The sequence below is a fragment of the Micromonospora sp. B006 genome (assembly GCF_003408515.1).
GTDB classification, from domain to species: domain Bacteria; phylum Actinomycetota; class Actinomycetes; order Mycobacteriales; family Micromonosporaceae; genus Micromonospora; species Micromonospora echinospora_A.
In genome coordinates, this window is record NZ_CP030865.1 from 2,207,683 (window position 1) to 2,264,045 (window position 56,363).

Below are 56,363 nucleotides of genomic sequence, written 5' to 3' on the forward strand. Positions count from 1 at the left end.
CGCCGACGGCCTGGTCACCGACGAGACCCTCCTGTCGGAGCTGCGCGCTACGGGCGACTCCTGGGAGGCGGACTACCTGGCCGCGATGGTGCACATGGAACGCGGCGACGGCGTCCTCGCGGCCCGGCACCTGGCTGAGGCGGACCGCAAGCATCCGGGTTCGCCGGAGATCGCGGCCGCGCGGGAGCGCTGTGCCCGGCTGGAGCCGAGGGGCACGCTCGAGGTGTTCGGGCAGTTGTCCGGCCAGGTCGTCGCGATGGCCTGCGATCATGACGCGACACACGTGGTGGTGGCCGAGAGGTCAGGGCGGGTGCGGGTCTGGGACGCCTTCGCGGGTCGGGTGGTCGCGGAACTCGCCGCCTCCGGCCCGGCTCCCGTCGACGTCGCGATCGACCACGCCGGAGCGCGGGTCCTCGTCTGCTACCAGGATTCCCGCGTCGAGCGGTGGCGGCTCGCCGACGGCACGGCCCGCCTCGAAGGCCGGCTGGACGGAGGAACAGCCGTGGCGCTCAGCCCCGAGGGTGGCTTCGCGGCTGTGGGTACGGCCGACGGCCGCGTCCTCGTCTTCCGCACCGGCGCCTGGGAGCCGGTCGCCGGCATCCGGCCCCACGACGGCACTGTCACCCGGGTGGTCCTCGGCCCGGACGCCGAGGTGTGCGTCTCCGCCTCACTGGGCCGTCCCGGCTCCGCCGTCGACCACCGGGTGGAGCAGTGGTGGCCCCTGCGGGACACGAGGATGCGGGGGCTGCACATACCCGCCGACGAGATGGACGGCGACGGCCAGAAGGTGGCGCTGGCGCCGGACGGGTCGACCGTCCTGAGGATCGGCTACCAGTCCCTGACAGTGGTGGACATGCGGGTCTGGGACGAACCGCGACGGTGGGAGATCCCCTGGCTGACCGGATACCGCATGCTCGGCGTCTCCGGCCGGGCCGGCTGGGCGCTGCTCGACCCCGGGACCGGCGACCTTCAGGTCCTCGAACTCGCCATCCGCCGATGCGTCCGCACCTTCCCGAAGGACTGGGCGCGGGGCTCACGTCGCGACGCGACGGCGTTCAGCGGGGACTGCGGCTACGCCGTCATCGCCGAATCGCACGGCTACAGTGGCCAGACGTCGCTCTCCCGACTTCCCATGCCGCTCAGCGGACACCTCGCTCCCTGGTCGTACGCGCCGCCCCGCCCGGTCGGTGCCCTCGCACGCGACGAGCGGGCGTTCGACCAGGTCATGGAACGCGTCGAGGCGATGATCGCGGCCGGAGAGGAACGGCGCGCGGCAGACGCGATCCGCGAGGCGCGTGCCGTTCCCGGCCACGAACGTCACCCGCGGCTACGCCGAGCCTCCAGGGCCCTGAGCCGGAACCTGCGGCGCACCGGACTGACCGGCATCTGGCTGGAGCAGGAGCTGTCCGACGTCATGCTCGCCCATGGCACCTTCGACATCGGCGCCTCCGGCCGCTTGTTCGCCTTCCCGGCCAACATCGACGAGGTCGAGATCTTCGACCTGGAGACACTGGAGAAGGCAGGCGGGGTCACCGAGCGGCGGAACCCCGCCACCAGCCTGTCCTTCGCCAGGGGCGGCCGGGACATGATCATCGGCTACTCCGACGGATCGGTCGCCTGCCACGACACCAGGACGTTCCAGCCCCGCTTCAAGGTGGCCGGCGCCCTGCCTCGCGACGACGGCAACACCACGCTCGACATCACGGGCGACCTGTTGGCGGTCGGCTTCGGCCATGGATTGGCGACGGTGTGGTCGCTGGAGGCGGCTGCCTGCGTCGCGACGGTCCGCACCGGACCCGGCACGATCGTCGGCGTCACCGCCGACGAGGCGTCCCGCTCGATCGCCGTGCAGCTGCGAACCCACGACACGGCCGCCGTGGAGGTCCGGTCGATGGACACCGGAAAGCCCGTGAAGACCTTTGCGGACGTCGACCCGCACACGGAGATCCGGTTCGCCTCCGGGATGCTGCTGCTGGCCGGGATGACCCGCCTGACCGCGTGGCGACCGGGTGACAGGCGCCCGTCGTACCACCTCGACCGGGTCAAGCACAGCTCGTCGGCGGCGTTGGCCTTCGCGGACTCCCGTCGGCTCGCCGTCATCGCCGGGTCGACCGGCTTCGTCGTCTGGGACGCCGCGAGCGGAGAGCTGGTGTTCGACGGGAGGGCTCTCGACGACTCGGCTGGACGCCTCTCCGGGGTCGAGGAGGTGGTGGTGTCGCCCGACGGGAGGTTCGCGGTGGCCGGAGACCCGGGAGAGCAGACCGTCGACGTCTGGGACCTGCGCGCCGGACGCCGGATCCGCTCACTGCACGGTCACCACGTCCGGGTCAACGCGATACGCGCCGACGCCGCGTTCGGCACCGTCGTAACCGGCGACCACCAGGGCAATGTCCGCATCTGGGGCCTCGATTGGGACTACGGAGAGTGATCCGATGACCGAACGCCGCCAGCACGATGAACTGCGAGCCGCGTTCCTGGCCAACCGGGAGCGCGTCAGAACTGGCTCGACGCCTGGGAGATTCCCGAAGTGGTGTGGACCGACGAGTTCAACGAGATCCCTTCGCCCTGGATCGTGCCGCAGCAGGAAAGGGAGAGCTGGCTCAGGCGCCACGCACCCTTCCTGGACGCGTACGACTGGTTGTTCGTCGGACGGCCGCTGACCCCGGGGGTCCGCGACGTGCGGGCACTGTGGCACTTCGGGGCGGCTCACCGGTTCGCGGAACTTGATCTGATGATCACCAGCGTCTGTGACCCCGAGTACCTGGCCGAGAAGCTGACCCTGGCCGTTCACCACGCTGGCTTGAAGGGCTGGCGTGACGCGGACGCGCAGCCGCTCTATCAATGGCTCGTCGAGGGTGTGCACACGATGCCCCTCGGCAACGGCGTGCGGGGCAGCAACCGTTCGGGGTTCGTCCTGTTGCGTTTCACCCGCTTTCCGACCTCCGACGGCGACGTGATCGTGCGTCTGACCGCCGCGGAGACCGATAGCGCCCTGGACGGCTCACCTCTCGACGACGATGGTGTGTCGGTTCCTGGCGGGTAGATCAGGTGACCAGGCCGGTGCGGTATGCGTACACCACCGCCTGCACCCGGTCCCGCAGGTCCAGCTTCGTGAGGATCCGCGACACGTACGTCTTCACCGTCTCCTGACTGATCACCAGCCGCGCCGCGATCTCGCCGTTCGACAACCCTTCGGCGATCAGCCGCAGCACCTCCAGCTCACGCGGCGTCAGCCCCACGTCCGCCGGCGTGCCCTCGGCCGGGCGGATGCGCGCCGCGTACCTGCCGACGAGCTGCCGCGTCACCTCGGGCGCGAGCAGTGCGGCGCCGGAGGCGACGGTGCGGATGCCGTGCAGCAGCTGTGCCGGTGGGGCGTCCTTGAGCAGGAACCCGCTCGCGCCGGCGCGCAGCGCCTCGTAGACGTACTCGTCGAGGTTGAACGTCGTCACCACCAGCACCTTCACCGGGTGGGCGACGTCCGCGCCGGCCAGCAGGCGGGTGGCCTTGATGCCGTCGAGCACCGGCATGCGTACGTCCATCACCACCACGTCGGGCCGCAGGCGGCCGGCGAGGTCGACCGCGGCGCGGCCGTCGCCGCACTCACCCACCGCCTCCATGTCCGGCTGCGCGCCGATGATGGTGGTGAATCCGGTACGGATCAGCGCCTGGTCGTCGCAGACCAGCACCCGGATCGGCGCGGTCACGACGCGCTCCCGGTGGGGATGCGCGCCCGGACGACGAAGCTCTCGTCCGCCCGCCGTTGCGCGTCGAACTCGCCGCCGAGCACCGTCACGCGCTCGCGCAACCCGGCGAGGCCGCGTCCGCTTCCGCCCGGACCGGCGGCGCGCGCGCCGGGGCCGTCCGTGCTGATCTCCACCGTGATCTCCCGGTCTCCATGGTGTACGTGGACAGCGGTGGGGCGGCCGTGGGCGTGCTTGAGGGCGTTCGTCAGCGCCTCCTGCACCACCCGGTACGCGGCCAGCTCCGCGCCGCCGGTCACCTTCGCAGGGGTGCCCTGCTGCGTGAACTCCACCGGCTGCCCGGCCTGCCGGGTCTGCTCCACCAGGGTGTGCAGCTCGCCTATCGACGGGGTGTGCGGCTCCGTACCGTGGTCGGGGTTGAGCACGTCGAGCAGCACCCGCAGGTCGCCGATGGCGCGGCGGCCGGTGTCGGTGACGGCGGTCAGGGCGGTGTCGAGGCGGTCGGGGGCGGCGGTCAGGTAGCGGGCCGCCTCGGCCTGCACCACCATCGCCGTCACGTGGTGGGTCACCACGTCGTGCAGCTCACCGGCGATGCGGGCACGTTCGGCGGCGCGGGCGGTCTCGGCGACGTGCCGGCGGCGTTCGGCCTCGGCGGCGCGGTTCTGCCGCAGCCATGATCCGGTGCCCCAGGCGAGCGCCAGCAGCAGGTAGAACGTGGCGAAGCCGGTCACCCCCTCGGCCGACCCCTGGCGGTCGAGGGCGACGGCCAGTCCGACGTACGCGAGGGAGCCGACGAGCACCGTGGCACGGCGGCCGCGGTCCAGGTGGGCGCCCGCGCTCACCAGCGCGATGGCGAGCGCGGCGCCCGCGAAGGTGTGGTACGCGCGTACCTGGTCGATGGCGAAGCCGAGCGACACCAGGGCGAGGGACAGCGCAGGACGGCTGCGGCGCAGCGCCAGCGGAAGGCACTCCAGCGCGATCACCACCACGGTCAGCGCGTCGAACGGCCGGGCGGGCAGATCGCCGAGCTGCGTACCGATGCCGCGCAGCGGTGGTGTCACGGACGCGAGGGCTATCACCAGCGCGAGCGGGAGGTCCCGGACCGTGACGGGCCAGCGCCGCCACGAGTCCGGGAGCATCCGTCGGATGATCATCAGGAGACCGTAACGCTCTCCGCCGGGGCCTCGACCGCGCGGCGACGCCGTCGCACGATGTGGCCGCGGCGGTGGGCCAGCCAGAGGAAGACCACAGTCAGCGCGGCCCCGGCGGCCACCGTGTAGAGGCTGCCCTCCGGCCCGAAGTCGCCGCCGCTGAGCAGTGTCGAACCCGACGTGCTGGCGTCCAGCAGCCCCGCCGGCTCGCCGTTGCCGGACACCACGACGCCGAAGATGCCGCCGGCGGCGAAGTTCCAGCCGAAGTGCAGACCGATCGGCACCCACAGGTTGCGGGTCGCGGCGTAGCAGGCCGCCAGCATGAACCCGGCCTCGATCGCGATGGCTGTCGCGCCCCACAGGCTGGCGTCCGGGTTCAGCAGGTGCATCAGGCCGAACAGCACACCCGTCAGCAGCAGCGACAGCCACGTGCCGAGCCGCTCCTCGACCAGGCGGAACAGCAGACCGCGGAACATCAGCTCCTCGGTCACCGCCGCGGCGGCCATGAACCCGACCATGCCCACCGCGCCGGACACCGAGCCGAGGCCGTGCACGTGGTAGCCGCCCATGAGGGCGATGTTGACGATCACTGCCGCGAACATGGCGAAACCGATCAGCACCCCGCGGTTGAGTCTTGCGGCCGCGCCGTTCCGGGCCAGCTCGGTGACCTCGCGGCGTTCGGTACGGCGCACCACCCACCCGTACACCATGATCGCGGCCGCGGCGGTCGCGACGCCGAGGATCAGGCTGAGCCCGGCGTTGTCCTGTGCCGCGACCGCCGCCAGGCTGCCGACGAGACTGACCGCGACGACGGCCAGGAACTGCTTCACCACACGCATGACGATTCCTTCGGAATGTCGCGGCCGGAGCGCCGCGGTTCACCTGAAAACGCTATGGATTCGCAGGCCGGGAATCGTCACCGTGCGGTGGACACTTGCGGGTAGCTCCCACGGGGGACGAGCGCGGCGTTCGGGGCGTGCCCTGAGCAGAAAGGCTGGCTTCGGGACGGCCTCGGCGGGCAGGCTGCCGGCATGGCGACGGGCTTCGGCGGTGAGGTGGCGACCTACTACGCACGGCATCGGCGCGGCTATCCGCCCGCCGTGGTCGACGCGCTGGCGGCAGCGTTCCGTCTCGGCGGCGACGACACGGTGGTCGACCTCGGCTGCGGTACCGGCCAGTTGAGCCTCCCGCTCGCCGACCGGGTCGGCGCGGTCATCGGCGTGGACCCGGAGCCGGACATGCTGGCGATCGCCCGGCGTGCCGCCGTGGACCGGGGGACTGCCAACGCCACATGGGTGCTCGGCAGCGACAGCGACGTGCCCGCGTTGTCCCGGCTGCTCGGCGGGGAGACGGTCGGTGCGCTGACCGTCGCCGTCGCCATTCACTTCATGGACCGGGACACCCTGTTCGAGGCGGCCCGGCCGTTGTTGCGCTCCGGCGGTGGCATCGCCGTCGTCACCAACGGCGAGCCGCTGTGGACGCAGGACACCGAATGGTCGCCCGCGCTGCGCGGATGCCTGGAGCGGATGCTCGGCCACCCCGTCACCGGAAGATGCCAGACCGACGAGGCCGGGCGCCGGCGCAACCGCGAGGCGCTCGTGCGCGCCGGTTACCGGTACGAGGAGATGTCGGTGCAATACGGGGCGCCGCTCACCGTCGACGACATGGTCGGCGGGGTCTTCTCCGCCATGTCCGTGGAACGGCTGCCTTCTTCGCGGCAGCGGACAGCATTCGCCGCCGAGGTGCGCGACGCTCTCGGCGGGGTGGACGTGGTGACGGAGTGGGTCGACGTCCGGCTGCAGTACGGGTTTACCGGCTCATAAGCGTCCAGCCACTCGTCGAATGAAGTCACCTGCTCCTCCGGTCTGACCGGTTGCTTCCCGGCTGTCGGTCCCGTGACCATCGGTGTGAAGGGCCGACGTGGCCAAGAGCGTCAATACTTCAACGTCATTGATCTGCCGACTGGCTTGCTCGGCTAGCTATGGCCAGGTGCTCCCGACGGAGCAGGTCCGCGATCGGTCGATTGCGCAGCCGGACGAGTGCGTGCGACACCGGGGCGTGACCACTGCGCGGTGGGGCGGCCGTCGAGACGCCACGGGTGCCCGGTGAGCCGCGGCCAGCCTTCAGGCGAGTTTTCCCAGTTCTCCTGCCGGCCGTACACGGTGAGGTCTAGGGCGTGGTAGGTGGTCGTCAACGCCTCCACGCCCCGCCCGGTGGTCCAGTAGGTCTCGTAGACCTTGTCGCCGTCGCGCAGGTAGCACGCGATGAACCCGAAGTCACGACCGTCGGCCAGAGCCGGGTCGGAGTCTTTCGCCGAATACCAGGGGAACCTGTAGCCCATGAACTCCGCGAACGGGGCACTTTCGTCGTAGGGGCCCTGGCAGAACACGGCGTAGGTGACGTCGCGAGCGTGCAGGTAGTCCAGCGTCTGCATGTGGCAGGTCGAGAAGGTGCACCCCTCGCACTGGTGCTCGTACGGTTTGCCGTCGTGCCACATGTGGAAGTAGGCGATGAGCATCCGGCGGCCCTCGAACACCTCCACCAGCGGGGTGTCCCCGCCGGGGCCCCGCACCGTCACGGTCGGCATCAAGGTCATCGGCAGCTGACGACGAGCGGCGGCGATCGCGTCTCCTTCGCGGGTGTGGGCCTTCTCCCGGGCCAGCAGTTCGTCGCGCTCGCGCAGCCAGGTCTCCCGGTCGACGACCGGGGGCGCGGCGGCGCTGGACGCGGGGGTTGCCGTCATGGCTGTCTCCTTCGTGGAGTGGGGATCGGTCACAGGTACAGACGACCGGGCCGGCGATCGTCATCGGTGACCGATGACGGATGGGGTCCGCGGTCGTCAGTACGGTTGTGAGGACCAGTCAGCACCGGGGAGATCACATGTCCGACTCGCCTGATGAGCAGGCGGTCTGGCTGCAGCGAGCCTTCGACGAGCACCGGCGTGAACTACACGTCCACTGCTACCGCCTCGCCGGGAACGTCACCGACGCGGACGACCTGGTGCAGGAGACCTTCCTGCGTGCCTGGCGGGCTCGCGACCGCTTCGAGGGCCGGGCGTCGGCGCGCACCTGGTTCTACCGGATCGCCACGAACGTCTTCCTCGACAGCCGCAAGGCGACCGGTCGCCGGACCGTACCGTACGGTGATCCGCTGGAGTGGTCCACCGAGCTCGGTCCCTATCCCGACGCCCTGCTGGCCGACGACCCGCAGACCGGCCTCGCCGCCCGGGAGACCGTCGAGCTGGCCGTGATCGCAGCGCTCATGTACCTGCCGCCGCGGCAGCGGGCGGCCTTCGTGCTGCGCGACGTCTACGGCTGGACGCCGCAGGAGATCGCCGCCGCGCTCGACACCGCCGTAGCTGCGGTCAACAGCCTCCTCCAGCGGGCCCGCCACACCCTCCGGCGGCGCGCTCCGTCGGACCCGACGGACTGGCGCCGCCCGCAGCTCACCCGTGAGGACGAAGCGATCCTGCGCCGCTACGCCGACGCGAAGGACCCGGAGACGATCCGGGCACTGCTCGCCGAGGACGTACGGATCACGATGCCGCCCGAGCCGCCGGTCGTCGGGATCGACGCGGCCGCGCAGTTCCTCGGCCGACCGCTCGACTGGCGTACGTTCCCCACCTCGGCCAACGGGCGCCCGGCACTGATCAACTACCTCCGCCGGCCCGGCAGCCCGCACTACGAGGCGCTGGTCGTCGACGTACTCCGGATCGAGAACGGGAAAATCGTCGAGAGCAACGCCTTCATCGGCGCCCGTCACGTCGCCGCCTTCAACATGCCCGCCACGCTCGAGCCCTAGACGAGCAAGCCCCAAGCCAAGTGGCCGAGTCTGCGCTGGAGGCGAAGCGGTTCAGCCCTGCAACCTCTGCGCCCAGTACACCTGCCCGTCCGGTCCCATGTGGACGAGCGCCAGCAGCAGGTCCGGCAGCGTCACCGGCGCGGTGGCGATCGGGTACGCCCGCTCGTGTCTCTCCAGGTGGGAAAACAGGGCGACGAACGTCAGAGGTGAGGCGCCCGCGTCGTGAATCCCCAGCCGGCTGCCGACGCTGAGCCACTCGTCCTCGCTGACCCGGATGTCGCCCGCACCGCGCAACCAGGGGTAGCGGTCGGGGATTCGGCCCTCCACACTGGCGCCGCCGATGCCACCAGCGCCACCCGCCGACGGCCGCGACGGCCAGGACCAGCACGGCCGCCGTGGAAGCCGCCCGCCGCCACGTCACGGTCCTCACTGAACCATGTCGCCGCCGTCCCGGTGGGCCACCCGGATGATGGCCGCCACCGACCGGTCCACGTCCGCCTCCGTCGTGGTCGCGTTCGAAACCGAGATCCGCATCAGCCGCCGTCCCCGCCACGTCGTCCCGCCCACCCAGCACGTCCCGTCGGCCTGCGCCGCGGCCACCACCCGGTCGGTGCGCGCGTCGTCGCCGAAGCCGACGAGCACCTGGTTGAGCACCACGTCGTTCACCACCTCGAATCCGGCCGCGCTCAGACCGTCGGCGAACCGCCGGGCCAACGCGCAGCACCGCTCCACCAGCGCGGCGACGCCGTCGCGGCCCAGCTCCCGCAGGCCCGCCCAGACGGCGAAGCCACGGGCGCGGCGGGAGGACTCCGCGGTCAGGTCCGCGCCCGCGGGCACACCACCGGAACCCACGAGGTACGCGGCCGCGAGCGACATGGCCGCCGCGTGCGCGTCGGGCCGGGCGCAGAACGCGAACGCGCTGTCGTACGGCAGGTTCAGCCACTTGTGGCCGTCGCAGGCCCACGAGTCGGCGTTCTCCAGCCCGTCGACCAGGTGCCGGGTGGCGGGACTGGCGGCGGCCCACAGCCCGAACGCGCCGTCCACATGCGCCCAGCCGCCGTACCGGTGGACCAGGTCGCAGGCCCGGCGCAGGTCGTCGCACGCGCCGGTGTTCACGTTGCCCGCCTGCAGGCAGACGATTGTCGGTCCGGGACCGGCGTCGCGCAGCGCGGCTTCCAGGGCGTCCGGGTCGACGGCGCCCTGCGGGCCGGTCGGCACCGCGTGCAGCGCGTCGGTGCCGAGGCCGAGCAGGCGCAGCGACCTGTCGATGGTGACGTGCCGTTCGGCCCCGGCGTACACGCGGACCGCCTGCGCGCCGGACAGGCCGCGCCGCTCCACGTCCCAGCCGGCGTCGGCGAGCACCTGGTGGCGGGCGGCAGCGAGGCCTGCGGTGTTCGCCGCCTGCGCGCCGGTGACGAAGCCGACTGATGCGCTCGCCGGGATGCCCAGCAGGTCCTTCAGCCAGCCGCCGGCTGCCATCTCGGCGGCCACGGCGGCGGGGGAGGTGACCGCGTTGAACGCGATCTGGTCCCAGCCGACGGCCAGCATGTCGGCGGCGGTTGCGGCGGGCGAGGCGCCGCCGACGACGAAGCCGAAGTAGCGGGGGCCGGCGCTGGCGACGAGGCCCGGCTCGGCGGCGGCCACCAGGTCGGCGAGGACCTGCTCGGGCGGGGTGGGCGCGTCCGGCAGCGGACCGGCGAACGCCTCGGTCAGCGCGGCCTGGTCCACGGGCACGCCGACCGGCCGGTCCGGCAGCGACAGCCGGTAGTCGGCCGCGTGGTCGGCGGCGCGGCGGAACAGGTCCCTCAGCTCGTCCATCGCCGCACCTTAGCCGCAGGCCGGGTGTCCCGAGCGCCCTAGCCGCCGGTCACCTCGAGGGCGGCGTCGAGCCGGTCCAGGTGCGCGGCGACCGGCCCGACGGTGAGCAGGCCGCTGGCCGCCCCTGCCAGCTCACCCGCCGCCGGGGCCAGCGCGGAGCGGGCCCGCAGCATCGCGTCCCGGTCGTCTAGCGCCACCGCGGCCCGGCCGGTGAGGCACCACAGCGCCTCCTGCAGCAGGTCACGCGGCGGCGCCGGGGTGCGGCGCAACGCCCTGGCGGCCTCGTCACGGCGGTCGGCGGCGAGCAGCACCAGCGGGCGCGCCCAGGGCGCGTACGGGCCCCAGTCGGTGTCGGCCGGGAAGTCGGCCGGCAGGTCGTGCCACACCCGCAGGCACAGCAGCGCCAGCGGCAGCAGGCCGCGCTCCACGCCCGGCATCCCGCAGCCGGCCAGCCCGATCGCCCACGACCGGTACGCGGCCTCCGCGTCCGGGTACGCGGCGCCGGTGGCGGCGGTCAGCATGGCCCGGTAGCCGCCGGTGAACACGCCGACGAGCGGGCTCTCGTGGCGGGCGGCGAGCCGGTCCGCCGCGTCGGCGTGCGTGTCGGCGGTGGTGAAGTCGGCGAGCGCGCTGCGCGCCTGCACCCGGATCAGGTGCCCGAGGATCTCCACTGTGGGCAGGCCGTGGCGTGCGGCGAGCGCCACCAGTTCCGCGCCGATCCCGTCCCGCTCGACGGCCAGCCCGGCGCGGCGGAACGTCTGCATGTACACGCCGTTGAGCGCCTGGGCCAGCAGCGCCGGGTCGGCCACCCGGCGGGCGATCGCCTCCGCCTCCCGCGCGGCCTGCGCCGGGCCCGGCGACGCCGTACCTCGGGACTCGATCGCGACGGTGGCCAGCAGCCGGGCGCGGGTCGTCTCCGGCGCGTCCGGGCCCAGCCCGGCCAGCGCCCGCTGCGCCGCCGCGACGACCCGGGCCGCCTGCGCCGGGTCGTCGGAGCGGGTCCAGATCGCGGGTACGTCGTACCCGCCGATGACGCGCGCGGTGAACTCCGGATCGCCCAGTTGCTCGGCGGCGGTGATTGCGGCTTCGCGCTGGTCCCGGGCGGCCTCCAGTCCACCCGGACCGGTCACCGCGAGGCTGCGCAGCAGCCCGACAGTCGACTCCAGCCGGGCTCGCGCGCCGGGCACCACGCTGCGCTCGTACGCCGCCGCGGTCTCGGCCCACACCCGCGCCGCGCCGGTCGGTTCGGGTTCGGCCTGCCGCAGCAGGTCGGTCTCCAGCCGCCGCAGCCGCGGCCCGGGGTCCAGGCCGAGTTGGTCGCGCAGCAGCTCGCGGGCGCGGCGCAGCACGGCGAGCGCGTCGGCCTGCCGCCCGGCCCGGTAGAGCGCCGAGGCCAGCAGTGCCCACCCGTCCTCCCGCCACGGGTACGCGGCGACGTGGGCGTCGAGATCGGGTACGGCGTCCGCGGCCCGGTCCAGCGCCAGCAGCGCCTCGGCCCGCCGCTCGACAGCCGTCAGCCGGATCTGGTCGAGCCGGGACCGTTCGGCGTGCGCCCACTGCTGGTCGAAGTCGGCGTACGCGGGGCCACGCCACCAGCCCAGCGCCCCGTCGAGCCGGTCGAGCGCGGCCCGGGGCAGCGCGTCGGCGACCTCGTTGACGGTGTCCTCGAACCGCCACGCGTCGACGGTGTCCGGGGCGGCGCGCAGCGCGTCCCCCGGCCCGTCGGTGACCAGCAGCCGGGCCGGCTCGCGTGGCGGACGGCGCGGTTCCAGGCGGCGGCGCAGCGCCGCGACGAATGTGCGGACCGCGCCCACCGCGCCGGCCGGCGGGTCGTCCCACAGGTCGTCGACGATCTGCCCGACCGGCACCACCCGGCCCCGGGCCGCGACCAGCCGGGCCAGCACGGCCCGGTGCCGGGGCCCCTTCAGGTCGACCGGCTCACCCGCGTCGTCCCAGGCCGTCACCGGACCCAGCACACCGAAACCGACAGGCACCGACCCTCCTCGACAGGGGTCACCGTATCGCGCTCATCGGTTGCTCATCGGGCGCCGCCACGCTGGTCAGGTACGACGAGACGAAAGAGGGATCGAGATGAGCACCACCATCGCGGGATTCGACTACCAGCGCGTTCCGGTCGCCGAGGGCGTGACGCTGAACGTGGCGGTGGGCGGCTCCGGCAGCCCGGTCGTGCTGCTGCACGGCTTCCCGCAGACGCATCTGATGTGGCGGCACGTCGCCGCCGACCTGGCCGGCGAGCACACGGTGATCTGCCCGGACCTGCGCGGCTACGGCGCCAGCGACAAGCCGGCCGCGGACACCGAGGACACGTACAGCAAGCGGACCATGGCCGCCGACGTGGCGGCGCTGGCCCGCGCGCTCGGACATGAGCGGTTCGCGCTCGCCGGGCACGACCGGGGCGCCCTGGTGGCGGTCCGGGCCGGCCTGGACCACCCGGACGCGGTCACCCACCTGGCGTCGCTTGATGTGCTGCCCACCCTCGACATGTGGGACGTGCTGCACGGCGCGTCAGCGACGGTCGCGTTCCACCTCTACCTGATGGCCCAGCCGCCCGGCCTGCCCGAGAAGATGATCGCGGGCAGCGCCGACGCGTTCTTCGGGCACTTCCTCGACGCCTGGGCCGGTGACCCGGCGGCCATGCCGGCCGAGGTGCGCGCCGAGTACCTGCGGGCCTCCCGGGAGGCGGTCGACTCGATCGTCGCGGACTACCGGGCGTCGGCCGGGATCGACGTGGCGCACGACCGCGCGGACCGGGACGCCGGGCGGCGGCTGGCCATGCCGGTCACCGTCATCCAGCAGGACTGGGGTGCCGCGCTGGGTTACGACGCGGCGGCGGTGTGGCGGGCCTGGGCCCCGGACCTGGAGCACCGCACCACCACGGCCGGGCACTTCATGGCCGAGGAGGCACCTGGCGAGATCAGCGAGGCGCTGCGCGCGCTGCTCAAGCGGTAGGTACGGCGGTCCGGGCGCGCGTGGCGCCCGGACCGGCCGCCCCCGTCCGCTCAGCCGGCCCGTCTCCGGACGTGCCACAGGCCGAGCGCCGCCAGCAGACCGGCCGCGCCGAGGTGGAGCGCCAGCTCGATCCACTGGAACGTCCAGAACCGGCGGTTCGGCTGGTAGGCCAGGTCCACGTGCAGGTCGAGCGCGCCGAGACACACCGCCGTGTCACCGAACGTGCCGGTGGCGCCGGTGCGCGGCGGGTCACGGAAACAGGTGCCGAACGCGGCGTCGGAGAGCTGCCGTCCGTCGGCGGTACGCAGCGGGCTGATGTCGGTGACCCACGCGCCCGGCACGTCCAGCCCGCCGACGACCGGCGAGTCGGTGATGCTGCCCAGGTTGCGGGCCCGGTTGACCGTTTCCGCGGTCATCGGCACGGTGACCCGCTCCGGCGGCAGGTAGTGCGGGCGCAGCAGGTTCGGCACCGCGAGCTGCGCCACGACCACGGCCAGGAACACCACTGCCATCGCCGGCAGCGTGCGGCGCAGCACCATCCCGGCGACGACGCCGAGGACGAGGGCGAACACGGCGTACCCGACCGGCGCGACGCCGCGCGCGCCGAACAGCACGGTGCTGAACCGGTCGCCGGCGACCCGGTCGACGGGCGCGGCCGCCCAGGTCAGCAGCGCGCCGAGCAGCCCGGCGACGAGCGTGGCGGCGGCTGACAGCACGGCGAGCTTGACCGCCAGCCAGCGGCGGCGCGGCACGCTCTGGTTCCACACCAGCCGGTGCGTGCCCTGCTCCAGCTCCCGCGCGACCAGCGGTGCGCCCCAGAACGCGCCGATCAGCGCGGGCACCAGCGCGAACCCGCCGGCGAGGAAGAGCATGGTCTGCGCGTACCGGTCGGGCAGCCGGGCCGGGTCGGGCTCGGCCCGGATGTCCGCGCCGAGGCGCAGCAGGTAGGCGCCGGCCAGCACCAGCAGGACGGCGCCGGCGAGCGCCGGGAGGCGGAACTGCCGCAGCGTCATCCGGATCATCTGGTCACCGCCGGGTGGGCGGCGGCCCGGGACAGGTACGCCAGGACCAGCTCCTCCAGCGTGATCGGCGCGCTTTCGCGTACCGCCGGGCCCCGGACCACGACGCGGCCGGGTTCGGCCCAGACCACCTCGGCCCCGGCGGGCGCGGCGGCGGCCCGGTGGTGCGTGGCGAGTAGGTCAGGGACCGGCCCGGCTACCTGGACCCGGGCGGCGCAGAGCACGACCAGGTGGTCGCAGACCTGCGCCACGTCGCCGAGCAGGTGCGAGGAGAGCACCGCGCCGGCGCCGAGTTCCCGCACGAAACCGGCCAGGCCGTGCATGAACTCGCGGCGGGCCAGTGGGTCCAGCGCGGCGGCCGGCTCGTCGAGGATCAGCAGGTCGGGGCGCTTCGCGGCGGCCAGCGCGAGGGCCAGTTTGGCGCGCTGGCCGCCGGAGAGCCGGCCCGCCTTCTGCGCCGGATCGAGGCCGACCTCGTCGATCCGCCGCCGGGCCAGCGCCGCGTCCCAGGACGGGTTGAGCCACGCGCCCATCCGCAGGTGCTCGGCGACGGTGAGGGAGGCGTAGACCGGCGTGTCCTGGGCGACGAATCCGACCCGGGCCAGGTGCGCGGCGTCGGCGGCAGGTGGTGCGCCGAGCACCGTCAACGTGCCGGAGGTGGGCGCGATCAGCCCGCAGGCCAGTTGCAGCAGCGTGGACTTTCCGGCGCCGTTGGGGCCGACCAGGCCGACCACGTGCCCGCGCGGAACGCTCAGGTCGCAGTCGGCAAGCGCGGTGCGGCGGCCGTACCGTTTGGTCAGCCGCTCGGCGTGCAGGGCGAGTGGTGGATGCATGCGGCTCATCCTGGGCACGGCGGGAGCGGCGGGCATCGGTCCGGAGCAGGGCCCGGCGCGCGGCGGACCCTCCTTTCGGCCGGTTCGGCCCGGCCGCCGATCTCCTAGCGTGCTGGGCATGGCTACCGAAAGGCTCACCCGGGTGGCGGCGACGGCGGGGCTCGCCGCGGTGCTGCTCGCCGCGGTCGGCGTCCAGGCGGTGGCGATCGCCGCGAGCTGGGGTCTGCGGTACTGGCTCGTCGGCGGCGCGGCCGCCGTCGCGGTCGGCGCGCTGGCGCTGGTACGCGACAGACAGCGCGTCGTCACAGCGACTGCCGGTCTCGCCGTCGCCGGGTCGGCGGTCGCCGCCGCCCGGCTGTTCGACCTGCCCACCGAGCCGGGGCCCGCGCTGGCGCTGGCGTCGGCGGTGCTGGTCGGATCGGCGGTACGCGCGTTGCCGCCGCTGCCCGCCGGGCTGATCGCCGCCGGTGGTCTTGTGGTCGCGGCCGGGGCGTGGGCGGTGGCCCGGCCGGGCGCGGGCGGGTCCGGGGTGGTGGCGCTCAACGCCCTGTGCTGGCTCGGTGGGGTCGCCACCGGGCTGACGCTGCGGCTGCTCGACGAGCGGGCGCGGGCCACCGCCGAGCGGGTACGCCGCGACGAGCGACTGGAGCTGGCTCGGGAGCTGCACGACGTGGTGGCCCACCACGTCACCGGCATCGTGGTGCAGGCGCAGGCCGCCCACCTGGTCGGACGGCGGGATCCGGCCCGCGTCACGGAGTCGCTGGCCGGGATCGAGGCGGCCGGCGGCGAGGCGCTGCGGGCCATGCGCCGCGTGGTGGGGGTGCTGCGCGACACCGCTGACGCGCCGCCGGCCTCGGCCGGCACCGAGCAGATCGAGGAGCTGGTCGAGCGGTTCGGTCGGCAGGGCCCGCCGGTGCGGCTGCGGCTGCCAGGGGCGACGACCTGGCCGCCGGAGGTCACCAGCACTGTCCACCGGATCGTCCGGGAGGCGCTGACGAACGTGGCCCGCCACGCGCCGCACGCCGCCCAGGTCACCGTGGACGTGGCGCAGGAGCCGGACGCGGTGGTGGTCGAGGTGACCGACGACGCGCCCGGCGGGCCCGGCGAGCACCGGGGCGGATACGGCCTGATCGGCCTGCGTGAGCGTGTCGAGGCCCTGGGCGGCACGCTGCGCGCCGGTCCCCGCCCCGACGGCGCCGGGTGGTCGGTGCGGGCTGCCCTGCCGCACGGGAGGCCGTGATGACGATCCGGGTGCTCATCGCCGACGACCAGGCGATGGTCCGCGGCGGGCTGCGGCTCATCCTGGAGGACCAGCCCGACATCACAGTGGTCGCCGAGGCGTCCGACGGCGTCGACGCGGTCGCCCAGGCACGCCGGCTGCGCCCCGACGTCTGCCTGGTGGACATCCGGATGCCGCGGCTCGACGGCCTCCAGGTGACCCGGGCGCTCGCCGGGCCCGAGGTGGCCGACCCGCTGCGCGTCGTCGTGGTGACCACGTTCGACCTGGACGAGTACGTCTACGGCGCGCTGCGCGGGGGAGCGGCCGGGTTCCTGCTCAAGGACGCCGGCCCGGCGCTGCTGGTGGAGGCGGTCCGGGCGGCGTACCAGGGCGACGCGCTCGTGTCCCCGTCGGTGACGGTACGGCTGCTGCGGCATCTGAGCCCGCCCGCCCCGCCCCGCGACGAGCGCCGCCCGGCGCTGTCCGAGCGGGAGATCGAGGTGGTACGCGAGATCGCCCGGGGGCGCACCAACCTGGAGATCGGCGCGGAGCTGTTCATCTCGCTGAGCACCGTCAAGAGCCACGTCTCGGCTATCCAGACCAAGCTCGGCCTGCGCAACCGTACCGAGATCGCGGTCTGGGCGTGGGAGCACCGCGTGGTCTGCTGATCCGTTGGCGGACGCCCTACCGTACGTTGTACGTTAGTGGCCGTCGTCAACGGAGGGGGACAGACGTGGAACACGCGATCCTCGCGGAGGGCCTGCGCAAGCGGTACGGGGACAGCGTCGCGCTGGACGGATTCGACCTGCGCGTGCCACCGGGCACCGTGTGCGGGCTGCTCGGCCCGAACGGCGCCGGCAAGACCACAGCCGTACGCATCCTCGCCACGCTGCTGCGCTTCGACGCCGGGCGGGCCGAGGTCGCCGGCTTCGACGTGGCCGGGCAGCCCGACCGGGTGCGCCACCGCATCGGCCTGGTCGGCCAGCACCCGGCCGTGGACGAGGCGCTGAGCGGCCGGGAGAACCTGGTCATGTTCGGCCGTCTGTTCCACCTGGACCGGGCCACTGCGAGACGGCGAGCGACCGAACTGCTCGACCGGTTCGGGCTCGCCGACGCCGCCGATCGGCCGGTACGCACGTACTCCGGTGGGATGCGCCGCCGCCTCGACCTGGCGGCCGGCATGATCCTCGCGCCGTCGGTGCTGTTCCTCGACGAGCCGACCACCGCGCTCGACCCGCGCGGACGCAACGAGGTGTGGGAGGCGGTACGGGACCTGGTACGCGGCGGCACCACTGTGCTGCTGACCACGCAGTACCTGGACGAGGCCGACCAGCTCGCCGACCGTGTCTGCGTGCTCGACGCCGGGCGGGTGATCGCCGAGGGCGCCCCGGACGCGCTCAAGTCCCGCCTGGGCGGCGACCGGATCGAACTGGTCGTCCGCGACGCCGCCGACCTCGGCGCCGCGGCGAGTCGGCTGCGCGCCGTGGCCCGCTCCGAACCGGCGGTCGATCCGGACCGGCGGGCGGTCAGCGCCCAGGTCGGCGACCGGGCCGGCGCGCTGAGCGAGGTGCTGCGCGCGCTGGACGCCGACGGCGTGAGCGTGGCCGACGTGGCGCTGCGCCGACCCACACTGGACGAGGTGTTCCTCCAGCTCACCGGCGCGCCGTCCGCCGCCCGTCCCGCAGCGGAGGTGACCGCGTGACCGCGACAGTGACCCCGGCCCGGCGTGCGTCGCTGGCCGGTGACGGCCTGACGCTCACCGGACGTGCGTTCGCGCACTGGCGGCGTGAGCCCGGCCCGCTGATCGGCTCGCTGGGCTTCGACATCCTGATGGTGCTGATGTTCGCCTACCTGTTCGGCGGCGCGCTCCAGGTGCCGGGCGGCGGCAGCTACCACGAGTTCCTGATGCCCGGCATGTTCGCCATGACCATGGTCTTCGGTATCAGCATGACCACCATGGCGGTGTCGGCGGACCTGGACCGCGGCGTCACCGACCGGCTGCGGTCCATGCCGGTGTCGCGGCTGGCCCCGCTGCTCGGCCGCGCGGGCGCCGACCTGATGTTCGCGGTGGTGACGCTCGCTGTCATGCTGCTGGCCGGCCTGGCGATCGGGTGGCGGGCGCGCGGCGACCTCGGCGACACGCTCACCGCGTTCGGGCTGATCCTGCTGCTGCGGTTCGCGCTGGTCTGGGTGGGTGTCTTCCTCGGCCTGACCGTGAAGGGGCAGAGCGCCGTGACCGCCGTGCAGACGCTGGAGTTCCCGCTCGGATTCCTGTCCAGCGCGTTCGTGGCGCCGTCCACGATGCCCGCGTGGCTGGGCGCGGTCGCCGAGTGGAACCCGCTGTCCGCCACGGTCGGGGCCACCCGGGAGTTGTTCGGCAACCCCGGCTGGGGCGGCGATTCGTGGGTCGCCGCGCACCATTCGCTGCTGGCGGTGCTCTGGCCGCTGGCGCTGATCGCCGTGTTCCTGCCGCTGTCGCTGCGCCGCTACCGGGCGCTGAGCCGCTGAGCCGGACCCCGGGGGCGGACGTGCGCCGCCCCCGGGGGCACGGTCACGGCCCGGTGAGCACGACCAGCTCGCCGGTGGCCCGGGTCATCGCGACGTACCGGTCCACCGCGCCGGAGATCCCGTCACCGAAGGACTCCGGTTCGACCAGCACCACCAGGTCGAACTCCAGCCCCTTCGCCAGCTCCGGGGTCAGTGAGCGGACCCGCTCCGAGGCCGGGAACGCCGGATCGCCGATGACGCACGCGACGCCCTCACTGTGGGCGGCGAGCCAGCCGTCCACCACCGCGCCCAGCTTCGCGCGGTCGCCGTACCGCACCGGGGCGCCGTCGCGGATGGACGTGGGCACGTTGGCGTCCGGGAGGACGGCCCGGATCACCGGCTCGGCCGCCGCCATCACCTGCGCCGGGGTGCGGTAGTTGACAGTCAGCGTCGCCACCTCGACCCGGTCGAACCCGGCCCGCGTCAGCCGCTGCGGCCACGACTCGGTGAACCCGTGCCGCGCCTGCGCCCGGTCACCGACCACGGTGAAGCTGCGCGACGGGCAGCGCGCCAGCAGCATCTGCCACTGCGCGTCGGTCAGCTCCTGCGCCTCGTCCACCACGACGTGCGCGAACGGCCCGGCCAGCAGGTCCGGATCGGCCACGCTCAGCGCGCTGGAGTCGACCAGGCTCGTGCGCATGTCCTCGCCGTACAGCATGGTCATCAGGCCCTCGCCGTCGTCGTAGGCGTGCGACGCGATCAGCGCGTCGACCACGGTGTCCATCTCGACGCGCTGCGCGGCCAGCACCGCCTCGTCGCGGCGCCGCCGCAGCGACGCCTCCGGGTCGCCGACCCGCCGCCGGGCCGCGTCCAGCCACGGCAGGTCCGCCACCGTCCACGCCCGGGCGTCGGCCCGCCGCAGCGTACGGATCTCCTCGACGCTCAGCCAGGGTGCGCACCGGCGCAGGTAGGCCGGCACCGACCACAGGTCGGCCACCACGTCGAGCGGGTCGAGCAGCGGCCACGCCCGGCCGAACGCGGTGACCAGTTCCCGGTCGCGCCCCAGCTCGCGGCGGACCGCCTCCTCCGGCTCGTCCCCGTGGTACTTCTCCACGAGGATCGTGAGCAGTTCCTCCCACACGTCGTCGCGGGCCTCGTTGTGCGGGACGCCCGGCCCGGCCGCCTCGAACGCCGTCGCCCAGTCGTCGGCTGTGAGCCGCAGCTCGGCGTCCCCGACACCGACAGTCATCCCGGTTGTGGGCGGCTCCTCGTAGAACCGGACCGCGGCGTCCACCGCCCGCACCAGGTCCGCCGACGCCTTCAGCCGGGCCACCACCGGGTCGGGCTCGGGCGCCGCCGCGGCGCCCTCCGGCACCAGGTCGGCCAGCGTGCAGATCTGCACGTCCTCCTCGCCCAGGCTGGGCAGCACGTCGGAGACGTAGTTCAGGTACGGCTGGTGCGGGCCCACGACGAGCACCCCGCCCCGGCGCTCGCCCAGGCGCGGGTCGGCGTGCAGCAGGTACGCGGTGCGGTGCAGCGCCACCACCGTCTTGCCGGTGCCGGGACCGCCGTCGACCACCAGCGCGCCCCGGGAACCGGCCCGGATGATCGCGTCCTGGTCGGCCTGGATGGTGCCCAGCACGTCACGCATTCGCGCCGACCGGGTCGCGCCCAGGCTGGCGATGAACGCCGACTGGTCGTCCAGCGCGGCGTGCCCGGCCAGTCCGTCGGCGGTGAACACCTCGTCCCAGTAGTCGGTGATCCGGCCCGCGGTCCACCGGTACCGGCGGCGGCTGACCAGGCCCATCGGGTCGGCGTGGGTCGCGCCGAAGAACGGCTCGGCGGCGGGGGAGCGCCAGTCCAGCAGCAGCCGGCCGCCCGCGCCGTCGGTCAGGCCGAGCCGGCCCACGTACACCGGGGCCGCGCCGTCCGCGCCGACCATCCGGCCCAGGCAGAGGTCCAGGCCGTAACGGCGCAGCGTACGCAGGCGCGCGCTCAACCGCCGGACCTCCTGGTCCCGGTCGACCGCCTGCCGGCCCCGGCCACCCGCGGCCCGGCGCGTCGCGTCGAGCCGGTCGGTCAACTCGGCGATCGAGCGGCGCAGGCTGTCCGCGATGGCGGCGAAGTGCCGCTCGTCGGCGGCGATCAGGTCCGGGTCGGCCTTCGCCGACAGACGCTCGGGAAGATCGAAAACGCTCGTGGCAGGCAGATTCAACTCGTCTCCGATCACGGGCACGGCCGAGCCTCCGCTCTTCGCGGCTTTTCGAATGCCTCGGCAATGGGTTACGGCCGGCAATTCTGCGCCACCACCCGGGGCTTGCCGCAAGACCGGGGGTGCGCTATATGTTGGTAATGGCGGGAGAACCCGCCATTCTTTTTGCCCGAACAATTCTCGTGGCTCTTTCCTTCGTCCCGCCGACGGCCCGCGACCGGCGTGGCCGGTAGGATGACGGCACCATGTCGAAGGAGCGCCGGCGCAAGGCCGATCCCGCCCGCAGCCTGGCCCTTCTGTGGCGCACCCGGGAGCCGGCCAGCCGTGGCGCCGGTCCCGGTCTCAGCGTCGACCGGATCGTGCGCACCGCTATCGAGATCGCCGACGCCGAGGGCATCGACGCGCTCACCATGCGCCGGGTCAGCGAGGCGCTCGGCGTGGGCACCATGTCCGTCTACACGTACGTGCCGGGCAAGGCGGAACTGCTCGACGTCATGGTGGACGCCGTTCTCGGTGACCTCCCGCGCCCGGCCGACGTGCCGGGTGGCTGGCGTGGCCGGCTGGAACGCATCGCCCGGGACAACCTCGCGCTCTACCGGGCCCACCCGTGGCTGCTGCGCGCCGAGACGACCCGGCCGGTGCTCGGCCCGAACGTGCTCGCCAAGTACGACTACGAACTGCACGCGGTCGCGGACATCGGGCTCGACGACGTGGAGATGGACGCGGTGCTCACGCTCGTGCTGGGGCACGCCAAGAGCGCGGCCCGGGTCGCGCTGGACGTGGCCGAGCTGGAACGTGAGACCGGGATGACCGACGACCAGTGGTGGCAGACGCACGGCCCCTGGCTGGAGAAGTTCATGACCGCCGGCAGTTTCCCGCTCGCCGCGCGGGTCGGCACGGCCGCCGGGATGGCTCACGGCGGGGCGTACGGGCCGGACCACGCCTTCGAGTTCGGTCTCCAGCGGGTGCTCGACGGCATCTCGGTGGTGGTGGCCGCCCGCGCCGCGGGTGAGCCGGAGCGCGGGAAGACCTTGTAATCCTACTAGTTAAGTAGGAAACTCTCCGTGGGGTCGATGAGCCCCGTCACCTTGCCTCCGGCTGCCCTCCCTCGCCCGCGCGTACCCGTAGGAGCCCCTCATGAGCAACGCGCCCACGCCACCCGAACCGCCCACCGCAGGAACGTCCCGGCTCGCCTTCAACGAGGACTGGGCCGCCACCGCACTCGGCCTCGCGCTGCTGCTCCTGGTGCTGGCCGGCGCGATCCCCGCCGGGCTGGTGCCGTGATGGCCGCCGCCCCGGAACCCGCCGTCCGCAGCACCGCCGCCGGGCCGCCCGCGGCCTCCACCGCGGACGCCCCAGCCGCCCCGAGCTCAGTGGACCGACCGGACGGTACGCCCTCGGACGCCCCACCCCGGGCCGACCTGCGCTCCGGCGCGTTCTGGGCCTGGACCGGCCTGGGTCTGCTGGTGGTGCTCGGTCTCGCCGCGCTCACCCGGTACCTGGAACAGAACGTGCCGGTCTGGGCCGAGGGCAGCGCGATCGAGGAGGTGGCCGCCGCCGTCGAGTACCCGGTCTACGCGATCCTGCTCGGCCTGCTCGGCAACCTGGTCGTCACAGTGATCGGCCTGCGCGACCGGATCTCCGCCGCGTTCCGTACCGAGTTCTTCATCAAGACCGGCCTGGTGCTGCTCGGCGCCTCGATCAACCTCGCCGTCATCGCGAGCGCCGCCGGCCCCGCCATCGCCCAGGCGCTGCTGCTGATCAGCGGCGTCTTCCTGTTCACCTGGTGGCTGGCCGGGCGCTTCGGCCTGGACGACAAACTGCGGGCGCTGCTCGCCTCGGCCGTGTCGATCTGCGGCGTCAGCGCCGCGATCGCCGCCGCCGGCGCGGTGCGGGCACGCCGGGAACAACTCGCGTACACGGCCAGCCTGGTCATCGCGTTTGCGCTGCCGTCGATCTTCCTGCTGCCGTGGCTGGCCGACGTGCTCGGCCTCTCCGACGCGGTCGCCGGCGCCTGGATCGGCGGCAACATCGACACCACCGCCGCCGTCACCGCGGCCGGCGCGCTCGCCGGTGAGGACGCGCTCCAGATCGCCAGCATCGTCAAGGTCACCCAGAACGCGCTGATGGGCGTGGTCGCGGTGGCTCTCACCGCGTACTTCGCGCTGCACGTGGAGCGCCGCCCGGACGCGCCGCGCCCCGGGCTCGGCGAGCTGTGGCGCCGGTTCCCGAAGTTCGTCCTCGGGTTCGTCGCCGCCTCGGTGATCGCCACCTGGTACCTCGACGCCGCCGGGGCGGACGGCAAGGCCACCATGGCGATCGTCACCGACCTGCGGGTCTGGTTCCTCATCCTGGCCTTCGTCAGCATCGGCCTGGAGGTCCGCGTGTCGTCGCTGCGCGAGGCCGGCTGGCGGCCGGTGACCGTGTTCGGCGCCGCCACCGTGTTCAACCTGGTGCTGGCGCTCGGGCTGGCGTCGGTGCTGTTCCACGGCTTCACGGTCTGACCGGTCCCGCTCGTACACCTTGGAGGAACGCCGTGACCGAGCCCGCCGACACCCCGGTCGACGCCGACGTGGACGCGCTGCGGACGCTGCTGCGGCACCAGGCCAGCACCGTCACGGTGGTCACCGCCGCCGGACCGCCCGCGGCCGGGTTCACCGCCACCTCGTTCACCGCGGTGTCGCTGCGACCGCCGATCGTCTCGTTCTGCCTGGACCTGGGCTCGTCGAGCTGGCCGGTGGTGTCCCGGGCCCGGCACGTCGGGGTGCACCTGCTCGGGCACGGCCAGCACGAGGTGGCCCGGAGGTTCGCCACCAGCGGGATCGACAGGTTCGCCGGGCCGACCCGCTGGCGGCCCGGCCCGGAAGGGGTGCCGGTCCTCGACGACACACTGGCCTGGCTGCTGTGCCGGGTGGTGGACCGGGTCGTCGTCGGGGACCACGCCGTCGTGCTGGCCGAACCGGAACTGCTGCGGCACGCCGACGTCGGCTCGCCGTTGCTCTACCACCGGGGGCGGTACGCCGGCCTGGCGGACACGACGGACCCCGGCGACCGCCGCTCCGCCGCCTGAGCGCCGGGGACTGGGCGTCGCTATCGTGGCCGCGTGATCACCTGCGTCGTGCACTACACGATCGATCCCGCGCAGATCGAGGCGTTCGAGCGCTTCGCCCGCACCTGGATGCGGCTGGTGGCACGGCACGGCGGCGTGCACCACGGCTACTTCCTGCCCGCCGAGGGCGCCAGCGACCGGGCCGAGGCGCTGTTCAGCTTCGAGAGCCTGGCGGCGTACGAGCAGTACCGGGCCCGGTTCGGAGTGGACCCCGAGTTCGTCGCCGCCGACCGGATCCGCGAGGAGTCGGGCTGTGTCCTGCGGTACGAGCGCACGTTCATGCGCCCGCTCCTGCCCACCGACTGACACCGGGCGCGCCGTCGTGTCGGGGGCGCGGGTCAGCCGGTGCGCGGCGCGTCCGGGGTCTGTGCGGCGGCGGCGTAGCGGCGGGCCAGGCGGGCGAACGCCTCGCGCAGTTCCGGCGGCCCGATCACCTCGATGTCGGCGTCGTAGCGCCCGAGCACGGCGGCCAGCCCGGGCCACGACCAGCCGCCCAGCACCAGCCGGCAGCGGTCCGGGCCCAGTTCCTCGACGATCCCGTCGCGGGTCCACGCGGAGACGGTCCGGGCGGGCAGGTCGAGGATCACCTCGCCCCGGCAGGGCCAGTCACCCGGCCCGGTGGCGCCCTTGAACCGGCCGGCGACGTACGCGGCCACGTCCCCGCCGGGCAGCTCGCGCGGCGTGAACCGGGGACCGGTGGGCGTGCGCGGGCTGATCCGGTCGACCCGGAACGTGCGCCAGTCCGCGCGGTCCAGGTCCCAGGCCACGAGATACCAGCGCCCACCCCAGGTGACCAGGTGGTGCGGCTGTGCGCGACGCGGCGGCGCGTCGGGAGCGGACGCCGACACCGAGTCGTAGTCGAAGCGCAGTTCCTCCCTGGCGTGCACGGCGGCGCTGAGCGTCATCAGCAGTCCCGGCTCCACGCGGGCCGTGGCGGGCGTGCCGGCCCGTTCCACGGCGATCACCCGCAGCGCGTCCACCCGGTGGCGCAGCCGGGGCGGCATCACCTGCCGCACCGTGGTCAGCGCCCGCGCGGCGGCCTCCTCGATGCCGGTCACGCTGGTGGCGGCGGTCTGCAACGCCACGGTGAGCGCGACCGCCTGCTCGTCGTCGAAGAGCAGCGGCGGCAGCGCCGAGCCGGCGCCCAGGCGGTAGCCGCCGTCCGGGCCTTTGGTGCTCTCGATCGGGTAGCCCAGCTCGCGCAGCCGGTCGACGTCGCGCCGCACGGTACGCGCGCTGACCCGTAACCGTTCGGCGAGCAGCGCGCCCGGCCAGTCCCGGCGGGCCTGAAGCAGGGACAGCAGGGAGAGCAGTCGCGCGGAAGTCGTCGGCACGACACACATTCTGCCCGCAGAAGAGGACACACCCTGACCGCTATGCCTGCGAGGGTGGACCCGTACCCGATCAGGACCGGAAGGGACCGATGACGATGACCGGCACCACCACGACCCCCACCACCCTGGACGCCGAGCGGGCCGACCTGCTGGCCGAGCTCGCCGAAGCGCGCAACATGCTGATCAACACGGTGCGCGCCCTCACCGACGAGCAGGCCGGGCAGAAGCCGACGGTCAGCGCGCTCTGCCTGGGCGGGCTGATCAAGCATGTCGCGTCCACCGAGGAGGCGTGGCTGCGGTTCGTGGTCGAGGGCCCGTCGGCGATGTCCTTCGCCATGCCCGAGGGCGTGACCTGGGAGGACTTCATGGCCGGCAAGGCCCGCGAGCTGCCGCAGTGGGCGATCGAGCGGGGGCGGGACTTCCAGATGCTGCCCGAGGACACGCTGCCGGCGATCCTGGACCGGTACGCGCGTGTCGCCGCGCGTACCGAGGAGATCGTGGCCGGTGTCGACGACCTGTCGGCGACGTGGCCGGTGCCCGACGCGCCGTGGAACGAGCCCGGCTCGGTCCGCAGCGTCCGGCGGGTGCTGATCCACGTCATCGCCGAGACCACCCAGCACGCCGGGCACGCGGACATCCTGCGCGAGAGCATCGACGGCCAGACCACCACCTGAGCCGGCCGTGACAGTGCTCGACCAGCGGGCGCTCAACCGGGCGACGCTCGCCCGGCAGATGCTGCTCGACCGCGCCGACCTGCCGGTGGCCGACGCGGTGGCGCACCTGTGCGGGTTGCAGGCCCAGGAGCCGCAGGAGCCGTACGTCGGGCTCTGGTCGCGGCTGCGGGCCTTCGACCCGGCGGCCCTGTCGGACCTGCTGGTGCGCCGCCGCCTGGTGCGTACCCACCTGATGCGGCGCACCGTGCACCTGCTCGCGGCCGACGACGTGCTGGCCTGGCGGTCCCGGCACGACGCGATGCTGCGCCAGCGGGTGCTGGGCGTCTACCGCGGCGAGTTCGACGGGGTCGACCTCGACGAACTCGCCGCGGCGGCGCGGGAGGCGCTCGCCGACGGCGAGCCCCGCACCAACGCGGAGATCGTGTCGGTGCTCGCCGCGCGCTGGCCGGGCCCGGACCGCCGGGCGCTCGGCGAGATCGTGCTCGCGCTGGTTCCGACCGTGCAAGCCCCGCCGCGCGGACTGTGGCGGACCACGGCCGGCGTCCGTACCGTCGCCCTGGCCGGCTGGCTGGGCCGCGACCCCGAGCCGCCTGGGTCGGACGGCGACGACCCGGCCGGGCGGGCGCTGGTGCGGCGCTACCTGGCCGCGTTCGGGCCGGCCGCGTCGGCGGACCTGCGCGCCTGGTGCGGCCTCGCCGGGCTGCCCGCCGCCCTGGCGGCGGTCCGCGACGAGCTGGTGGCCTTCCGGGACGCGCGCGGCCGCACGCTGCTCGACCTGCCCGGCGCGCCCCGGCCCGACCCGGACACCCCCGCGCCGGTACGGTTCCTGCCCGCCTTCGACAACGCCGTGCTCGGCTACCACGACCGCAGCCGGATCATCGGCGACCCGCACCGCAACCTCTCCGTGGCCGGGGCCCGGTTCGTGCTCGTCGACGGCCGGGTCGCCGCCACCTGGACGGTCGACGGGGGCGTCGTGGTGGTCACGCCGCTGCGCGCGTTCACCCGCGTCGAGCGCACGGCCGTCGCCGAGGAGGGCGCCGCGCTGGCGTCGTTCCTGTCCGAGGGCGACAACCAGGGGGTACGCGTCGCCGCTGGCTGAGCCGCACGTCAGGCGCGTACGGCGTGGCCCATCCGGGTGACCGCCTCGGTGAGCACGGCGGGGGAGGTGGCGAAGTTGAGCCGCACGAACCCGGCGCCACCGGCGCCGAAGACGTGCCCGGAGCTGAGCGCCACCCGGGCCCGGTCGAGGAACATCCGCGCCGGTCCGGCCAGGTCGCTGGCGATCGGCGGCCCGTCTCCGGACGCCTCCGTGGGCACGCCGAGGGCGCGGCAGTCCAGCCAGGCCAGGTACGTGCCCTCGGGTGGCCGCCACGACACCGTGGGCAGGTGCTCGGCCAGCAGCGACCCGAGCAGCGCCCGGTTCGCGTCCAGGCCGTCGAGCAGCCGGTCCAGCCACGGCCCGCCGGCCCGGAACGCGGCGGTGTGCGCGAGCACCCCGAAGTGGCTGGGGCCGTGGCTCACCTCCTCCGGCATCCGGGCCAGGTCGTCGGCGGCGTCCGGGCCGGCGACCGCCAGCGCCGCCTTGAGCCCGGCGAGGTTCCACGCCTTGGACGCCGACAGCAGCGCGAACGCGTTCTCTGCCCCGGGCACTGTCAGGTACGGGGTGAACCGCGCGCCGGGCAGCGCCAGCGGCGAGTGGATCTCGTCGGAGACCACCCGGACGCCGTGCCGGGCGGCCAGCTCGGCGACGGTGGCCAGCTCGTCGGGGCGGTGCACCACGCCGGTCGGGTTGTGCGGGTTGCAGAGCAGGAACGCCGGCCGGTCACCGGCGGCCCGCGCCCGACGGAACGCCTCGTCCAACGTGGTCGGGTCGAGCCGCAGGTCCGCCCCGAGCGGCGCCTCGATCACCTGCCGGTCGGCGTGCGTGACGAACGCGTAGAACGGCGGGTAGACCGGGGGAGTGACCACCACCGCGTCACCAGGGGCGGTGACCAGGAGCAGCACCTCGACCGTGCCTATCATGACGTCCGGCACCAGCGTGGTCCGGCCGACCGGGAAGTCGGCCCAGCCCCACCGCCGCGCGGCGAACCCGCCGACCGCCTCGGCGTACGCGGTCCCGTACGAGTAGCCGGTGTCACCCAGCTCGACGGCCCGGCGCAGCGCCTCGGCGACCGGCGGCGCCAGCGGCACGTCCTGTTCGGCCACCCACAGCGGCAGCACGTCCGGCGGGTACAGCCGCCACTTCACGCTCGTGCGCCGCCGGAGCTGGTCGAGCGTGAGCTGGGTGAGCGGGTTGCCGTCGTCGGCGGAAACGACCATGCGGCCCACACTATGCGCGTCCTACCATCGCCCGATGGCCCACCCGGCGTACCCGCTGCGCACGCCCCGGCTGCTGCTGCGCCCGGTCACGCTCGACGACCTCGACGACGTGCACGCCTGGCAGCGCCGCCCGGACGTGGTCCGCTGGATGGCCGGCGCCGCGCCGCGTACCCGGGTGGAGTCCCTGGCGTCGGTGACCGCGATGGCCGGCGAGGACGCGCTGCGCGCGGAGGGCGACTGCCTGACGCTCGCCGTGGTCAGCGACGCGCGGGTGATCGGCGTTGTCGAGCTGGTGTGGCGCAGCGCGGCGGACCGCACCGCCGAGCTGGGGTACGTGTTCCATCCCGACCACGGCGGACGGGGGCTGGCCACCGAGGCGGCCCGCGCGCTGCTGGACTGGGGTTTCGGCGAGTTCGGGCTGCACCGGGTGCTGGCCCGCTGCCACGCGGACAACGAGCCCTCGGCGCGCCTGATGGCCCGGCTCGGGATGCGGCGGGAGGCGCGGCACGTGCGCAGCTACCGGTTCCGGCTCGGCTGGGCAGACCAGCTCGTCCACGCGATCCTGGCCGACGAGTGGCGTGGCCGCTGAGCCGCCGGATCAGGAGACGGTGACCGGATCGCCGACGCGGATCTCGCCGGTGGTCACCGGGACCAGCCGGATGCCGAACCAGGTCTTGCCGTCGTGGCGCCGGTGCCGGGCCAGCGTGCGGATCGGCTCCTTCCCGCTGGCGAGCGTATCCGGGTCGATGAGCGTCACCGAGCAGCGGTCGCAGCGCTCGGAGACCCGGAAGTCGACGGCGCCGATCCGCACACGCGCCCAACGGTCCTCGGCGAACGGCTCGAACGGCCCGTCCAGCACCACCGTCGGCCGGAACCGGGCCATCGCCAGCGGCTCCGGGGCCGGCTCGCCGCGTTCCAGCGCGCCCTCGATGATCCAGTCCCGCAGCCGCCGCAGCGACGGCAGTGTGGCCACCAGCAGCGGTCCGGCGTCGGACAGATTCAGCGGATCACCGGGCCGACCGCCGTGCTCGGCCGACATCGGCCGGCGGCGCGGATCGTCCAGCCAGGCCAGCCGCACCGGACGGCCCAGCCGCGCGGAGAGCCAGTCGTGCGCCTCGTCGGCGGCGAGGCGGACCGTGTCCAGCCGGGACACGTCGGTGGCGACCGGCGGCCCGTCCACCGGTTCGGCGACTGTCAGCGACGACCCGTCGCGGGCGGTGAGCGCGATCGATCCGGGACCGGGGGTGGCGGTCAGGTCGAGCAGCGCCGGAAGGGCGGTCGAGCCCACTTTGCCGCCGTCGGGGCGCAGCACCACCCAGCGGCGGTCGTGACGCAACCCCCACGGCTCCACCTCGGCCCGGTCGACGTCGACGCCGCCGAGGGACTTGACCGGATACAGGTGCGTCGAGACCAGGCGCGTCATCGCCCGCTCAGCCGATCTTCGGGGTGGCGCGGTCGATGATCGCCGCCAGGTCCAGTCCGCCCGGCAGCGTCCCGTACGCCTGACCGTGGTCGCCGTCGAGCCGGGACGCGCAGAACGCGTCAGCGACCGCCGGGTGGCCGTGGCGCACCAGCAGCGCGCCCTGCAGCACCAGCGCCAGCCGCTCCACCACGCGCCGGGCGCGCAGCTCCACGTCCGTGTGGTCGGCCAGTTCGTCGCGCACCCGGCGCACGGCGGCGTCCAGGCGCGCGTCCGCGCCGGCCGCGGCGGCCACCTCCGCCTCGTACGCGGCGAGCACCTGCGGTTCCCGGGTGAGCGCGCGCAGCACGTCCAGCGCGGCGACGTTGCCGGAGCCCTCCCAGATCGAGTTCAGCGGCGACTCGCGGAACAGCCGCGGCATGCCGGACTCCTCCACGTAACCGTTGCCGCCCAGGCACTCCAGCGCCTCGGCGGCGTGCCCCGGCCAGCGCTTGCACACCCAGTACTTGCCGACTGCGAGGGCGAGGCGCTTGAACGCGGTCTCGCCGTCGTCGCCGCGCGCCGACCGGTCCGTCGCGCCGGCCAGCCGGACCATCAGGACGGTGGCGGCCTCGGACTCCACCGCCAGGTCGGCCAGCACGTTACGCATCAGCGGCTGGTCGACCAGGTAGCTGCCGAACGCCCGCCGATGGGTGGCGTGGTGCACGGCGGTGGTCACGCCGTGGCGCATCCCGGCCGCCGCGCCGATCACGCAGTCCAGCCGGGTCAGGTTGACCATGTCGATGATGGTGCGCACGCCCCGGCCCTCGTCGCCGACGCGCCACGCCACCGCGTGCTCGTACTCGACCTCGGCGGAGGCGTTGGAGCGGTTGCCGAGCTTGTCCTTGAGCCGCATCAGCCGCATCGGGTTGCGTTCGCCGTCGGGCAGCACGCGGGGGACCAGGAAGCAGGTGAGGCCGCCGGGCGCCTGGGCGAGCGTGAGGAACAGGTCGCACATGGGCGCCGAGGTGAACCACTTGTGTCCGACGAGCCGGTAGCTGCCGTCCGGCTCGGGCCGGGCTGTGGTGGTGTTGGCGCGTACGTCCGAGCCGCCCTGCTTCTCGGTCATCGACATGCCGGCGAGCAGGCCGCGCTTGGTCTGCGGCGGGCGCAGCCCGAAGTCGTACTCCCGGGTGGTGAGCAGCGGCTCGTAGCGGGCGGCCAGCTCCGGGCTGTGCCGCAGCGCGGGCACCGCCGCGTACGTCATCGAGATCGGGCAGCCGTGCCCGGCGTCGGGCCGCCACAGGTAGAAGCCGGCGGCCCGGGCCACGTGCGCGCCCGGCCGGTCGTCGGCCCACGGCGCGGCGTGCAGGCCGTGCCCGACAGCGGTACGCATCAGCTCGTGCCAGGACGGGTGGAACTCCACCTCGTCGATGCGGTTGCCGTACCGGTCGTGGGTGCGCAGCGCCGGCGGGTGCTCGTTGGCGAGCCGCCCGTGTTCGGCGGCCTCCGCACCACCGGCGAGCCGGCCCAGCTCGTGCAGCCCGGGCAGCGCCCAGCCGGCGCCCTCGCGGGCCACGCCGTCGCGCAGCGCGGGGTCGTCGGCGGTGTCGTGGCCGACCATCGGGGGGACCTGGTTGACGACCTCGTGTGTGGTCACGGCGGCAACTCCCAGCGCGGTGGCGGATCAGGTCGGGGCCCGGATTGAACCATCGTTCACTCCGCACCGGCAAGCACCCGCCGGGAAGTCAATTTGGCTGGATTCGTTTGACATCATCCAGCTCGGAGAGAAGACTCGCCGAAACTTTCTTTTGTCCGGGAAGTGGCAAGGGGGGCCTGTGTCCAGGAACAAGCTCGGCGCGTTCGGCGCCGCACTCATCCTCACCATCGGCGTCCTGTCCGGATGCACCGGCGGCGAGGCGGTCGACGTCGGCGGCGGGGGGAACGCCGGTGGCGCCGGCGGAGTCCTCAACGCGGCGATCGGCGGCGAACCCGACCAGCTCGACCCGCACAAGACGTCTGCCTACTACAGCTTCCAGGTGCTGGAGAACGTCTACGACACGCTCGTCGAGCCGGACGCCGACCTGAAGATGGGGCCCTCGCTGGCGACGAAGTGGACCACCAGTGACGACCAGCTGACCTGGACGTTCACCCTGCGCGAGGGCGTGAAGTTCTCCGACGGGTCGCCGCTGACCTCCGAGGACGTCGTCTACTCCTTCGAGCGGATCATCAAGGAGAAGCTGAACAACGCGTACAAGTTCGCCACCGTCAAGTCCGTCACCGGGCCCGACCCGGCGACGGTGGTGGTGACGCTGAGCGCGCCCACGCCGAACCTGCTGGCGAACCTCGGCGGGTTCAAGGGCGTGGCGATCGTCGAGAAGTCCAACGTGGAGTCCGGCAAGGTGAAGACCGCGCCGGTGGGCAGCGGCCCGTTCACCGTGGCCGGCTACACCTCCGGCGACAGCATCAAGCTGGTGCGCAACGACGCCTACTGGGGTGAGAAGCCGAAGCTCGACGGCGTCACGTTCACCTTCGTCAAGGACCCGACTGTCGCGCTGCAGAACCTGCGCAGCGGCCAGGTGCAGTGGACCGACAACCTGCCGCCGCAGCAGGTCAAGTCGCTGCAGGACGGCGACGACCCGGTGGTGAAGTCGGCGGCCTCCACCGACTACTGGTACGTGGCGCTCAACGAGGCCCGCAAGCCGTTCGACAACCCCGAGGTGCGGCGCGCGATCGGGTACGCGCTGGACCGGGAGGCGATCACCAAGGCGGCGAAGTTCGGCCTGGCCACCGTCAACCAGACCGCCATCCCCAAGGACAGCGCCTTCTACTACGACTACGCGCCCTACAGCCACGACCCGGGCAAGGCCAAGCAGATGCTCGGCCAGGCCGGCGTGAGCAACCTGACCATGGATCTGATGGTCACCAGCGAGTACCCGGAGACGGTGAGCGCCGCACAGGTCATCGCCGCCCAGCTCAAGGACGTCGGCATCACCGTGAAGATCCGTACGCTGGACTTCGCCCAGTGGCTCGACGAGCAGGCCAAGGGCAACTTCGACGGGTTCATGCTGGGCTGGCTCGGCAACATCGACCCGGACGAGTTCTACTACGCCCAGCACCACAGCGGCGGCACGTTCAACTTCCACAAGTACAAGAACCCGGCGGTGGACAAGCTGCTGGACGACGCGCGCACCCAGACCGACCAGGGCGCCCGCAAGCAGGCGTACGAGCAGGCCGCGAAGCAGATCGTTGACGACGCCAGCTACCTCTACCTCTACAACCCGGACGTGGTGCAGGGCTGGTCGAAGAAGGTCTCCGGATACGAGGTGCGCACCGACCGGGCGATCCGGTTCCGGTCGGTCGCCCTGGCCAAGTGATGACCCGCTTCGTCCTGCGGCGGGCACTCCAGTCGGCGATCGTGCTCGTCGGCGTGACCCTTGTGGTGTTCCTGCTGCTGCAACTCGTGCCCGGCGATCCGGTCCGGGTGGCGCTCGGCACGCGGTTCGACCAGCAGACGTACGACGCGTTGCGGGAACGCGCCGGCCTCGACCAGCCGCTACCTGTGCAGTACGCCAGCTACCTCGGGCACGCGCTCACCGGTGACCTGGGGGTCAGCTTCCGCACCGGCCAGCCGGTGAGCCAGATCGTGCTGGAACGGCTGCCCGCCACGCTGTCGCTCGCCGTCACCGCGGTGCTGTTCGCGCTGCTGGTGGCGTTCCCGCTGGGCATCGTCGCGGCGGTACGCAGCGGCTCCGCCGTGGACCACGCCGCCCGCGTGTTCAGCCAGTTCGGCGTCTCGGTGCCGGATTTCTGGATGGGCATCATGGGCATCCTGCTGTTCGCCGGGGTGCTGGGCTGGCTGCCACCGTCGGGCTACGTGGCGCTGACCGAGGACCCCGGCCGGTGGGCCACCCACGTGGCGCTGCCGGCGGTCACCGTCGGCCTGGTCACCGCCTCCATCCTCACCCGGTTCATCCGCTCTTCCGTGCTGGAGGTGCTCTCCGCCGACTACGTACGCACCGCGGAGGCGAAAGGGCTGCGCAACCGGGTCGTGATCGTGCGGCACGTGCTGCGCAACGCGCTGATCCCGGTGGTGACGGTGGTCGCCGTGCAACTGGCGTCCCTGCTCGGCGGCGTCATCGTCATCGAGGTGCTGTTCGCGTGGCCCGGCATCGGCCGGCTCACGTTCGACGCCGTGCAGGCCCGCGACTATCCCGTCCTTCAGGGCGCGGTGCTGCTCGTCGCCGCCCTGTTCCTGCTGGTCAACCTGCTGGTGGACATCCTCTACGCCCGCCTCGACCCGAGGATCACGGTCAAGTGAGCGCCACGACCGAGAGCACCGGACGCCGCGTCCTGGACGCGCTGCGCCGCGACCCGCTCGCCGTCGGCGGCACGATCGTGCTCGTGCTGCTGGTCGTGGTGGGCGTGGCCGGCCCGTGGCTGGCCCCGGCCGGCGTCAACGACGTCGACGTGGACCAGATGCTGCGCCCGCCCAGCGGAGCGCACCCGTTCGGCACCGACGAGCTGGGCCGCGACGTGCTCAGCCGGGTGCTCGTCGCCGCCCGCGTGTCACTGCAGGTCGGCGCGGTCAGCGTCGGCATCGCGCTGGTCGCCGGGGTGACGCTCGGACTGTTCGCCGGCTACTACCGGGGCTGGCTGGACAGCGTGCTCATGCGCTGCATGGACGTGCTGTTCGCGTTCCCGGTGCTGCTGCTGGCGGTGGCCATCGTGGCGGTGCTCGGCCCCGGCCTGCTCACCGCCATGGTCGCCATCGGCGTGGTCTACACGCCCATCTTCGCCCGCATCACCCGCGCCGGCGTGCTGTCCGTACGCGAGCAGGTGTTCGTCCGGGCCGCCGTCTCCATCGGCGCGTCCGACGTGCGCATCATGCGCCGGCACGTGCTGCCGAACATCGCCGCGCCGCTGATCGTGCAGACGTCGCTGTCGCTGGCGTTCGCGATCCTCTCCGAGGCCGCGTTGTCCTTCCTCGGCCTGGGCATCCAGCCGCCCGCGCCGGCCTGGGGCCGAATGCTGTTCGACGGGCGCGGCTTCGTCACCGACGCCTGGTGGCTGGGTGTGTTCCCGGGCGCGGCGATCTTCCTCACCGTGCTGGCGTTCAACCTGGTCGGCGACGCGTTGCGGGACGTGCTCGACCCGCGCCAGCTCACCCTCGCCGAGGCCCGCCGGAGCACCCCATGAGCGAGCGCACCGAACGCATGCCGAGCCAGCGCCGGCCCCCCGCGGCCGACTCGACGGTGCTGTCCGTGGACGACCTCACCGTCACAATCGGCACCCGCCGTGGTCCGGCCCGCGCCGTGGCCGGGGTGTCCTGGCAGGTGCGGCAGGGGGAGACGTTCGCCCTGGTCGGCGAGTCCGGCAGCGGCAAGAGCATGACCCTGCTCGCGGCCACCGGACTGGCCCCGCGCGCCGCGACCGTCACCGGCCGGGTGCGGCTGCTCGACCACGAGCTGACCGCGCTGCCCGACGACCGCCGCCGCAAGCTTCGCGGCCGGCACGTCGGGTTCGTCTTCCAGGACCCGATGACCTCGCTCAACCCGGTGCTTCCCGTGGGCCGGCAGGTCACCGAGGCGGCCGAGGAACACCTCGGGCTGACCCGACGCGCCGCCCGCGACCGGGCGGTGGAACTGCTGGAGCTGGTCGGCATCCCGTCGGCCGCGCAGCGCGTCGACGCGTACCCGCACCAGTTCTCCGGCGGCATGCGCCAGCGCGTCGCCATCGCCATGGCGCTGTCGTGCGAGCCGGACCTGCTGATCGCCGACGAGCCGACCACCGCGCTGGACGTCACCACCCAGGCGCAGATCATCGAGCTGGTCGCCGACCTGCAGACGCGTCTGGGCACCGCCGTCGTCTGGGTCACCCACGACCTGGGCGTGGTCGCCGGCATCGCCGACACGGTCGCGGTCATGTACGGGGGGCGGATCGTCGAGCAGGGCCCGGTGGACGCGGTGTTCGACACGCCCACGCACCCGTACACCCGGGCGCTGCTGGCGGCCCGGCCCGATCCGTCCCGGCGCGGCGAGGACCTGGTCGCCATCCCCGGCGCGCCGCCGAGCCCGCTGGACCTGCCGTCCGGGTGCGCGTTCTGGCCGCGCTGCCCGGTACGCGCCGACCCCCGCTGCGAGCACGAACTGCCGCCGCTGACGCCGGTCGGCGACGGGCACACGGTCCGTACCTTCTACCGTGGAGAGACCGGATGAGCGACGACACCCCGGACGTGGTCGCCGAGCTGGACGACCTCGCGGTGTACTTCCCGACCCCGGCCGGAACGGTCCGCGCCGTCGACGGCGTCTCCCTGGCCGTACGCCGGGGCGAGACGCTCGGGCTGGTCGGCGAGTCGGGCAGCGGCAAGTCCACCGCCGGGCTGGCGCTGCTGCGGCTGGTCGACCCGAGCGCCGGGCGGGTCCGGGTGGCTGGCGCGGACGTCACCCGCTGGTCCCGCCGCCGCCTGCGCGCGACGCGCCGCCACGTGGCGATGGTCTTCCAGGACCCGCAGGCGTCGCTGGACCCGCGCCGCACGGTCGGCGACAGCATCGCCGAACCCCTTGTCGTGCATCGCCTCGCCACGTCCGGAACCGCCCGCCGCAAGCGGGTGGCCGAACTGCTGGACCTGGTCGGCCTGCGCGCCGACACCGCCGGCCGGCATCCGCACGAGCTGTCCGGCGGCCAGCGCCAGCGAGTCGGCGTGGCCCGGGCGCTGGCCGGCGAACCGGACCTGATCGTGCTGGACGAGCCGATCGCCTCGCTCGACCTGAGCGTCCAGGCGCAGATCATGAACCTGCTGCGGCGCCTGCAACGCGACCTCGGGCTGACCTACCTGTTCATCGCGCACGACCTGGCCGCCGTCGAGCACATGAGCGACCGGATCGCGGTGATGTACCTGGGCCGCATCGTCGAGACCGGCCCACCCGAGCGGATCTACCGGCGCCCGGCGCACCCGTACACGGCCGCGCTGTTGTCGGCGGTGCCGGTCGCCGATCCGCGCGTCGAGCGGGAGCGCCGCCGGATCGTGCTCACCGGCGACATCCCCAGCCCGGTGGACCCGCCGAGCGGCTGCCGCTTCCGTACCCGATGCCCCCAGGCCCGCCCCGCGTGCGCCGAGACCGACCCGGCGCTGGCCGAGGTGGGTCCGGGCCACGAGGCCGCGTGCCTGTTCCCGCTCGACGGCGAGCGCGACGGCGACGATGTGGAGGGCGGCGCGACGGACCGCGCCGACGTCGCCGGCACCGCGTAGGCTCACCGCCGATGACGTTCACCACCCGGCCGACGCTGCGCGGCACGTTCGGCATGGTCTCCTCCACGCACTGGCTGGCCAGCCAGTCCGCGATGGGCGTGCTGGAGCGGGGCGGCAACGCGTTCGACGCCGCCGTCGCCGCCGGGTTCGTGCTGCACGTCGTGGAGCCGCACCTCAACGGCCCGGCCGGCGAGGTGCCGGCGATCCTCGCCACCGCGAACGACCCGACGCCGCGGGTGCTCTGCGGGCAGGGCCCGGCCCCGGCCGCCGCCACCGTCGCGCACTTCCGGTCGCTGGGCCTGGACCTCGTGCCCGGCGCCGGTCCGCTCGCCGCCGTGGTGCCCGGCGCTGTCGACGCGTGGCTGCTGCTGTTGCGCGACCACGGCACCCGCACGCTCGCCGAGGTGCTGGAACCGGCGATCGGCTACGCCGCCGCCGGTCACCCGCTGGTCGGCGCGGCCGGGCAGACAGTGGCGCGGGTCCGGTCGCTGTTCACCGACCACTGGCCGACGTCCGCGCGGATCTGGCTGCGTGACGGCCGTCCGCCCGCGCCGGGGGAGATGGTCACCAACCCGGCGTACGCGGACACGCTGCGCCGCCTCGTCGACGCGGGACGGGCCGCCGGTACGGGCCGGGAGGCGCAGATCGAGGCGGCCCGGCTCGCCTGGCGGGAGGGTTTCGTCGCCGAGGCGATCGACGCGTTCAGCCGGCTGCCGTTCCGCGACTCCAGCGGGCGCGCCCACGCCGGCCTGGTCACCGGCGACGACCTGGCCGGGTTCTCGGCCACCTGGGAGACGCCGGTCACGCTGGACTGGCACGGGCACACGATCGCCAAGACCGGCTTCTGGGGCCAGGGCCCGGTGCTGCTGCAGACCCTGGCCGTCCTGGACGCGCTCGAGGATCCGCGGGTCTACGACCCGTCCGGCCTGGACGGCATCCACGCGCAGGCCGAGGCGCTGAAGCTCGCGTTCGCCGACCGGGAGGCGTGGTACGGCGACACCGACGTGCCGAGTTCCGCGCTGCTGTCGGCCGAGTACGCCCGTTCCCGGGCCGCGCTGATCGGCGACCGCGCCGACCCGACGCTGCGTCCCGGCAGCCCGGCGGGTGAGCCGCCCCGGCTCCCGTCGCACCTGCACAGCCACGCCGCCGGCCGGGCCGTCCCGCAGGACCCGAGCACCGGCGAACCCACGGTACGCGCCGACGGCGTGACCCGCGGCGACACGTGCCACGTCGACGTGGTGGACCGGTGGGGCAACATCATCTCCGCCACGCCCAGCGGCGGCTGGCTGCAGAGCTCACCCGCCATCCCGGAACTGGGCTTCCCGCTGGGCAGCCGGTTGCAGATGTGCTGGCTGGAGGAAGGGCTCGCCTCGACGCTGCGGCCGGACCGGCGCCCGCGTACCACGCTGAGCCCGACGCTGGTGCTGCGTGACGGGGAACCGGTGATGGCGTGCGGCACGCCCGGAGGCGACCAGCAGGACCAGTGGCAGCTGCTGTTCCTGCTGCGGCACCTGGCCGGCGGGCAGGACCTGCAGGAGGCGATCGACGCCCCCACCTGGCACACGACGAGCTTCCCGGCGTCGTTCTACCCGCGCGAGGTCGAGCCCGGCGTGGTGGTGCTGGAGGACCGGATCGACCCGGACGTGCTGTCCGGCCTGCGCGCCCGCGGCCACACAGTCCGCCTGTCCGACCCGTGGAGCCTCGGCCGCATGTGCGCGGTGACCCGTGACCCGCGCACCGGAGTCCTGTCGGCGGCGGCGAACCCCCGAGGCGCCCAGGGCTACGCCACAGGCCGCTGACCCCTTTCCCGCTGATCTTGCACTTGCGGCCCGGGTACAGCGGTCATAACGGGCGCTCCCGGGGCAGCAAGTGCAAGATCGACGAGGCGAGGGTCAGTCGTTGATCCGGGTTATGTTGCGGATCTTGTTGGCGGCGTCGAGGGCTGCGACCTTGTACGCCTCGGCCAGGGTCGGGTAGTTGAAGACGGCGTCGAGCAGGTAGTCGACGGTGCCGCCGCAGCCCATCACCGCCTGCCCGATGTGGACGATCTCGGTGGCGCCGGTGCCGAACACGTGCACCCCGAGCAGCCGACCGTCCTCGGGTGAGACGAGCAGTTTCAGCATCCCGTACGAGTCGCCGACGATCTGGCCCCGGGCCAGCTCCCGGTAGCGGGCGATGCCCACCTCGAACGGGGTGGACGCCTCGGTCAGCTCCTCCTCGGACTTCCCGACGAAGCTGATCTCCGGAATCGTGTAGATGCCGATCGGTTGCAGGTCGGACATGCCGCGGGCCGGTTCGCCGCAGGCGTGCTGGGCGGCCAGCCGGCCCTGTTCCATCGAGGTGGACGCCAGCGCCGGGAAGCCGATCACGTCGCCGACCGCGTAGATGTTGTCGACAGCGGTGCGGTAGTTGGCGTCGACGGTGATCCGGCCGCGGTGGTCGGCGGTGAGCCCGGCCGCGTCCAGCGCGAGGTCGTCGGTCTGCCCCTGCCGCCCGGCCGAGTACATCACCGTGTCCGCGACGATCTTCTTGCCGCTGCGCAGCACGCAGAGCGCGGCGGTGCGGTGCTTCTCCACGGCGGCCACCTCCTCGCCGAAGCGGAAGGTCACCGACAGGTCCCGCAGGTGGTACTTCAGCGACTCGACGATCTCCTCGTCGCAGAAGTCGAGCATCCGGGGGCGGCGCTCGACCACTGTCACCTTGGTGCCGAGCGCGGCGAACAGGGAGGCGTACTCCATGCCGATCACCCCGGCGCCGACCACGACCATGCTGCGCGGGACGGCCTGCAGGTTGATGACGCCGTCGGAGTCGACGATGGTCCGGTCGTCGAAGTCGACGCTGTCCGGTCGGGCCGGGCGGGTGCCGGCGGCGATGACCGCCTTGTCGAAGCTGATCCGGGTCTCCCGGCCGGAGCCGGCGTCGACCCAGACGGAGTGGGCGTCGGCGAACCGGCCGGTGCCGGTGATCAGCGCGACCTTGTTGCGGGCCAGCTGGTCGCGGATGACGTCGGTCTGGCGGGTGATCACGTGCTGGGTGCGGGCGGCCAGGTCCGCGACGGTGATGTCCTCCTTGACCCGGTAGCTGCTGCCGTAGAGGTCACGCTGGCTGAGCCCGGTCAGGTAGAGGACGGCTTCACGCAGTGTCTTGGAGGGCACGGTGCCGGTGTTGATGCACACTCCGCCGAGCATGTCGCGGCGATCGACGATGGCGACGCGACGGCCCAGTTTGGCAGCGGCGATCGCCGCCTTCTGTCCACTCGGTCCGGAGCCCAGCACCAGCAGGTCGTAGTCATACACGAGCGCCAGCCTCGCAGGGTCTCGCAACCAGCGCCAGCGGCAGGGCTCCGCGCCGGGGGTGGAACGCGGAGCCCTGCCGGGTCAGCGGCCCTGCAGGGCCCGAACGTTGTCGCCGAACGTCCAGCCCTTCGACCCGTCCCAGTTGACCGACCAGGTCATCAGGCCCTTCAGGCGGCCCTGGTAGGTGTTCCACGCCTGCGCCACCAGCGCCGGGCTCATGTACCCGCCGCCGGCGCCGACCTGCGCGGGCAGCCCGGGGACCTGCCGGTCGAGCGGTACGCGGATGGTGGTGCCCTGGATGACCAGGCCGGCGTCGAGGCAGTTGGTCTGCGCGACGAAACCGGCGACGGTGCCGGCCGGGTACGAGTCACCGGCGCAGCCGTACATCGAGCCGTTGTAGTACTGCATGTTCAGCCACCAGAGCCGCCCGTTGTCGGCGTACTTCTTGATGATCGGCAGGTACGCGCCCCAGATCGAGCCGTAGGTGACGCTGCCGCCGGTGACGTACGCGGTCTCGGGCGCCATGGTGAGCCCGAAGCCGGCCGGCATCTGGGCCAGCACCCCGTCGATGATCCGGATCAGGTTGGCCTGGGAGGGGGAGAGCTGGTTGATGTTCCCGCTGCCGGTCAGGCCGGTCTCGATGTCGATGTCGATGCCGTCGAAGTTGTGCCGCTTGAGGATCGGCACGACGGTGGCGACGAAGCGGTCGGCGACCGCGCTGGAGCTGAGGTCGATGCCGGCGGTGGCGCCGCCGATGGACAGCAGCACTGTGAGCCCAGCGGCCTTGGCCTGGCACACCTGCGCCGGGGTGGGCACCTTGACGCCGGCGTCCATGCCGTCCTCCCAGAGCACCGTGCCGTCGGCGCGGATGACCGGGAACGCGGCGGTGACCACGTTGTAGCCGTGCCCGGTGATCCGGGAGTCGGTGATCGGGATCCAGCCGAGGCCGGGGTGCACGCCGTTGGCGGCGCCGTCCCAGTTCTCCCAGTAGCCCTGCAGCACCTTCCCGGCCGGCCGGGACCGCAGCGCGCAGGTATCCCCGCCCGGGGTGGTCGGGCTGGACGACACGGTCGGCGTGGGGGAGGGCGTCCGGGTGGGGGAGACGGACGGGGACGGGGACGGCGAGGGCGGGCGGGTGGTGGGGCTCGGCGACGGCGTGCCGCCGGTGCAGGCGCCGAGGTCGGTCCAGAGCGCCGGTACGGCGGCCGGGTTCCAGCCCGCGCCGGCCGGCGGGGTGTGTGTGACGAGCGCCTGGTAGAGCCGGCCGGCGTAGGTGGCGCGGCTGCCGGCCGTCCAGGTGACGCCCTCGGCCCAGGCCGGCGCGTCACACGCGACGAGCGCGCCGACGGCGCCGGTCGTGGCGGCGGTGGCGGGCAGGGCGGCGGCGGTGGCGGCGAGCAGTGCGACACCACCGAGCAGTGCGGTCATCCCACGTCCGAGTCGCATGACATACCTCCTCATCGATGCGCCGGAGATTATCAGTTAACTTTGTTAAGTGTAAATGCGCAGTACGCTGTCACCGCTTGGTTCACGGCGTGAACGCAGACGAACGCAGGTCGCCGTCGGCGGCCGGGAAGGGACGGCGGCGACGTGGACGCCAGACGCACCACGGTGCGCGACATGCGCCGGGCCAACCGGTCGGTCCTGCTGACCCGGATCTGGCTGGACGGCCCGCTCAGCCGCCACGAGCTGGGCCAGTCCACAGCGCTCAGCCTGGCCAGCGTCAGCAACCTGGTCGGCGAGATGATCGCCGAGGGCCTGGTCGAGGAGGCCGGCTCGGTCGAGTCCGACGGCGGCCGTCCCCGCGTGCTGCTGCGCGTCGCCCCCGGCTACGGCTACCTGGTCGGCGCCGACGTCGGTGAGACGCGCGTCCAGGTGGAGTTGTTCGACCTGAGCATGACCGCGCTGGCCAAGGCCGAGTACCCGATCGCCGCGGCCGGTCCCGACCCCGAGCGGGTCGCCGCGCACCTGCGGCACGGCCTCGCCGCCGTCACCGAGCAGGCGGGCGTCGACCCGGCGGCGGTGCTCGGCTTCGGCGTCGCCGTGGCCGGCACCGTCGAGCGCGCCGCCGACGCCGTGGTGCACGCCCAGACGCTCGGCTGGGACGGCGTCCCGCTCGGCGCGATGCTGCGCGCCGGCACCGGCGTACCGGTGCACGTGGACAACGGCGCGAAGACGCTCGGCCAGGCCGAGATGTGGTTCGGCGCCGGCCGGGGCGTCCGGCACGCGGTGGTCGCCCTGGTCGGCTCCGGCGTCGGCGCGAGCGTGGTCGCCGACGGCGTCGGCTACCGCGGCGCGCACAGCAGCGCCGGGGAGTGGGGCCACACCACCATCGTGTACGGGGGCCGCCGCTGCCGCTGCGGCAACCTCGGCTGCCTGGAGGCGTACGTCGGCGCGGAGGCGGTGCTGGACCGGTTCCGCCAGGCCAACCGGGGCCGCCCGGCGCCCGGCGCGGACGAGGAGACCGCATTCGGTGAGCTGCTGCGCTCCACCAGCGGCGCCGCCGCGAAGGTGATCGACGAGACGGTCGGCTACCTGGGCGCCGGGGTGGCCAACCTGGTGAACCTGTTCAACCCGGAGCGGGTGGTGCTCGGCGGCTGGGCCGGGCTGGCCCTGGGCGAGCGGCACCTGCCCGCGATCCGCGAGGCCACCGCGCGGCACGCGCTGCGCCAGCCGTACGCGCAGACCTCGATCGAGCTGTGCCGGCTCGGCCCGGACGCGGTCGCCATGGGCGCGGCCACCCTGCCGATGACCCGGCTGCTGCGCGACGGCGGTGTGCCCCGCGACCCGGCCGCCCGCCCGTCACCGGCGTGGCGGCCGGGCCGCCGTCACTGACCGGCCCGGCCCCCACGCCGCGCGGCGTCAGCGCTGCCCGCGCACCCGCCGCACGGTGTCCCGGTACCACAGCGCGCTGCGCTTGGGGACGCGGCGCTGCGTGTCGTAGTCGACCCGGACGATGCCGAACCGCTTGTCGTAGCCGTACGCCCACTCGAAGTTGTCCAGCAGCGACCAGGCGAAGTAGCCGCGCACGTCCGCCCCGGCCGCCCGGGCCCGGGCCACCGCCCGCAGGTGCTCGGTGAGGTAGCCGACCCGGTCGTCGTCGTTCACGAACCCGTCCGCGTCCGGCTTGTCGTCGAACGCGGCGCCGTTCTCGGTGATCACCATGGGCGTGCCCGGGTAGTCGCGGTGCAGCCGCACCAGCAGCTCGGTGAAGGACTCCGGCACGATCTCCCAGTCCATCGCGGTACGTGGCAGGTCGCGGCGCACCACCCGGCGTACCGGCTTGCCGTCGTCGTCGCGGTCGCGGCCCTGCTCGTCCACGCCGGAGTGCAGCTGCCCGAAGTAGAAGTTCACGCCCAGCACGTCGATCGGGGTGGCGATGACGTCCAGGTCGCCGTCGCGCACCGGGATCTCCACGCCCTCGGCGGCCAGGTCCGCGATCACGTCCTGCGGGTACTCCCCGCGCAGCACCGGGTCGAGGTAGAGCCGGTTGCCCAGCCCGTCGGCGGCCCGCGCCGCGTCCCGGTCGGCCGCGCTGTCGGTGGCCGGGTCGGCGGTGGACAGGTTCAGCGTGAGGCCCAGCTCGATCGGCGCCATGGCCGCCTCGCGCAGCCGCCGCGTGGCCAGCCCGTGCCCGAGCAGCAGGTGGTGGGCCGCGGCGATGCCGTCGCCGAGGTTCCGCCGGCCCGGGGCGTGGTCGCCGTAGGCGTACCCGAGCATCGCCGAGCACCACGGCTCGTTGAGCGTGGTCCAGGTGCGGACCCGGTCGCCGAGCGCGGCGAAGACCAGTTCGGCGTAGTCGGCGAACCGGTACGCGGTGTCCCGGTTCGGCCAGCCGCCCGCGTCCTCCAGCTCCTGCGGCAGGTCCCAGTGGTAGAGCGTCACCCACGGCTCGACGTCGCGGCCGAGCAGCTCGTCCACCAGCCGGTCGTAGAAGGCCAGCCCGGCCACGTTCGCCGGGCCGCGCCCGCCCGGCTGCACCCGCGGCCACGCCACCGAGAACCGGTACGTGTCCAGCCCCAGGTCCGCGATCAGCGCGACGTCCTGCGGCATCCGGTGGTAGTGGTCGCACGCCACGTCACCGTGGTCGCCGTTGGTGACCGCCCCGGGCACCCGGCAGAACGTGTCCCAGATGGACGGCGTGCGGCCGTCCTCGGCCACCGCGCCCTCGATCTGGTACGACGACGTCGCCACCCCCCACCGGAAGGTCGGCGGCAGCGTGTCGATCGGGTCCGGACCGGCGACTGACGACGGGCGGGTGAGGTCGGTGTCCATGCTTCTCCTCGCGGTTGGCGGTGGTGGTGTCGGGCGGGTCAGCGGGACAGCGGCGCGACGGCCGGGTGCAGATGGCACGCGACGGCCCGCGCCGGGTCGTCGACGTACGGCGCGCCGAGCGCCGGCACCTGCTCGTCGCACCCGTCGAACGCCTTCGGGCAGCGGGGATGGAACGCGCACCCGGACGGCATGGCGCGCAGGTCCGGCGGGGAGCCGGGGATGCCGGTCAGCTCGCGGCGCGGCCCGTGCAGCGCCGGGAACGAGTGCAGCAACCCCTCGGTGTACGGGTGCAGCGGCTCCCGGTACAGCCGGGCGGCGGGCGCCTCCTCGACGATCCGGCCGCCGTACATGATCGCGATGCGGTCGGAGAACTCGACGAGCAGCGACAGGTCGTGGGTGATGAACAGCACCGCGAAGCCGAGGCGTTCGCGCAGCTCGGCGAGCTGGCCGAGGATCTGCCGCTGCATCACCACGTCCAGCGCGGTGGTCGGCTCGTCCATGATGACCAGCTGCGGCTCCAGCGCCAGCGCCATCGCGATCATGACGCGTTGCCGCATGCCGCCGGAGAGCTGGTGCGGGTAGCTGTCCAGCCGGTCGGCGGAGATGCCGACCAGGCGCAGCAGGTCCTTCGCCCGGGCCAGCCGGCTCGCCGCCGTGCTCTTCGGCTCGTGCGCCCGGATCACGTCGAGCAGCTGGGTGGAGACCTTGTGCACCGGGTTGAGCGAGTTCATCGCGCCCTGGAACACGATCGACGTCTCCGCCCACCGGAACTCGCGCAGCTTCGCCGGGCTGAGCGTGAGCACGTCGACAGGCGGGCCGTCGGCCGGGTGGTAGATCACCTGGCCGCCGCTGACCACGCCGGGCGGGGGCAGCAGCCGGGTCAGCCCGTACGCGAGCGTGGACTTGCCGCTGCCGCTCTCCCCGGCCAGGCCGAGCACCTCGCCGCGGTGCAACGTCAGGTCGACGTCGCGGACCGCGCGCACGGCGTCCGCGCCGACGCCGTAGTCGACGCACAGCCCGCGGATCTCCAGCACCTGGTCGCTCATGAGGTCGCGTCCTCTCGGGTGGGGTCCGCCGGCCGCTGCATCGGGACCGGCGCCGGGTTCGGCGCGAGCACCGGGGTGAACCCGACGCGCATCGCGACGGTGCGCCCGTCGGCGGTCCGGATGCGGGTCCGGCCGCCGGTGCGCAGCCGGGGGCTGACGAACTCGTCGATGCCGAAGTTGATCAGCGCGAGCGCGGTGCCGAGCAGCGCGATGGCCAGCCCGGCCGGCACGAACCACCACCAGGCGCCCTGCGCGAGGGCCTGCTGTCCCTGTGCCCAGAACAGGATCGTGCCCCAGTTCCACGACGAGACCGACGAGACGCCGATGAACGCCAGGGTGATCTCCGACATGACCGCGAAGATGACGGTGCCGACGAAGCCGGAGGCGATGATCGCGGTCAGGTTGGGCAGGATCTCGAAGCCGATGATCCGCCAGGTCCGCTCGCCGGTGGCCCGGGCGGCCTCGACGTAGTCGCGGCGGCGCAACGACAGCGTCTGGGCGCGCAGCACCCGGGCGCCCCAGGCCCACGACGTGAGGCCGATGATGAGCGCCACGAGCGTGTCGCTGGCCTGGTCGACCAGGGACGTGACGATGATGATCAGCGGCAGCGCCGGGATCACCAGGAACACGTTCGACACCGCCGACAGACCCTCGTCGGCCGCGCCGCCCAGGTAGCCGGCGGTCACGCCGATCAGGATGGACAGGATCGTGGCGAGCACGCCGGCGGTCAGGCCCACCACCATCACGCTGCGCGCGCCGACCAGGATCTGGCTCAGGATGTCCTGCCCGAGGTGGGTGGTGCCGAACCAGTGCCGGGCCGAGGGCGCCTGGAGCACGTCCGCGCTGCGCGCGTCCGGGTCGTACGGCGCGATCCACGGTCCGATCACCGCCAGGAGCACGTACACCCCGAGGACGGCCAGGCCGGTCGCGGCCTTGCCGTTGGCGACGAAGCGGAACCGGCGGCGGCGGGCCCGGGCCGACGGCTGCGCCATCGCCCCCTGGCCGGGGATGACCTGCTCGATGCTGGACGGGGAGAGTGTCATCGTTCAGCTCTTTCGGGTCCGCGGGTCGAGGAGCAGGTACGCCACGTCGGCGAGCAGGTTCGCCACCAGCACCGAGATCGTGATGATCAGGAAGATGCCCTGCATCAGCGGGTAGTCCTTCGAGCCGACGGCCTGGAAGAGCTGGAACCCCAGACCCGGGTACGAGAAGACGATCTCCACGAGGAGCGTGCCACCGACGATGAAGCCGAGCGACAGCGCGAACCCGGAGACGTTCGGCAGCAGCGCGTTGCGCGCGGCGTAGCTGAGCGCCACCCGTCGCTCGGAGAGCCCCTTGGCATGGGCGACGGTGATGTAGTCCTCGCTGGCGACAGTCACCATCATGTTGCGCATGCTGAGGATCCAGCCGCTCATCGACGACACCAGGATGGTCGCCGCGGGCAGGATGCTGTGCTGCAGCGCGCTCGGGATGAAGTACGCGTCGAACGCCGGCACCAGGCCCGGCTCGTAGCCGCCGGAGGACGGGAAGAAGCTGCCCGGCCCGGCGAACAGCGCGATGGCGACCAGGCCCAGCCAGAAGTACGGGATCGAGGAGAGGAACGTGGTGGCCGGCAGCAGCCCGTCGATCCAGGAGCCGCGCCGCCAGCCCGCGCCGACGCCGAGCGCGGTGCCGAGCAGGAAGCTCACGATGGTGGTGACGCCGACCAGGCCGACCGTCCACGGCAGGCTGTTCCCGATCACCTCCGACACCGGGGCCGGGAAGAACGTGAACGACATCCCCAGGTCGCCGCGCAGCAGCTGCCCCCAGTAGGCGACGTACTGCTCCCACAGCGAGCGGTCGGAGTCCAGCCCGAACAGCACCCGCAGCGACGCGATCGCGTCGGCGCTGATCCGGCCCTGGTTGCGGGAGATCAGCGACTGCACCGGGTCGCCCGGCACCATCCGCGGGATGAAGAAGTTCAGCGTGATCGCCGCCCAGGCGGTGAACAGGTAGAAGGCCACCCGTTGCAGCAGGAACCTCACCGGGCCGCCTCCGTCCCGGCCTTTGCCGCGTTCTCCGGCTTCTGCGTCGCGACGGTCTCGGCGTCGAACAGCCAGCACGCGGCCCAGTGGCCGGGCGCGTCGTCGACCGGGATGGCCGGCGGCAGGTCGGTGGCGCAGCGCGGCATCGCCGCCGGGCAGCGCGGGTGGAACCGGCAGCCGGCCGGCGGGCGGATCAGGCTCGGCGGCTCGCCGTGGCCCCGCTCACCGGCCGCCGCGCCGTCGCCGCCCGCGCCGGTGATCCGCTCCGGGTCCGGCGCCGATTCGATCAGCAACCGGGTGTACGGGTGCGCCGGCCGCTGGGTGACCGTCTCGCTGTCGCCGCCCTCGACCATCCGCCCGGCGTACATGACGATCGTCTCGTCGGCGAAGTAGCGGGCCGAGGCGATGTCGTGGGTGATGTAGAGGATCGCCAGGTTGAGCCGGTCCTTGAGGTCCTGGAGCAGGTTGAGCACGCCCAGGCGGATCGAGACGTCCAGCATCGACACGGGCTCGTCGGCGAGCAGCACCTCCGGATCGGCGCCGAGCGCCCGCGCGATCGCGACGCGCTGGCGCTGCCCGCCGGACAGCTCGTGCGGGAACGCGTCGAGGTAGCGCTCCGGCGGGGTCAGGCTGACCCGGGTCAGCAGGTCGGCGAGTGCCTTGTCCAGCCCGTCCGGGCCGGTCCCGGCGTTGCCGTGGATGCGCAGCGACCGGGTCAGGTGGTAGCGGACCGTGTGCACCGGGTTCAGCGAGGCGAACGGGTCCTGCAGGATCAACTGCACCCGCCGCACGTACGCCCGGAACCGGCGCCCGCCGCGTACCCGGGTCGAGCGGCCGTGCAGCCGGATGTCGCCGCCGGTGCGCGGGTAGAGCTGGGCCAGCAGCCGGGCGACCGTGGACTTGCCGGAGCCGGACTCGCCGACCAGCGCGGTCACCCGGCCACGGCGCAACTCGATCGATACGTCGTCGACGGCGTGCACCACCGCCGGGGTCCGGGAGAGAAGGTCACGCAGCCGCCGGCGGACGGGGAAGTGCTTGGTCAGGCCGACGGCCTCCAGCACCACCTCCTCGGCCGGCGCTGGCGCGCTCTCGGTCAACGTCATGCCGAATTCCTGTCTGGGGTTGCCGGTAGCGAGGGGTGGGCGCCGCCGGCCCGGCCGGGTGACAGTGGCCGGGCCGGCGGCGCCGGGTCAGCCGTTGGCCGGCTTGAGGTGCAGCACCACGTCCACCGCGTTGGGCTGGGTGGGCTGGAGCGCGCCGTACGGGTTCGAGTCGTCCGGCCAGCCGACCCAGTTCTTCGTGCTGTACGCGCCGCCGATGTTGTCCGCGCCGACCGGGATCATCGGCATCTGCTCGACGAAGATCTTCTGCAGCGTGGCCAGGGCGGTGGCGCGGGTGGCGTCGTCGGTGGCGTTGGCGTACGACACCAGCGCGTCGGTGGCCTCCTTGCTGTCGAACCGGCCGAAGTTGCCCGCCGGGGAGGCGGTGCCGATCGGCTTGAGCACGCGGCCGTCCATGATGGTCCGGTAGATGTCGTACGGCGTGGCGCCGCTCTCGGTCCACCGGAACGTGGCCTCGAAGTTGCCCTGCTCGACGTTGCGGAACCAGGCGTCCTGGTTGGCCTTGTCGACGGTCGCCGCGATGCCGATCTTCGCCAGGTTGCCCTTCACGATCTCCAGGCTGGTCTGGTAGTCCGACCAGCCGGCCGGGTCGGTCAGCCGGATCGTGACGGCCTTCCCGCTCTTGTCCTTCAGCGTGTTGCCGTCCAGCTTGTAGCCGGCGCCGGTGAGCAGCGCCTTGGCGCCCTCGACGTCGACCTTGTGCTCCTGGCCCTTGTACTCGGGCGCGATGAACGAGTCACCGGCCGGGCTCGGCAGGCCGGTCACGCTCTTGACCTCGGGGTGGAAGTAGCCGGCCTCGGCGGTGGTGAAGATGTCCGCCCGGTCGATCACCATGTTCATGGCCTTGCGCAGCGTCGGGTCGTCGAACGGCTTCTTCGTGGTGTTCAGGTAGAGGCCGTGGATGCCGAGCACCGGGGGCGCCCACATCTTGTGGTTCTTCTGGTCCTTGGCCACGAACACGGTCTGGTAGTTCGGGATGAAGACGAAGCTCCACTCCGACTCGCCGTTGGCGAGCGCGGTGGTCTGCGCGCTGTTGTCGGTGTAGGAGGTGTACCGCAGCTCCTTCACCTTCGGCAGGTCCTGCCAGTAGCCGTTGTCGCGTACCGCGAGCGTCATGCTCGCCGGGGTGAACGACTTGAGCGTGTACGGGCCGCTGCCGACCGGCTGCTTCACCGGGTCGGTGGCCGGGTCGGCGATCTTCTCCCACAGGTGCTTGGGCACGATCGGCACCCGCCACAGCACCTTCTGCTGGTTGACGAACTGCGGGCTGGCCATCGAGATGGTGACCTCGTTGCCGCTGGCGACGGCGTCGGTGTACGGCACACCCTGGTCGTTGATGGCCGGGAACTTCTTCACCAGGTTGTAGGTGAACGCGACGTCCTCGGCGGTGACCTTCTGCCCGTCCGACCAGGTCGCGTTCTCGCGGATGGTCACCTTGACCGACTTGTAGTCCGACGACCACTCGGCCTTGGTGGCCAGCCACGGCTTGAACGGCTCGGCCGGCTTGACCGGGTTCCACATCATCAGCGGCTCGTAGATCTGCCACCGGTAGCCCAGCGAGGCGGCGGCCGAGGTGGTGAGGAACGGGTTGTTGTTCTCGGCCTGCGGGCCGTTGGGCATGCCGACGCTCAGCACCGTCGCGGCCTGGCCGCTCTTCTTGTTCGCGTTCGGGCTGTCGCCGCACGCGGCGGCGGTGGTGACCATCGCGCCGGCCAGCGCGAGGGCGAGGAGTTGCCGTCTTCTCATGGAGGTCTCCCTCGGTGGTCCCGCAATCCTCGGGCGGGATGTGGTGGATGGAGGGTGTGCGGTGGTGCCACCGGCGGGCGGGCCCGCCGGCATGGTCGCCGGGTACGGCGGGGTGGGGTCAGGTGACGCGGGCGCCCGTCGGCTCCCGCGCGCCTGTCGGGTCCTGTTCGGTCGGGTCGCTCGTGTGCTCGCCCGCGCCCGTCGAGTCGCGGGCGGTGAAGCCGGTGGGGATGACGGTCGGGGTGTCCGGCAGCGGGGTGCCGGCGAGGTGGGCGATGAGCAGCCGGGCTGCGGCCGTACCCATCTCCCGCAAGGGCTGGCGCACGGAGCTCAGCGGCGGGTGGGTGTGCCCGGCCAGCGGCAGGTCGTCGAAGCCGACCACCGCCACGTCCTGCGGGACGCGCCGCCCGGCGTCGCGCAGCGCCTGCAACGCCCCGGCGGCCGACAGGTCGTTGTGGGCGAAGACGGCGTCGAAGGGTACGCCGTCGGCGAGCAGCCGCCGCACCGCCGCGCGCCCGCACTCGAACGTGAAGTCGCCCTCCACCACGCGTTCCGGCTCGATCTCCAGGCCGGCCTCGGCGTAGGCGCCGGCGAACCCGGCGAGTCGTTCCCGGGTGCAGCCGAAGCGGCGCAGGCCGGTGACGACGAGCGGTCGCCGCCGGCCGAGCGCCAGCAGGTGCGTCGCGGCGGCCCGCGCCCGGGCCTCGTTCGTGGTGCGCACCGACGGGAAACCGGGCTGGTGGCCGCGGTCGTCGATGAGGATGACCGGCAGGCCGCGCCGGTGCAGCTCGGTGATGTAGTCGAGCGTCCCCTCTGGTTCGACCACGAGCAGGCCGTCGAAGGACTTGGCCGAGACCTGGGAGGAGAAGCGGCGCATCGACTCGTCGCCGTGGGTGCAGGTGAACAGCAGCATGCCGTAGCCGGCGGCCTCGACCACGTCGGCCGCGCCCTGGAGCACCTCGCCCATCCAGGGCCAGGTCAGCGCCGGGACCAGCATCCCGACCACCCGGGTACGCCCCCGGGCCAGCCCGACCGCGCGGGCGCTCGGCACGTACCCGAGGTCGCTGATCACCGCGCGGACCCGGTCGGCGGTGCGGACGTGCACCTCGCCCTTGCCGTTCAGCACGCGCGACACCGTCGTCTTGCTCACCCCGGCGCGGGCGGCGACGTCGGCGATCGTGATCGGCACGTGACGCTCCCAGGTCGAAGGGATGAGCGGAATGTTTCGGAACCGGTTGCGGAAGCGGTTCCGTGGCAGTCAACCCAAGTGGCGCCGGTCACGTCAATCACAGATGGGTAACGATGTATAGCTAAGTTCGAGTCGTGAAAAAAGCGCCCGGGCTGCGCCTGCGCCGATCACCGCGATGAGCAGGGTCGATGCCCTCCGGCCCGTCCGTCGTGAGTCCGAAGTGGAGGTTCAGGGGCGGGCGTACACGTCGCCGGAGTTGGCTTCGTCCGGCACCGTCCCCAGGTACGCGGCTACCTCGGCGGCCGGACGCCAGCCCGGCAGCGCGAACGTCGTCTCGTCACCGATCGCCACAGTGAAGCGGGTGAAGCCGAGCACGGTGAGCCGGTCCAGGCAGCGCGCCGCCGCCACCCGGGCGATGGTGGTGAACTCGAACGACAACGCCGGGACCGGCCGGCTCAGCCCGGCGAGCACGGCGTCCTCGAAGCCCTCCACGTCGATCTTCACGAACGCCGGCACGCCGTACGCGGCCATCAGCGCGTCGAGCGTGGTGCCGGGCACCTCGATCCGGGCGTCCCACGTCTGACCCTCCCAGCCGGGTGCGCCGTCGGCGGCGCGGACGAACCCGGGGGAGGCGGTGGAGACCGTCGGGTTGGCCGTGTTCACGTGCAGCCGCACCGGCCCGGCGGTACGCCCGCAGGCCGCCTCGACCACAGTCACCGCGTCGTCGCCCGCGTACATCTCGCGCAGCGCCCGCGCGCACAACGGCTGCGGCTCGACGGCCACCACTGTCGCGCCGAGACGGCGGAAGCTGCCCAGCCGGTCACCCACGTGCGCGCCGACGTCGAAGACCAGGTCACCGGCGCGGACCAGCGGGGCGTAGAACGCGTCGAGCGCGGCGTCGCGCGTCGGGTCGCCGTGGTAGAAGTCCAGCGACCGGCGCAGGCCGGACATCGCCGGGTCTGCCTTCAGCGTCTCGATCACCCCGTCGCGCACCCCCTCGACGCTAGCCAGTGAGGCCGCGCCGCGAGCCCTGTTCGCGTCCTTGAACCGGCCACCCCATCCTCCTAGGACGCTCAGAGATGGTGCGCTCCGCCGCACACGCTTCGCATCTCACGGCGAGCCGTCAACGACGACGGGACGAAGATTGGGAAGCGTCCGGCCCTCGACGATGTGCGCGGTGGCCCCGGGGGAGTCGGCGTGGCGCCGGGTAGGGGCCGCGGGCGGGTCCGGCGGATCTTGGTACGAAACGGCCCCCATAGGGGCCACTTCCTACCAAGATCTAGCGCGATCCCGGTGGCCGGAACGCGCATCCCGCTAATTAGGACTTGCGCTCGCTGCCCGGAGGGTGCCGACCTGGGTGGAACGTCATGGGTGTCAAACGCGGGCGTAGACACCCATGACGTTTCACTCGCCGGGGACGGCGCGGAGGCGACGGACGGGGAGGGGAGGGGAGGGGACGGACAGACGGGCAGGCGTCGACGAGGCTGGGAGCTGTCCCAGCGTCCGCCCAGGCTTATCCGGCGCAGCAGACTCGCCTGGCCTCGACCCGGCGTCTGCGGGGGTGGGCGGTGTTACGGGTTCTCGACGACCTCCTGGCCGAGCGGCCACAGCGCCGCCGGGACCAGCTTGAAGTTGGCCACCCCGAACGGGATGCCGATGATCGTCACGCAGAGCGCGACCCCGGCGAGGATGTGCGACAGGGCGAGCCACCAGCCGGCCAGCACGACCCAGAGCACGTTGGCCAGGCCGGAGGGAAGCCCGGCGCCCGGCTTGCGCACGATGGTGCGGCCGAACGGCCACAGTGAGTACGAGGCGAGCCGCAGCGAGGCGACGCCGAAGGGGATGGTGACGACCAGGACGAAGCAGATGAGGGCGGCAACGCCGTAGCCGAGGGCCAGGACGAAGCCGCCACCGAAGACGAGCCACAGCAGGTTCAGCAGAAAGCGGATCACCACTCCATGGTCGCTCGCGTCCGCAAGCGGTCGTCGAGGGCATACCGGCGCGAGCGCCGGGTAGAGGAGGGCGTGATCGAGCCCGAGCCGTCGTGCCTGTGACCCCTGTCGCTCCGGCGGCGCGCCGGGAGTTCCGGGAGGAGTACGAGCGGCTGCGCCGGTACTTCATCGTGGCGCTGCTGCACCGCGACTTCCTGGCCGGCCGCGCGCCGGACATCGCCCGGGTCCGGGCGCGGGAGGCCGCCGAGCAGGCCGGCCGGGCCCGGGCCGCTGGCCTCGGCTTCTCCGGCACGATCGTGGCGTTACAGCTGTTGATCGTGGTGGGGGAGCTGTTGCAGGCGTCCGGGATGACGAAGGTCGAGGCGGACCGGATGCCGGGTGTGTGCGAGCATCAAGCGGATTCCCATCCTGGCCCAAACGACCGTTAAGCTTCGGCTGTGGGAATCGACGATCTGTACCCCGCCGGGCGGCTGTCCGACGCCCAGCGCGCCACCGCCGCGGCGGGCCTGGACGCGCTGCTGCTCACCCCGGGTTCGGACCTGCGCTACCTGACCGGCTACGACGCCCGCGAGGGGGAGCGGCTGACCTGCCTGGTGCTGCCCGCCGAGGGCGAGCCGACGCTGATCGTGCCGGTGCTGGAGCGGCCCGACGCCGAGGCCGCGCCGGGCGCTGGGTACCGGATCGTCGACCATGCCGACGGCGCCGACCCGTGGCCGCTGGTACGTGCCGCGCTGCCCGGCCCGGTCCGCGCGGTGGGGCTGGCCGACCGGATGTGGGCGCAGCAGGTCCTTGCGCTGCGCGACGTGCTGCCGGGCGCCGCCCAGCGGCTCGCCTCCGACGTGCTGCGCGAGATGCGGATCCGCAAGTCGCCGGCCGAGGTGGCGGCGCTGGCCGAGGCGGGCGCCGCGATCGACGCCGTGCACCTGCGGATGGGCGAGTGGCTGCGTCCCGGCCGCACCGAGCGGGAGGTCGCCGCCGACCTCGCCGCCGCGATCCGGGCCGCCGGGCACACCACCGTCGACTTCGTCATCGTGGCCGCCGGCCCGAACGGCGCGAGCCCGCACCACGGCGTCTCGGACCGCCCGATCGGCGTCGGCGAGCCGGTGGTGGTCGACATCGGCGGCACGATGCCGTCGGGCTACCGCTCCGACTGCACCCGCACGTACGTGGCCGGTGGCCCGGCGCCCGCCGAGTTCACCGACTACTACGCGGTGCTGTGGGAGGCGCAGCGCGCCGCGGTGGCCGCCGTCGCGCCGGGCGTGACCGCCGAGGCCCTCGACGCGGTCGCCCGCGACGTCATCAACGCCGCCGGTTTCGGCGACGCCTTCCTGCACCGCACCGGGCACGGCATCGGCCTCGACGGCCACGAGGAGCCGTACGTGGTGACGGGCAACGCCCGGCCGCTCGAGGCCGGCATGGCTTTCTCGGTCGAACCCGGGATCTACCTCGCCGGGCGGCACGGCGCCCGGATCGAGGACATCGTCGTCTGCACAACGGACGGCGGGCAACGGCTCAACACCACCCCCACGGAGCTCATCGCGCTATGAACGTCGACCGGATCCTGCCCACCGACGAGGCCCGCGACCTGCTGGACCTCGCCACCGAACTCGCCGACCGGGAGCTGGCCCCGGCCGCCGCCGGTTTCGAGGCCCGCGCCGAGTTCCCCCGGGAGGTCCTGCGCACGCTGGGCCGGTCCGGCCTGCTCGGCCTGCCGTACGCCGAGGAGCACGGCGGCGCCGCCCAGCCGTACGAGGTGTACCTGCAGGTGCTGGAGATCCTCGCCAGCCGGTGGCTCGCCGTGGCCGAGGCGGTCAGCGTGCACACGCTGTCCTGCTATCCGGTGGCCCGGTTCGGCACCGACGAGCAGCGCAAACTGCTGCCGGACATGATCGGCGGGGAGCTGCTCGGGGCGTACTGTCTCTCCGAGCCGCAGGGTGGTTCGGACGCGGCGGCCCTGACCACGCGCGCGGTGCGCGATGGCGACGACTACGTGGTCACCGGGACCAAGGCGTGGATCACGCACGCCCAGGTCGCCGACTTCTACAACATCTTCTGCCGCACCGGCGGTCCCGGCCCGAAGGGCATCTCCTGCCTGCTGGCCGACCGGGCCACGCCGGGCATCCACCCGCAGGCCGCCGAGCGCACCATGGGCCTGCACTCCTCGCCGATCGCGCAGATCGCGTTCGACGACGCCCGGGTGCCGGCGGAACGGCTGATCGGCGGCGAGGGCGCGGGCTTCACCATCGCCATGTCGGCGCTGGACTCCGGCCGTCTGGGCATCGCCGCGTGCGCGGTGGGCCTGGCCCAGGGCGCGCTGGACTACGCGGTCGGCTACGCCCGGGAGCGCCGCCAGTTCGGCCGCGCGATCATCGACTTCCAGGGGCTCGGGTTCAACCTGGCCGACGCCGCCACCCAG

Annotated in this window: 52 protein-coding genes (2 of these 52 only partly in view); 27 read left to right on the forward strand and 25 right to left on the reverse strand. The window is 73.3% G+C overall.

Annotated elements, in window-relative coordinates; translation table 11 throughout:
• Both MicB006_RS10545 and MicB006_RS10550 read left to right on the forward strand, forming a co-directional pair.
• Window positions 1-2,428 carry the 3' portion of a protein kinase gene (locus MicB006_RS10545; protein WP_116505600.1) on the forward strand. 1,028 nt of this gene lie to the left of the window's left edge, so 2,428 of the gene's 3,456 nt are visible here — the last part of the coding sequence; its start codon lies beyond the left edge, outside the window; the stop codon is at window positions 2,426-2,428.
• A gap of 99 nt (window positions 2,429-2,527) precedes the next feature.
• Entirely contained in the window at window positions 2,528-3,043 is a 516-nt protein-coding gene (locus MicB006_RS10550; RefSeq protein WP_116505602.1) for a hypothetical protein, read from the forward strand.
• A 1-nt stretch (window position 3,044) separates the two neighbouring features.
• Here the strand turns inward: MicB006_RS10550 and MicB006_RS10555 are convergent, their stop codons facing one another.
• Genes MicB006_RS10555 through MicB006_RS10565 form a run of 3 tightly spaced genes read right to left on the reverse strand, consistent with a single transcriptional unit; the run spans window position 3,045 to window position 5,691 of the window.
• Window positions 3,045-3,704 carry a response regulator transcription factor gene (locus tag MicB006_RS10555; RefSeq protein WP_116505604.1) on the reverse strand — a complete coding sequence of 220 codons (660 nt, stop codon included), beginning with the start codon at window positions 3,702-3,704 and terminating at the stop codon, window positions 3,045-3,047.
• The gene (locus tag MicB006_RS10560) at window positions 3,701-4,855 is read right to left on the reverse strand and encodes a sensor histidine kinase (RefSeq protein WP_116505606.1); all 1,155 of its coding nucleotides are present in this window, start codon (window positions 4,853-4,855) and stop codon (window positions 3,701-3,703) included. The genes MicB006_RS10555 and MicB006_RS10560 overlap by 4 nt, the downstream gene beginning before the upstream one ends.
• Window positions 4,855-5,691, reverse strand: coding sequence for a CPBP family intramembrane glutamic endopeptidase (locus MicB006_RS10565; protein ID WP_116505608.1), 837 nt, complete (start codon window positions 5,689-5,691; stop codon window positions 4,855-4,857). Before MicB006_RS10565 ends, MicB006_RS10560 begins: the two co-directional genes overlap by 1 nt.
• 192 nt (window positions 5,692-5,883) lie before the next feature.
• Between MicB006_RS10565 and MicB006_RS10570 the strand changes: the two genes are divergently transcribed.
• Window positions 5,884-6,675, forward strand: a complete 792-nt coding sequence (locus MicB006_RS10570) for a class I SAM-dependent methyltransferase (protein ID WP_116505610.1) — start codon at window positions 5,884-5,886, stop codon at window positions 6,673-6,675.
• A 152-nt stretch (window positions 6,676-6,827) separates the two neighbouring features.
• Here the strand turns inward: MicB006_RS10570 and MicB006_RS10575 are convergent, their stop codons facing one another.
• Window positions 6,828-7,595: a DUF899 family protein gene (locus MicB006_RS10575; protein WP_225980693.1), complete on the reverse strand. Its 768-nt coding sequence runs from the start codon at window positions 7,593-7,595 to the stop codon at window positions 6,828-6,830.
• 137 nt (window positions 7,596-7,732) lie between these two features.
• Between MicB006_RS10575 and MicB006_RS10580 the strand changes: the two genes are divergently transcribed.
• Window positions 7,733-8,653 carry an RNA polymerase subunit sigma-70 gene (locus tag MicB006_RS10580; RefSeq protein WP_116505612.1) on the forward strand — a complete coding sequence of 307 codons (921 nt, stop codon included), beginning with the start codon at window positions 7,733-7,735 and terminating at the stop codon, window positions 8,651-8,653.
• 51 nt (window positions 8,654-8,704) lie between these two features.
• Here the strand turns inward: MicB006_RS10580 and MicB006_RS10585 are convergent, their stop codons facing one another.
• The 3 genes from MicB006_RS10585 to MicB006_RS10595 form a co-directional block, all read right to left on the reverse strand.
• Complete coding sequence (locus MicB006_RS10585) at window positions 8,705-8,980, reverse strand: hypothetical protein (RefSeq protein ID WP_225980694.1); 276 nt, start codon at window positions 8,978-8,980, stop codon at window positions 8,705-8,707.
• A gap of 99 nt (window positions 8,981-9,079) precedes the next feature.
• A complete protein-coding gene (locus tag MicB006_RS10590; protein WP_116505613.1) occupies window positions 9,080-10,471 on the reverse strand; it encodes a pyridoxal-dependent decarboxylase in 1,392 nt (463 codons plus the stop codon).
• A gap of 38 nt (window positions 10,472-10,509) precedes the next feature.
• Complete coding sequence (locus tag MicB006_RS10595) at window positions 10,510-12,465, reverse strand: BTAD domain-containing putative transcriptional regulator (RefSeq protein ID WP_116505615.1); 1,956 nt, start codon at window positions 12,463-12,465, stop codon at window positions 10,510-10,512.
• A 97-nt stretch (window positions 12,466-12,562) separates the two neighbouring features.
• Here MicB006_RS10595 and MicB006_RS10600 point away from each other — a divergent pair, with 97 nt between their 5' ends.
• Window positions 12,563-13,441 (forward strand): alpha/beta fold hydrolase, encoded by an 879-nt coding sequence (locus MicB006_RS10600; protein WP_116505617.1) that lies wholly within the window; start codon window positions 12,563-12,565, stop codon window positions 13,439-13,441.
• Between the two features lie 50 nt (window positions 13,442-13,491).
• On the opposite strand, the gene MicB006_RS10605 is transcribed toward MicB006_RS10600, so the two are convergent.
• Window positions 13,492-14,463 carry an ABC transporter permease subunit gene (locus tag MicB006_RS10605; protein ID WP_116505619.1) on the reverse strand — a complete coding sequence of 324 codons (972 nt, stop codon included), beginning with the start codon at window positions 14,461-14,463 and terminating at the stop codon, window positions 13,492-13,494.
• Entirely contained in the window at window positions 14,460-15,293 is an 834-nt protein-coding gene (locus tag MicB006_RS10610) for an ABC transporter ATP-binding protein (RefSeq protein ID WP_116505621.1), read from the reverse strand. Before MicB006_RS10610 ends, MicB006_RS10605 begins: the two co-directional genes overlap by 4 nt.
• 118 nt (window positions 15,294-15,411) lie before the next feature.
• On the opposite strand from MicB006_RS10610, the gene MicB006_RS10615 reads away from it, so the two are divergent.
• The 4 genes from MicB006_RS10615 to MicB006_RS10630 all read left to right on the forward strand — a co-directional run bounded on the left by MicB006_RS10615 (window position 15,412) and on the right by MicB006_RS10630 (window position 19,020).
• Entirely contained in the window at window positions 15,412-16,533 is a 1,122-nt protein-coding gene (locus tag MicB006_RS10615; RefSeq protein ID WP_116505623.1) for a sensor histidine kinase, read from the forward strand.
• Window positions 16,533-17,180 carry a response regulator transcription factor gene (locus MicB006_RS10620; protein WP_116511329.1) on the forward strand — a complete coding sequence of 216 codons (648 nt, stop codon included), beginning with the start codon at window positions 16,533-16,535 and terminating at the stop codon, window positions 17,178-17,180. Before MicB006_RS10615 ends, MicB006_RS10620 begins: the two co-directional genes overlap by 1 nt.
• Before the next feature lie 65 nt (window positions 17,181-17,245).
• Window positions 17,246-18,214: an ATP-binding cassette domain-containing protein gene (locus MicB006_RS10625; RefSeq protein WP_116505625.1), complete on the forward strand. Its 969-nt coding sequence runs from the start codon at window positions 17,246-17,248 to the stop codon at window positions 18,212-18,214.
• Window positions 18,211-19,020 carry an ABC transporter permease gene (locus MicB006_RS10630; RefSeq protein WP_116505626.1) on the forward strand — a complete coding sequence of 270 codons (810 nt, stop codon included), beginning with the start codon at window positions 18,211-18,213 and terminating at the stop codon, window positions 19,018-19,020. Before MicB006_RS10625 ends, MicB006_RS10630 begins: the two co-directional genes overlap by 4 nt.
• Before the next feature lie 43 nt (window positions 19,021-19,063).
• Here the strand turns inward: MicB006_RS10630 and helR are convergent, their stop codons facing one another.
• Window positions 19,064-21,235 carry an RNA polymerase recycling motor ATPase HelR gene (gene helR / locus MicB006_RS10635; protein ID WP_116505628.1) on the reverse strand — a complete coding sequence of 724 codons (2,172 nt, stop codon included), beginning with the start codon at window positions 21,233-21,235 and terminating at the stop codon, window positions 19,064-19,066.
• Between the two features lie 221 nt (window positions 21,236-21,456).
• Here helR and MicB006_RS10640 point away from each other — a divergent pair, with 221 nt between their 5' ends.
• The 5 genes from MicB006_RS10640 (at window position 21,457) to MicB006_RS10655 (ending at window position 24,626) form a co-directional block, all read left to right on the forward strand.
• A complete protein-coding gene (locus MicB006_RS10640) occupies window positions 21,457-22,248 on the forward strand; it encodes a TetR/AcrR family transcriptional regulator (protein ID WP_116505630.1) in 792 nt (263 codons plus the stop codon).
• Window positions 22,249-22,348: 100 nt separating this feature from the next.
• Window positions 22,349-22,495, forward strand: a complete 147-nt coding sequence (locus MicB006_RS31985) for a hypothetical protein (RefSeq protein ID WP_192900224.1) — start codon at window positions 22,349-22,351, stop codon at window positions 22,493-22,495.
• Window positions 22,495-23,715 (forward strand): YeiH family protein, encoded by a 1,221-nt coding sequence (locus MicB006_RS10645; RefSeq protein WP_116505632.1) that lies wholly within the window; start codon window positions 22,495-22,497, stop codon window positions 23,713-23,715. The genes MicB006_RS31985 and MicB006_RS10645 overlap by 1 nt, the downstream gene beginning before the upstream one ends.
• A 32-nt stretch (window positions 23,716-23,747) precedes the next feature.
• Window positions 23,748-24,281, forward strand: coding sequence for a flavin reductase family protein (locus tag MicB006_RS10650; RefSeq protein ID WP_073829562.1), 534 nt, complete (start codon window positions 23,748-23,750; stop codon window positions 24,279-24,281).
• A 33-nt stretch (window positions 24,282-24,314) separates the two neighbouring features.
• Complete coding sequence (locus MicB006_RS10655) at window positions 24,315-24,626, forward strand: NIPSNAP family protein (RefSeq protein ID WP_116505634.1); 312 nt, start codon at window positions 24,315-24,317, stop codon at window positions 24,624-24,626.
• Between the two features lie 32 nt (window positions 24,627-24,658).
• On the opposite strand, the gene MicB006_RS10660 is transcribed toward MicB006_RS10655, so the two are convergent.
• A complete protein-coding gene (locus MicB006_RS10660; protein WP_116505636.1) occupies window positions 24,659-25,663 on the reverse strand; it encodes a YafY family protein in 1,005 nt (334 codons plus the stop codon).
• Window positions 25,664-25,749: 86 nt separating this feature from the next.
• On the opposite strand from MicB006_RS10660, the gene MicB006_RS10665 reads away from it, so the two are divergent.
• Both MicB006_RS10665 and MicB006_RS10670 read left to right on the forward strand, forming a co-directional pair.
• Entirely contained in the window at window positions 25,750-26,328 is a 579-nt protein-coding gene (locus MicB006_RS10665; protein ID WP_116511331.1) for a DinB family protein, read from the forward strand.
• A 7-nt stretch (window positions 26,329-26,335) separates the two neighbouring features.
• Complete coding sequence (locus MicB006_RS10670; RefSeq protein WP_116505638.1) at window positions 26,336-27,427, forward strand: winged helix DNA-binding domain-containing protein; 1,092 nt, start codon at window positions 26,336-26,338, stop codon at window positions 27,425-27,427.
• 8 nt (window positions 27,428-27,435) lie between these two features.
• Here the strand turns inward: MicB006_RS10670 and MicB006_RS10675 are convergent, their stop codons facing one another.
• Window positions 27,436-28,647, reverse strand: coding sequence for a MalY/PatB family protein (locus MicB006_RS10675; protein WP_116511333.1), 1,212 nt, complete (start codon window positions 28,645-28,647; stop codon window positions 27,436-27,438).
• Window positions 28,648-28,681: 34 nt separating this feature from the next.
• Here MicB006_RS10675 and MicB006_RS10680 point away from each other — a divergent pair, with 34 nt between their 5' ends.
• The gene (locus MicB006_RS10680) at window positions 28,682-29,236 is read left to right on the forward strand and encodes a GNAT family N-acetyltransferase (RefSeq protein WP_116505640.1); all 555 of its coding nucleotides are present in this window, start codon (window positions 28,682-28,684) and stop codon (window positions 29,234-29,236) included.
• Between the two features lie 9 nt (window positions 29,237-29,245).
• On the opposite strand, the gene MicB006_RS10685 is transcribed toward MicB006_RS10680, so the two are convergent.
• Window positions 29,246-30,070: an MOSC domain-containing protein gene (locus MicB006_RS10685; protein ID WP_116505641.1), complete on the reverse strand. Its 825-nt coding sequence runs from the start codon at window positions 30,068-30,070 to the stop codon at window positions 29,246-29,248.
• Between the two features lie 7 nt (window positions 30,071-30,077).
• A complete protein-coding gene (locus MicB006_RS10690; protein ID WP_116505643.1) occupies window positions 30,078-31,706 on the reverse strand; it encodes an isovaleryl-CoA dehydrogenase in 1,629 nt (542 codons plus the stop codon).
• A 178-nt stretch (window positions 31,707-31,884) separates the two neighbouring features.
• Here MicB006_RS10690 and MicB006_RS10695 point away from each other — a divergent pair, with 178 nt between their 5' ends.
• The 6 genes from MicB006_RS10695 to MicB006_RS10720 are packed head-to-tail and all read left to right on the forward strand — an operon-like array spanning window position 31,885 to window position 39,097.
• Window positions 31,885-33,423: an ABC transporter substrate-binding protein gene (locus MicB006_RS10695; RefSeq protein WP_116505645.1), complete on the forward strand. Its 1,539-nt coding sequence runs from the start codon at window positions 31,885-31,887 to the stop codon at window positions 33,421-33,423.
• Entirely contained in the window at window positions 33,423-34,367 is a 945-nt protein-coding gene (locus MicB006_RS10700) for an ABC transporter permease (protein ID WP_116505647.1), read from the forward strand. Before MicB006_RS10695 ends, MicB006_RS10700 begins: the two co-directional genes overlap by 1 nt.
• Complete coding sequence (locus MicB006_RS10705) at window positions 34,364-35,245, forward strand: ABC transporter permease (protein ID WP_116505649.1); 882 nt, start codon at window positions 34,364-34,366, stop codon at window positions 35,243-35,245. Before MicB006_RS10700 ends, MicB006_RS10705 begins: the two co-directional genes overlap by 4 nt.
• Window positions 35,242-36,264 carry an ABC transporter ATP-binding protein gene (locus MicB006_RS10710; protein ID WP_116505651.1) on the forward strand — a complete coding sequence of 341 codons (1,023 nt, stop codon included), beginning with the start codon at window positions 35,242-35,244 and terminating at the stop codon, window positions 36,262-36,264. The genes MicB006_RS10705 and MicB006_RS10710 overlap by 4 nt, the downstream gene beginning before the upstream one ends.
• Window positions 36,261-37,298, forward strand: a complete 1,038-nt coding sequence (locus tag MicB006_RS10715) for an ABC transporter ATP-binding protein (RefSeq protein WP_116505653.1) — start codon at window positions 36,261-36,263, stop codon at window positions 37,296-37,298. The genes MicB006_RS10710 and MicB006_RS10715 overlap by 4 nt, the downstream gene beginning before the upstream one ends.
• 11 nt (window positions 37,299-37,309) lie before the next feature.
• Window positions 37,310-39,097, forward strand: a complete 1,788-nt coding sequence (locus tag MicB006_RS10720; RefSeq protein WP_116505654.1) for a gamma-glutamyltransferase family protein — start codon at window positions 37,310-37,312, stop codon at window positions 39,095-39,097.
• A gap of 93 nt (window positions 39,098-39,190) precedes the next feature.
• On the opposite strand, the gene sthA is transcribed toward MicB006_RS10720, so the two are convergent.
• Both sthA and MicB006_RS10730 read right to left on the reverse strand, forming a co-directional pair.
• On the reverse strand, window positions 39,191-40,594 hold the full coding sequence (gene sthA, locus MicB006_RS10725; RefSeq protein ID WP_073829551.1) for a Si-specific NAD(P)(+) transhydrogenase: 1,404 nt from the start codon (window positions 40,592-40,594) through the stop codon (window positions 39,191-39,193).
• A gap of 81 nt (window positions 40,595-40,675) precedes the next feature.
• On the reverse strand, window positions 40,676-42,040 hold the full coding sequence (locus MicB006_RS10730) for a glycosyl hydrolase family 18 protein (protein WP_116505656.1): 1,365 nt from the start codon (window positions 42,038-42,040) through the stop codon (window positions 40,676-40,678).
• A gap of 144 nt (window positions 42,041-42,184) precedes the next feature.
• Between MicB006_RS10730 and MicB006_RS10735 the strand changes: the two genes are divergently transcribed.
• Window positions 42,185-43,429, forward strand: coding sequence for an ROK family transcriptional regulator (locus MicB006_RS10735; protein WP_116505657.1), 1,245 nt, complete (start codon window positions 42,185-42,187; stop codon window positions 43,427-43,429).
• Between the two features lie 27 nt (window positions 43,430-43,456).
• On the opposite strand, the gene MicB006_RS10740 is transcribed toward MicB006_RS10735, so the two are convergent.
• The 9 genes from MicB006_RS10740 to MicB006_RS10780 form a co-directional block, all read right to left on the reverse strand.
• Window positions 43,457-44,869: a GH1 family beta-glucosidase gene (locus tag MicB006_RS10740; protein ID WP_116505659.1), complete on the reverse strand. Its 1,413-nt coding sequence runs from the start codon at window positions 44,867-44,869 to the stop codon at window positions 43,457-43,459.
• Window positions 44,870-44,907: 38 nt separating this feature from the next.
• Complete coding sequence (locus MicB006_RS10745; RefSeq protein WP_116505661.1) at window positions 44,908-45,915, reverse strand: ABC transporter ATP-binding protein; 1,008 nt, start codon at window positions 45,913-45,915, stop codon at window positions 44,908-44,910.
• The gene (locus MicB006_RS10750) at window positions 45,912-46,958 is read right to left on the reverse strand and encodes an ABC transporter permease (protein WP_192900225.1); all 1,047 of its coding nucleotides are present in this window, start codon (window positions 46,956-46,958) and stop codon (window positions 45,912-45,914) included. The genes MicB006_RS10745 and MicB006_RS10750 overlap by 4 nt, the downstream gene beginning before the upstream one ends.
• A gap of 3 nt (window positions 46,959-46,961) precedes the next feature.
• Window positions 46,962-47,939 (reverse strand): ABC transporter permease, encoded by a 978-nt coding sequence (locus MicB006_RS10755; RefSeq protein WP_116505663.1) that lies wholly within the window; start codon window positions 47,937-47,939, stop codon window positions 46,962-46,964.
• A complete protein-coding gene (locus tag MicB006_RS10760; RefSeq protein WP_116505665.1) occupies window positions 47,936-49,042 on the reverse strand; it encodes an ABC transporter ATP-binding protein in 1,107 nt (368 codons plus the stop codon). The genes MicB006_RS10755 and MicB006_RS10760 overlap by 4 nt, the downstream gene beginning before the upstream one ends.
• An 87-nt stretch (window positions 49,043-49,129) precedes the next feature.
• Entirely contained in the window at window positions 49,130-50,806 is a 1,677-nt protein-coding gene (locus tag MicB006_RS10765; RefSeq protein ID WP_116505667.1) for an ABC transporter substrate-binding protein, read from the reverse strand.
• A 118-nt stretch (window positions 50,807-50,924) separates the two neighbouring features.
• A complete protein-coding gene (locus MicB006_RS10770; RefSeq protein WP_116505669.1) occupies window positions 50,925-51,995 on the reverse strand; it encodes a LacI family DNA-binding transcriptional regulator in 1,071 nt (356 codons plus the stop codon).
• A gap of 228 nt (window positions 51,996-52,223) precedes the next feature.
• Complete coding sequence (locus tag MicB006_RS10775) at window positions 52,224-52,946, reverse strand: FkbM family methyltransferase (RefSeq protein ID WP_192900282.1); 723 nt, start codon at window positions 52,944-52,946, stop codon at window positions 52,224-52,226.
• A 620-nt stretch (window positions 52,947-53,566) separates the two neighbouring features.
• Complete coding sequence (locus tag MicB006_RS10780; RefSeq protein ID WP_073829995.1) at window positions 53,567-53,947, reverse strand: YccF domain-containing protein; 381 nt, start codon at window positions 53,945-53,947, stop codon at window positions 53,567-53,569.
• Between the two features lie 92 nt (window positions 53,948-54,039).
• Between MicB006_RS10780 and MicB006_RS10785 the strand changes: the two genes are divergently transcribed.
• The 3 genes in view from MicB006_RS10785 to MicB006_RS10795 are tightly spaced (at most 9 nt apart) and all read left to right on the forward strand, a layout consistent with a single transcriptional unit that may run on beyond the window.
• On the forward strand, window positions 54,040-54,375 hold the full coding sequence (locus MicB006_RS10785; RefSeq protein WP_225980695.1) for a hypothetical protein: 336 nt from the start codon (window positions 54,040-54,042) through the stop codon (window positions 54,373-54,375).
• A gap of 9 nt (window positions 54,376-54,384) precedes the next feature.
• On the forward strand, window positions 54,385-55,494 hold the full coding sequence (locus MicB006_RS10790) for a Xaa-Pro peptidase family protein (protein ID WP_116505671.1): 1,110 nt from the start codon (window positions 54,385-54,387) through the stop codon (window positions 55,492-55,494).
• Window positions 55,491-56,363, forward strand: the 5' portion of a protein-coding gene (locus MicB006_RS10795; RefSeq protein WP_116505673.1) for an acyl-CoA dehydrogenase family protein. Its footprint extends 270 nt past the window's final position; the window shows 873 of its 1,143 coding nt (coding positions 1-873); the start codon lies at window positions 55,491-55,493; the stop codon falls past the right edge of the window. Before MicB006_RS10790 ends, MicB006_RS10795 begins: the two co-directional genes overlap by 4 nt.

Excerpts from the sequence above, each read along its gene's own strand:
- MicB006_RS10560 (WP_116505606.1), bottom strand. The coding sequence starts at position 4,855 with ATGATCATCCGACGGATGCTCCCGGACTCGTGGCGGCGCTGGCCCGTC.
- MicB006_RS10565 (WP_116505608.1), bottom strand. The coding sequence starts at position 5,691 with ATGCGTGTGGTGAAGCAGTTCCTGGCCGTCGTCGCGGTCAGTCTCGTC.
- MicB006_RS10570 (WP_116505610.1), top strand. The coding sequence starts at position 5,884 with ATGGCGACGGGCTTCGGCGGTGAGGTGGCGACCTACTACGCACGGCAT.
- MicB006_RS10575 (WP_225980693.1), bottom strand. The coding sequence starts at position 7,595 with ATGACGGCAACCCCCGCGTCCAGCGCCGCCGCGCCCCCGGTCGTCGAC.
- MicB006_RS10580 (WP_116505612.1), top strand. The coding sequence starts at position 7,733 with ATGTCCGACTCGCCTGATGAGCAGGCGGTCTGGCTGCAGCGAGCCTTC.
- MicB006_RS10590 (WP_116505613.1), bottom strand. The coding sequence starts at position 10,471 with ATGGACGAGCTGAGGGACCTGTTCCGCCGCGCCGCCGACCACGCGGCC.
- MicB006_RS10600 (WP_116505617.1), top strand. The coding sequence starts at position 12,563 with ATGAGCACCACCATCGCGGGATTCGACTACCAGCGCGTTCCGGTCGCC.
- MicB006_RS10605 (WP_116505619.1), bottom strand. The coding sequence starts at position 14,463 with ATGATCCGGATGACGCTGCGGCAGTTCCGCCTCCCGGCGCTCGCCGGC.
- MicB006_RS10610 (WP_116505621.1), bottom strand. The coding sequence starts at position 15,293 with ATGCATCCACCACTCGCCCTGCACGCCGAGCGGCTGACCAAACGGTAC.
- MicB006_RS10615 (WP_116505623.1), top strand. The coding sequence starts at position 15,412 with ATGGCTACCGAAAGGCTCACCCGGGTGGCGGCGACGGCGGGGCTCGCC.
- MicB006_RS10620 (WP_116511329.1), top strand. The coding sequence starts at position 16,533 with ATGACGATCCGGGTGCTCATCGCCGACGACCAGGCGATGGTCCGCGGC.
- MicB006_RS10640 (WP_116505630.1), top strand. The coding sequence starts at position 21,457 with ATGTCGAAGGAGCGCCGGCGCAAGGCCGATCCCGCCCGCAGCCTGGCC.
- MicB006_RS31985 (WP_192900224.1), top strand. The coding sequence starts at position 22,349 with ATGAGCAACGCGCCCACGCCACCCGAACCGCCCACCGCAGGAACGTCC.
- MicB006_RS10645 (WP_116505632.1), top strand. The coding sequence starts at position 22,495 with ATGGCCGCCGCCCCGGAACCCGCCGTCCGCAGCACCGCCGCCGGGCCG.
- MicB006_RS10660 (WP_116505636.1), bottom strand. The coding sequence starts at position 25,663 with ATGTGTGTCGTGCCGACGACTTCCGCGCGACTGCTCTCCCTGCTGTCC.
- MicB006_RS10665 (WP_116511331.1), top strand. The coding sequence starts at position 25,750 with ATGACCGGCACCACCACGACCCCCACCACCCTGGACGCCGAGCGGGCC.
- MicB006_RS10675 (WP_116511333.1), bottom strand. The coding sequence starts at position 28,647 with ATGGTCGTTTCCGCCGACGACGGCAACCCGCTCACCCAGCTCACGCTC.
- MicB006_RS10680 (WP_116505640.1), top strand. The coding sequence starts at position 28,682 with ATGGCCCACCCGGCGTACCCGCTGCGCACGCCCCGGCTGCTGCTGCGC.
- MicB006_RS10685 (WP_116505641.1), bottom strand. The coding sequence starts at position 30,070 with ATGACGCGCCTGGTCTCGACGCACCTGTATCCGGTCAAGTCCCTCGGC.
- MicB006_RS10700 (WP_116505647.1), top strand. The coding sequence starts at position 33,423 with ATGACCCGCTTCGTCCTGCGGCGGGCACTCCAGTCGGCGATCGTGCTC.
- MicB006_RS10710 (WP_116505651.1), top strand. The coding sequence starts at position 35,242 with ATGAGCGAGCGCACCGAACGCATGCCGAGCCAGCGCCGGCCCCCCGCG.
- MicB006_RS10715 (WP_116505653.1), top strand. The coding sequence starts at position 36,261 with ATGAGCGACGACACCCCGGACGTGGTCGCCGAGCTGGACGACCTCGCG.
- MicB006_RS10720 (WP_116505654.1), top strand. The coding sequence starts at position 37,310 with ATGACGTTCACCACCCGGCCGACGCTGCGCGGCACGTTCGGCATGGTC.
- MicB006_RS10730 (WP_116505656.1), bottom strand. The coding sequence starts at position 42,040 with ATGCGACTCGGACGTGGGATGACCGCACTGCTCGGTGGTGTCGCACTG.
- MicB006_RS10740 (WP_116505659.1), bottom strand. The coding sequence starts at position 44,869 with ATGGACACCGACCTCACCCGCCCGTCGTCAGTCGCCGGTCCGGACCCG.
- MicB006_RS10745 (WP_116505661.1), bottom strand. The coding sequence starts at position 45,915 with ATGAGCGACCAGGTGCTGGAGATCCGCGGGCTGTGCGTCGACTACGGC.
- MicB006_RS10750 (WP_192900225.1), bottom strand. The coding sequence starts at position 46,958 with ATGACACTCTCCCCGTCCAGCATCGAGCAGGTCATCCCCGGCCAGGGG.
- MicB006_RS10760 (WP_116505665.1), bottom strand. The coding sequence starts at position 49,042 with ATGACGTTGACCGAGAGCGCGCCAGCGCCGGCCGAGGAGGTGGTGCTG.
- MicB006_RS10765 (WP_116505667.1), bottom strand. The coding sequence starts at position 50,806 with ATGAGAAGACGGCAACTCCTCGCCCTCGCGCTGGCCGGCGCGATGGTC.
- MicB006_RS10775 (WP_192900282.1), bottom strand. The coding sequence starts at position 52,946 with ATGTCCGGCCTGCGCCGGTCGCTGGACTTCTACCACGGCGACCCGACG.